The sequence below is a fragment of the Pedobacter cryotolerans genome, from assembly GCF_005116475.1.
GTDB lineage: Bacteria > Bacteroidota > Bacteroidia > Sphingobacteriales > Sphingobacteriaceae > Pedobacter > Pedobacter cryotolerans.
The window spans coordinates 1-57,671 of sequence record NZ_SWBO01000003.1; the positions used below are offsets into that span (position 1 = coordinate 1).

Below are 57,671 nucleotides of genomic sequence, written 5' to 3' on the forward strand. Positions count from 1 at the left end.
CATTTACGGCGCTTTAGCCTCAAAAAACAGGGCTTTCCACGCAATGGAAAATCACGAACTGAAACCTCCTCAAAAAAACCTTTAGAAAGTAGCTTCTCACCAACAAATTCTTGGGGATGGATATTCTTTTCAATGAGATAAATATAAGTGGAGCCATTAACCGTTTATACTTTATCAAAATCAAAGTAGTCGCTAAGCCCTTGGGGAAGTATTAAGGAAAGTAGTGCTGAATTCAAAAGTCAAGTGTTTCAGGCAAAATTAATTAAATTTTATTCCTCCCCAACTTTTACGCTTGGTCCACTTTTACGCTTGGTCCGTTAATTCCAGAAATATGGCAAATCCTAGAATATCAAAAACCCCTCAAAACCAAAAAACCTTCAACTTTCGTTAAAGGTTTTTTAATTTTCTGTAGCCCGTAGGGGAATCGAACCCCTGTTTCCAGAATGAAAATCTGGCGTCCTCACCCCTAGACGAACGGGCCAAATCCAGTTAACAGTTTGGAGTTTTCAGCTTGCAGTTAAAAACTGGTTACTGAGAATTGTCAACTGACTTGGTAGCGGGAACCAGACTCGAACTGATGACCTTCGGGTTATGAGCCCGACGAGCTACCAACTGCTCCATCCCGCACTATATATTTTTTAAGAGTGTATTCTCTTTAGAGTTATTCAAGCCCCACGAGCGTACTCCCGAAACTTCGGGGCTCCACCCCCGCAATTAATGTGTTTTTATAAGGAACACCATCCTTTCATCAGCCACTGCTGATAAAAAAACCGCCATGGTAAGCGGTCTTCGTAGCCCGTAGGGGAATCGAACCCCTGTTTCCAGAATGAAAATCTGGCGTCCTCACCCCTAGACGAACGGGCCAAATCCAGTTAGCAGTTTGGAGTTTTCAGCTTCCAGTTAAAAACTGTTTACTGAGAACTGTCAACTGACTTGGTAGCGGGGACCAGACTCGAACTGATGACCTTCGGGTTATGAGCCCGACGAGCTACCAACTGCTCCACCCCGCACTATATATTTTTTAAGAGTTTATATCTCTTTGGGTTATTCAAGCCCCACGAGCGTACTCCCGAAACTTCGGGGCTCCACCCCGCACTATATATTTTTTAAGAGTGTATTCTCTTTGGGTTATTCAAGCCCGACGAGCGTACTCCCGAAACTTCGGGACTCCACCCCGCACTATCTACAACTCGAGACGCTAGGTTAAATGGTGTTAAGCCTTGCTCCGAATTGGAATGCAAAGATATAATTCGTTTCTTTGCAGAACAAATTTATTTCAAAAAATATTTATATGTCGCATAAAGCAGGTTTTGTAAGCATTATTGGTAAGCCAAACGTGGGTAAATCTACCTTAATGAACGCTCTAGTGGGCGAAAAACTTTCCATCATCACGCCAAAAGCGCAAACTACTCGTCACCGTATTTTAGGAATTGTGAATGAAGATGACTTCCAAATTGTTTTTTCTGACACGCCGGGCATCATAAAACCGCTTTATGGTTTGCAAGATTCGATGATGAATGCAGTAAGTGGTGCGCTAAGCGATGCAGATTTAATTTTGTTTGTAACCGACATCCACGAGAAGCACGATGAAAATGATGTATTAGAGAAAATTACCAATACCACCATCCCATTGGTAGTACTTTTAAATAAAATTGATAACGCTACACAAGAGCAGGTTGATGAAAAATTCGCCTACTGGCAAGAAAAATTAAGCCCGAAACACATTTATGCCATTTCGGCTTTACACCAATATAATTTAGAAGGCATTTTACCAATGATTTTGGAGAATTTGCCTGAGCACCCTGCTTATTACGATAAAGAAGAGTTAACTGATAGAAGTCAGCGCTTTTTTGTTTCGGAGATTATTCGTGAGAAGATTTTTACCAATTATAAAAAAGAAATCCCTTACAGTACAGAGGTTGTGGTAACTGCTTTTAAAGAAGAACAAAGTAAAGGCGGACCAATGGTGCGCATTACTTCGGAGATTATTGTAGAAAGAGATTCGCAAAAAAACATTTTAATTGGCACTGGCGGTGCCATGCTTAAAAAAGTAGGTATGGAAGCTAGAAAAGACATCGAGAAGTTTTTAGACACTAAAGTGTTTTTAGAAACTTTTGTGAAGGTAATTCCTGATTGGAGAAGTAAAAAGAATTATTTGAAGAATTTCGGGTACGATAGTTAGGTTGGTTCAATGGTTCATTTGAGGAGTAGTTCTCAAAAAAAATGGCCAATTCTCAAATCCTTGCCTCGGTTCATCGCCACCGAATGGCTCTTTCTTTTTGCTTGATCAAAAAGAAACAAAAAATCAAGGCTGCACTGAATTCGCTAAAAAGCAAATCTTCGGATTGGAAATAAAAGAACTCGCTGCGCTCAAACAGCTTTTATTTCTGTCAATCCTACAAATTGATTTTTTTAACGCTAATTCACTGAGGCCGTAGCAAGAGGCACAACCTGAATGACACAATAATTTTGGAGTTTAATTTTTATAACTAATAAACAATTATCAATTAGCCAGCGAGGAAAAACCAAGTTTAGGTTTATACTTCGGATAATAAACCTTACCTTTGCAAACTGAAATAAAAAGTCAATGGCTGTTAGTTTATAGTTGATAGTCAAATCGATAGGTGCTCGTCTGCATCAGAACCATCAACCATTGGCCATTAAAACAACAATATGTATTTGCGGTTGAATTAAATCTACAATCGTAAACCTAAAATCATAAATACAAATGAGTAACATTATCGCAATTGTCGGAAGACCAAACGTAGGCAAATCTACCCTTTTTAACCGCTTAACAGAAAGTCGCAAAGCTATTGTTGATGATTTTAGCGGTGTAACACGTGATCGCCATTATGGCAAAGCCGAGTGGACCAACCGTGAGTTTACCGTAATTGATACTGGTGGTTATGTAGCCAACTCTGAAGATGTTTTTGAAGCTGCCATCCGCGAGCAAGTGGTAATTGCAATTGAAGAAGCATCTGTATTAGTATTTATGGTTGATGTAACTACTGGCATAACCGATTTAGATGACGAAATTGCACAATTGCTTCGTAGAAGTAAAAAACCAGTATTTGTTGTTGTAAACAAAGTTGATAACCACCAATTAGAAAATGATGCTACCGTATTTTACGGCTTTGGCTTAGGTGAAATTTATACCATTTCATCAATGACGGGTTCTGGAACTGGTGAATTGTTAGATCAAGTAATTACGCATTTTGAAGATATTCCAGAAGAAGAAAATGCTTTACCAAAAATCACTATTGTTGGTAGACCAAATGTTGGTAAATCATCATTAATTAATGCTTTAATAGGTAAAGAAAGAAATATTGTTACACCAATTGCGGGTACCACTCGTGATTCTATTCATATTCACTACAATCAGTTTGGTCACGAATTTATGTTTATTGACACGGCTGGTTTACGTAAAAAAACCAAGGTTAAAGAAAACATCGAATTTTATTCGGTAATGCGTACCATTAAAGCTTTAGAAGAAGCAGATGTGGTAATGTTAATGATCGATGCCGAAGATGGTTTAGAATCGCAAGATGTAAACATTTTTCACTTGGCAGAGAAAAACAAAAAAGGAATTGTGGTTTTGGTAAACAAATGGGATTTGATTGAGAAAAACAACAAAACCATTAAAGAATTTGAAGATCAAATTCGCACCAAATTACAGCCATTTACCGATGTGCCTATTGTTTTTATCTCTGTACTAAACAAACAGCGTATTTTTAAAGCAATTGAGGTTGCCTTAGATGTGCAGAAAAACCGCAGCAAGAAAATCCCTACCTCAAAATTAAACGATGTGATGTTGCCAATTATCGAGGCTTATCCGCCACCAGCTTTAAAAGGTAAATACATTAAAATTAAATACATCACGCAGATTAACGCAACATCGCCAATGTTTGCTTTCTTCTGTAATTTACCTCAATACATTAAAGAACCGTATAAACGTTTCGTAGAAAATAAATTACGTGAACATTTCGATTTTTCGGGTGTACCAATACAGATTTATTTTAGACAGAAGTAATATTTAGGTAGAAGGCTGAGGGAGAAAAAGTATTTGTTCATTTTCATTGGTTAATTTGGCTTGAGGGAAAAAGACCAATTTTAATGACTGGATTAAAAAGGTAGAGGGTTTGATGACTCTAATGCGCTTAGCTTTAATCTTTAGTTACTGTCTCAACTATTGAAATTAATTTGTTTTTTATGCGATTGATGGATAACTAATAAATTTTATCATTCTGAGCTTGCTTGCAATCTCATTTAGAGATTCTTCGCTTCACTCAGAATGATAAAATTACATTTACTTCGCAGCCTTGCCTTTCAAAGCACTCAACTCTGCTTTTAAAGCGTCAATTTGTTGCTGTTGCTCTTTAATGCTACCAACTAACATCGGAATAAGCACTTCGTAATCAACTTTTTGTACAACTGCAGTTTTATTATTGTTTTTACCTTCGTTGTAATTTAATGATTGATTAACCACTAACTTCGGGTTTACTTGAGACAACTGGTCTACATTAAATCCGCTTTGCGAAGGTTTTAAGTTTAATTTTTGTAACCAATCTTTTTCGTAGGTAAAATTAACAGGTTCTAATTTTACAACTGTTGATAAAGCGTTTGTAATTGGTGTTACATTGGTTTGCTTAACGGTTTGGGCATTTGTTTTTGCTACAAAACCCATCATAGCGATTGCTATAACTGAAATTGTTTGTTTCATATTAAAAAGTATTAAATATTAATTTGGATTGTTCTTAACTAAATGATTTTGGACTAGGCCAAATCGGGCGGAGGAGTGCTTGGCTCTGAACCAAACGAATAAAATAGAATTGAAGATAAAGGAAGTTTCTCCGAATTAAATACAATTATATCTAAATTAAGCGAGATATGATTTTCAGCTAAAAAACTTTCCGTAAGTTCTTTGGATGTTTCATTTGTACTTTCCTGGTTATCTTCGGAAGTATCATTAATGGAAATAGAAGCCTTCGATTTTACATTGCCCAATATAGTATAAGTACCAAAACTTAAAAAAGCAATGGCGCATAAAAATATATACACAAATTTTAAAAATAAAGCACTTTTCATTGGCTCAAAATTACCCATTTAGAGCCAATTTCATGCCATAACTATGTAATAAGCAGAATTTTATCATAAAATTTAAGCTTCGGTATTTACGCGTATTTTGTTTAGTTTTTTCTATATTTATCTTTTTATTCCTACAAATGGATCCAGAAATTTGGCAAAATATTAGAAATGGCGATACTCTTGCAATGAAAACATTGTATCAGGAGTGTTATCAGGAACTTTTTGCTTTTGGATTTAAGATGGTAGCCGATAAAGACAAAATAAAAGACTGTTTACACGAAATTTTTTGTGATATCTGGCAAAAAAGAACCCAAATTGGCGAGGTTAACCACGTAAAAGCATATCTTAAAACTTGCGTTCGCAATAAATTATTAAAAGAAATAAAGTTAGATCAAAAAACCGATCAAATCAGTGATCGGGAATTTGAGCATTTAACAGAGAATTCTTACGAGCAATTGTTAATCGCTTCTGAAACTGATGCCGACTCGAAGGCGAAAATGTGGCGTGCTATAAATGAGTTAACACCGATGCAAAGAGAAATTATTAACCTAAAATTTTTCGAAGATCTGAACTATGATGCGATTGCAGTAATGTTAAAGCTTAAACCACGAACAGTTTATAACCACATGTATGCAGCAATTTGCAAACTTCGGGATGAATTGAGTGCGTAATTAAAAAAATATTTAAAATTTTTCTGGTAAAAACTAAAGTTCTTTAACTCTTAGTATTAATTGATGATGAATAAATTGTTATTTATCAGATTTTAACTGCTTACGATGAACTACAATTACTACCATTCTGAAGATTTTGCCGCTGATGAATCATTCATCGCCTATTACCATAAAACAGATGTAAAAGCAATTGCTTTTTGGACAGATTGGATTGCCCATCACCCAGAAAAGCTTGATGAAATTTATAATGCCGAGCGTATACTTGGTAAATTAAGTTTCAGGTTAGATGAAGAGGAATTACAAGACGCTTTCGCCAAATTTGATGATTTTTTGATGCAAGAAAGCACTCCAGCTATTCCTTTTCAGGAAGAAAAAAGCATAAAGCTTAAACCTCTAAAATGGGCCATTGCTGCCCTATTGTTTTTTGGAATTTCTTTAGGAGGTTATCAGTTTTATCAAACCAAATTTAATGAAATTGAATACATCACCCACCAAAATGGGAATGGCAAAATCAGTCAGTATATTTTAAGTGATGGCACCAAAATTTCGCTCAACTGTAATAGCACCATTACTTACGCCAAGTTTTTTAAAGGTAACAGTCGTGAGGTAAAATTAGATGGTGAAGCTTTTTTTGAAGTAGCAAAAGATAAAACCAAGCCATTTACAGTAATGGCTAATGGGATAAAAACTACCGTTTTGGGCACAAAATTCAATGTTGCTGCTTATCAAAATCTGAAACAAATTAGCGTGGCTTTGGTAGAAGGCAAAGTAGAAGTACAGACTGCCGAAGGAAGAGATAAACTGATTTTGAAACCTGCAGAAATGGCAACGTTTGATATAAAGTCTGGTAGTTTATCGAGATCAAATACCAATACTGAACTCCTATCTTCTTGGAAAGATGGAAACATTGTTTTTGAAGGCGCCAATTTTGAAACCATTGCCACAAAGCTTTACAACATTTACGGCATTAAGTTGATAGATGAAACCAAAAATTTAAAGTGGAATTACTCTGGAAATTTCGAAAAAACAGATTATTTAACCATTATCAAAAGCATCTGCTTTGCTAAAAAAATTAACTATAAACAAACCAAACAAACCATTATACTAACAAACTAACATGAAGAAAAACTACAAAAATTATGTTTTGCCAATTTTTGTAATTGTGATTTTATGTGGCATTTCTGTGTCGGTATTGGCACAAAATGTAAAACCACAAAGCACAATTGTAAACATCAACACAAAAGCAAAACCATTATTAACGCTGTTTAAAGACATAGAAACACAAACAGGCTACAAATTTAATTACGACAGCAACGAAATTAATGTAAATCAGCAAGTTACGTTAAGCTCAAAAAATAGTCTAAAATTAACATTAGATGCGCTATCAACGATGTTGAATTTAGATTTTGGCTTTTCAGGCTCAAATATTTCTGTTCGCAAAGCAGAAAAAAGGAATGCACCGTCTGTTAAATTAATTAGCGGATTAGTGTTGAACAAAGGTTTACCCCTACCTGGTGTAAATATTTTTAAAAAAGGAACTAAACAAGGCGCTGTTACCAATGGTGATGGGCAGTTCACATTAAGGCTTTCTGGCGAAAATTTAGAAAACACGGTATTGGAATTTATTTATATCGGTATGAAATCTAAAGAAGTAAGGCTTGGTAACCAAACTTATTTAAGTGTCGATTTGGAAGATGATGTTTTCGGAATGAACGAAGTTGTGGTAACAGGATCGTATACTAAAGAAAAAAGAAGAGAAGATGTAGTAGGTAGTATTGCCCAAATTAGTGGCGAAAAACTGCAAACCGACAGACCAATAGAAAGTTTTGATAAAATGTTGGAAGGTTTGGTTGCAGGCGTACAAGTAGAAACTACTACCGAGTTAAATACACCAGTTAGAATTAACATTCGTGGACAAGGATCATTACCAAGTTTTGGAGCAAGCAGAGGTACATCTACCCAACCTTTATTTGTAATTGATGGGATACCTGCTTACGAACAGCAAAGAGGAAATGAAGCTAGTATTTTCAATAATGAGAGTTACTTAAATCCCTTATCTAATATTAACCCAGATGATATTAAAAGTATTTCGATATTAAAAGATGCAACCGCTTCAGCTTTGTATGGTGCAAATGCTGCAAACGGAGTAGTTATTATAACTACAAAAAATGGTATTGCTGGTAAAACTAGCGTAAACTTTAGTTATGATACTGGTGTTGCATCATTTATTAATGAATATAAATGGTTAAGTGGTCCCCAATATCATAGTTTATTACGAGAAGCTTATGTAAATGATGGGCGCTCTGTAACTGAGGCTACTCAATTAGCTGGTAGCAATAGTATAAATACAGATTGGTTTGATTTAACACAAAGAAACGCTACTTATCATAATGCAGGATTAGATGTTTCTGGAGGTTCTGATAAAACCACTTTTAGGTTTTCTACAGGTTATCGGAACCAACAATCTAGCTCACTTGGTAACGATTTAGAAAAAATATACCTCCGTTTAAGTGTTGACCATCAAGTAGCAAATAAGTTTAAAGTTGGTTTCAATTTAAGCCCAACTTTTACCCAAAGCAATAACTTATCTAATTATGGCGGAATTTTGTTACCGCCAAATATTTCGCCATACAATGCTGATGGTAGCTTCGCGGATATTTTAGGTGTGCCAAATCCATTAGCTGTATTGGATCAAAATGAAAATAAAAATAAAGGATTACAATTACAAGCTACAATAAATGGTAGTTATCAAATTACTAAAGAAATTGCAATATCTACAACTATTGGCGGCAATAGCTATCAAAATAAACAAACACAATTTCAATCTGGCTTAAATGCAACTGGAAGAAATTCTAATGGTATTTTAAGAGTTTACGACCGTAATTATTTTGGTTATACTGGTTTTATCCAAGGTACTTATGATAAAGTTTTTAATGATAAGCATACTGTTAATTTTTTAATTGGTACACAGCTCGAAAATCAAGAAACAGAATTGCTTAGAGGTTTTGCAACAGGTTTTACATTTGATAGACTGAGAGTTTTAAACATGGGTGCATTTCAGTCTTCTGGATCATCCACCAATGCTAACGCAACAGTATCATACTATTCACAGCTAGGATATGATTTAGACAAAAAGTATTATGCTAATATCAATGGTCGTGTAGATAAGTCATCAATTTTTGGAGGAGATAAACAGGTAGCTTTAAACGGCTCTTTGGGTTTAGCTTGGGTAATTAGTAATGAAGAGTTCTTAAAAAACAATAAAGTGTTATCATTTTTAAAATTACGAGCTACCTATGGTTCTACAGGCAACTCACGTATTGGTAATTATGCTGCTAGAGGGTTGTATGATTTTGGTACATCATCAGGCAATGTATATAATGGGAATGTTGCTTCTTATCCAGATAATGTAGGTGCCCCGAATCCTGATTTAGGATGGGAGAAAAATTATAAATTAAACTTTGGTTTAGATTTTACTTTATTAAACAAAGTACAGTTTACCGCAGAGTATTTTAACAATATAATTGTTGATTTAATATCTTCAGTTAATGTGCCATTGGAAACAGGATACACAACCATTTCTGCTAATACTGGTAAAATGCGAAACCAAGGTTTTGAGTTGAGCATAAATAGTTCAGTAATTGAACGTAAAAATTTCTCTTGGAATACAGCTTTTAATTTGGGTACATCTAAGGGTAAATTATTATCATTTAATAATGATTATGCAGCATTATACTCTTCTGCTGATGATGCAGCAGGTTTGAGAGTAGGTAATAGCAGCACGGCAGTTTATGGTTATAGATGGGCAGGTGTTGATCAGCAAACAGGTGAGGAGAGATTTTTTGATGCTAATGGAAATGTCAAAACGGCCCAAGAAATTCAAGCTTTACCAATTAGTGCAACATCAGTTTTAGGTGATCGTTTGCCTGATTTTCAAGGTGGCTTTATCAACAACTTTAATTTATATGATTTTAATTTCTCTTTTAATATTTTATACAGTTATGGAGCAGATAAATTGATAAACTATGCCGATGAATCTGATGGTAGAAACCTTCAAAACCGTAACCAAAGCGTTAATTTAATTGATAGGTGGCAAAGACCAGGTGATATTGGAAACATACCAAGATTATTGATTAATAGAAGAATTGTAGCCAATTCCTCACGGTATTTATATGATGTTAGTTACTTTAAATTAGCAAATGTTTCTTTAGGTTACCGACTTCCAAAAGAATTATCAAGGAAACTTCATTTAGCTAGTGCATCAGTTTTTGCAAATGCCACTAATTTATTCTATGTGTATAATGATGCAGGTGTAAATGGCAGAAATGGAATAGCCGAACGCAGATTTGTTTATCCAGAAACTTCAGCTTTTACCTTTGGTGTAAAAGTTGGTTTATAAAATTAAATATGAAAAAATATTATATACTACTAGCAGTTTTCGCAATTAGTCTTTCATCGTGCGAAAAATTATTAGAAAAAGAACCTACAGATAAAATATCTCTAGAAGATCTGTTTAGAGATGTGGATGGCTCTAAAACTGCCTTAGCAGGTGCTTATAAAGCACTACTAAACGATTATCATTATGACAAAAATACAATGGTTTATCCAGATATTTTGGGCGGCAACATTAAATTCAGTAAAAATACAAATTTGCGTTTAGATGACGTATATAACGTTATACAGACTGCTCAATCATCAAGCATGAATGATACTTATGCTTATTTATTTAGCGAATTAAACAATGTTAATAATGTAATTAAATATACGCCAACAGCAGTAGGTTCGTCAACTGATAAAGCTAAAATTGTTGCCGAAGCAAAGTGTATTAGAGCTTTAATACATTTCGATTTAGTGCGTATCTTTGCCAGACCATTCAATTTTACTAACGATGGATCGCATTTAGGAATTCCACTTGTATTGCAGCCTCAACTTTTTGCAGACCCACTTCCAACCAGAGCTACTGTTGCCGAAAATTACAAAGCAATTGTAGACGATTTAACTTCTGCTCTGGCTGTGTTAGATAATACAAATGTTGGGGTACTGTTAAATGGATTCAAACAAAACTATTTTACAAGAGCTTCGGCTCAAGCTTTATTGTCCAAAGTTTATTTAAACCAAAATAAATGGGATAATGCTTTTAATCTTGCAGATGAGGTAATCAAAACAAACCAATACACCTTGTTAACTAATGCAAATTATGTTTCTAGTTGGACAGGTAGAACGCCTTCCTCAGAGTCGATTTTTGAAATAGCTGTCGATTTTGTTTCAACTGGAAACAGTTTAGGCTCATATTATGATGCAACAAATAACAGTACTTACAGAATGTTTGCAGCATCAAATGATATTTTAAATCTGTATAGCACAACAGATGTTCGTAGAAGTTCATCAATGTTTACAAGTGTTTCAATAAGTAGCTTGCCATACTTTTTTACAAAAAAGTATGCTGCCGGTAATGCACTAGCTACCCCGATTAAAGTGTTAAGATTATCAGAGCTTCATTTAATTAGAGCAGAAGCAGCTGCAGAAAAAAGTACGCCAGACCTTGTCTTGGCAAATGCAGATTTAAATCTAATTAGAAGACGCGGCGATGCAAGTGCCTCGACTTTAAATCTAACTGTTAAATCAGATTTACTGGATGCAATCTTGTTGGAGAGAAGAAAAGAATTGGCGTTTGAAGGCAACTTGTTATTCGATTTATTGAGAAAGAAAAAGGATGTGACAAGAGTAGATGCAACACCTATAATTAAAAATCTAACAACCAATGATAATCGTTTAATTATGCCTTTTCCTGAAAACACAGTAAATGCCAATCGTAATATGATTCAAAACCCAGGTTATTAAAATCAACACAATGAAAAATTTATTCGCCATACTAATTGCTTTGTTCTTATTTGCTGGTTGTAAAAAAGACGAGCCAGCTGCAAAAGCAGATTTATATCCAGACCAACCTGTTTCAACTCCATCAACAACAGCAATAGCCACATTTCATCAACCAACATCATTTTATCAAATGTTTGTTTACCGTTTTGATCCTATAGAAAATAAATGGGGAACAAGAATTGGTAGCCATTTTTCAACTATTCCCGCTTCAGACCCAACAGCAATAGGTTTTACTAACCCTTATGTAGCAGACAGTGGAGTGCCATTGTTTGATATGGTAAGGCTTTATTCAGCAGAAACTGGAACCACAAATATTAGAAATGTAAAAATAAATGCCGAGAAAGTATTACAGTTTTTCCCAGACTTTGTTGGTGCAAAAACCGGGATAGTGAAAGTGGTTGAACAAGACATCACTTTAACAAGATCAAATGCAACTACCTTTAAAATAGGCATCAGCGGTTCGGGTACTTATGATGAAAACACCAAAATAATTGATTTAACAGTTAAGTTTAACGAAACCTCAATTGGTAAAACATCGCAAACATTTAAATATAAATTTAGCCCAGTTGCCTTAACACTAAATTAACAGAAATGAAAAAAATAGTATTGATATTTTGGGCGCTGGTAATATTTGTTTTTACTACTGCTTTTTTTGAAGATAAAGTTTATACGGTTGAAGAGCTTAGGGCAATTTACAGCGGCGATGCTGCCAAATGGCCTAAGCCAGATTTAGATCAAGAAGCTAAAAAAGGATTTAAGGATATTGGATATTTGGGTCGCCCAACTTATCCAAAAGAAAATCCATTTTCGGCAGAGAAAGAAAAGTTAGGTAAAATTCTGTTCTTCGATCCAAGGTTGTCTTCTTCTAAACAAATTGCTTGTGCATCTTGTCACGACCCTGAGTTAGGTTGGGGCGATGGCAAACGCGTTGCTTACGGACATGATCGTCAAAATGGCAAACGTAACGCAATGACCATCATCAACACTGCCTTTTATGATAAATTATTTTGGGATGGAAGAGCGAATAGCTTAGAACATCAGTCTGGTTTTCCGGTGGTAGATCATGTAGAAATGAATATGGATATCACTGAAATGGTGGAAAATATCAATCAAATTGAAGGTTATAAACCGCTATTTAAATCAGCTTATGGTTCTGAAGAAATCAATTTAGATAAAATTCAAAAAGCGATTGCAACCTTTGAAAGAGGCATTGTGAGCACCAGCAGCAGATTCGATTCATTTGTTAGAGGCAATGCTAAAATGTTAAAAGACGATGAAGTTGTAGGTTTGCATTTGTTTAGAACAAAAGCGAGGTGCATTAATTGCCATAACACACCTTTGTTTAGCGATAATAAATTTCATAACGATGGGCAGGCTTTATTGGGGTCTCGTTTCGAAGATTTAGGTTTATATAATGTAACCAAAGATTTAAAAGATGTAGGTAAAATGCGTACTCCATCGCTCAGGGAGACTAATATCACTGGCCCTTGGATGCATCATGGTAATTTTCCATCCTTAAAAGATGTGGTAGAATTTTACGATTTAGGGAATCCAATTGCGCAACAAAGGTCTTTAAAAGTTGCCGATTCGTTAAAAGCACCTAAATCAGCAATGCTGAGAAAATTAAACCTTACTTTAAAGGAGCGTGAACAAGTAGAGGCATTTTTAAAATCGATAAGTACCAGCGTTAATAAAATTAATCCGCCAGTATTACCAAAATAATATTTAACATCCTCAGTTTTAAGCTGAGGATGTTCTTTTCTTAAAATCAATCTAAATTATTTGTTAATTAACCTTTTATAAATATTTAGTTTAAATTTGATTGTGAAGTCTAAAAGCGCATATCTTTTAATTGCATTTTACCTGTTGGCTACAACAGAGTTAAATCAGTTGCTTAAACTTCCAATTCTAGTTGGTCATTTTTTAGAGCATAGGGCAGAAACCGAAAAACTAACAATTTATCAATTTTTATACATTCATTATGCACAAGGTGATGTAAAATATGCCGATTATGAAGAAGACATGAAATTGCCTTTTAAAGAAAGCAGTAATTTTCTGGCTCAAACTAATTTGATTACTCCGCCCCAAATTTTTAGGGTAGCATTAAGTAAAAATTTATCAAAGGTTTTTCAAAAAAAGTTTTTTTACACCAATGATAGTTTAATCACTTCTAATTTTCTTTCTAACATTTGGCAACCGCCAAAATCTGCTTGTTAAGTTTTTAATTTACTGACAGTTCTTTCTCGAATTGTATTTATTTCATCAATTTAATTAGCAAAATTATGCTTAACCATATTATTGGGTTTGCCATTAAAAACAAACTCATTATTGGTTTATTTGTACTTGCACTTGTAGCTTATGGGAGTTATCAACTTACCAAATTACCTATAGATGCTGTACCAGATATAACCGATAACCAAGTACAAGTAATTACCATAGCGCCATCTTTCGGTGCAACAGATATCGAAAGATTGGTAACTTTTCCAATCGAACAAGCCAATACTAATATTTCGGGTATTAAAGAAATTAGAAGTTTTTCTCGTTTCGGGCTCTCCTTAGTAACCATCGTTTTTGATGATGATACCGATGTTTATTGGGCCAGACAACAAGTTGCAGAACGACTACAAAAAGTACAAACAGAAATCCCTAAAGGAATTGGTGTGCCTGAACTTGGGCCAATTACGACAGGTTTAGGAGAGATTTACCAATATGTGGTAAGGCCAAAAGCCGGTTACGAAAACAAGTATGATGAAACGGAACTGAGAACCATACAAGATTGGATTGTACGCAGGCAATTACTTGGTGTTAAAGGAGTTGCTGAAATTAGCAGTTTTGGAGGTAAACTAAAACAGTATGCTATTGAGCTAGATCCAAATAAACTGCTTTCCTTCAATTTAAATATCAACGATGTTTTTAAAGCGCTCGAAAATAACAACCAAAATACTGGTGGAGCTTACATTGAGAAAGGTGCAACTGTACTTTACATTAGAAGTGAAGGTTTAGTAGGTGATATTGCTGACATTGAAAATATAGCCATTAAAAGTTTAGATGGTGGTTCGCCACTTTACATTAGAGATGTTGCCGAAGTTAAAATTGGCGCCGCAACACGTTATGGAGCCATGTGTTTTAACGATGAAGGCGAAGTTGCTGGTGCAATTGTAATGATGTTAAAAGGTGCAAACAGTAGTCAGGTAATTACAGATGTTAAAGACCGAATTGCACAAATACAAAAAACTTTACCCGAAGGTGTAGTCATCGAACCATTTTTAGATCGAAGTAAAATGGTAAATAATGCCATTGGAACTGTAGAGAAAAACTTGATGGAAGGTGCATTGATCGTGGTTTTCGTGTTAGTCGTTTTCTTAGGCAATTTTAGAGCAGGTTTGTTGGTGGCTTCTGTTATTCCATTGGCGATGCTTTTTGCAGTAATCATGATGAATTTATTTGGCGTAAGTGGAAACCTAATGAGTTTAGGCGCCTTAGATTTTGGTTTAATTGTAGATGGAGCGGTAATTATTGTAGAAGCGGTAATGCATTTTATGCACCAGAGCACTAAAAAAGAATTGCAGCATGATTTACACACCCGTAAAAATGTAACCAAGCTTACTCAAAACCAAATGGATGAGGTGGTAAATAAATCTGCTGGTAAAATGATGAATAGTGCAGTTTTTGGACAGATAATTATTTTGGTAGTGTACTTGCCAATTTTTACTTTAGAAGGTATCGAAGGTAAAATGTTTAAGCCAATGGCACAAACCGTTGCTTTTGCTTTGCTGGGTGCATTTATTTTATCATTAACTTACATCCCGATGATGAGTGCCTTGTTTTTAAGCAAGAAAACGAAACATCAACCTAATATCTCAGATCGGATGATGGCTAGATTAGAAAATTACTATCACCGTTCATTAAGCAAAATATTGGGTTTCCCGAAAATGGTAATTGCAGGTACAGTTTCACTTTTTGTAATTGCAATGGTGGTTTTGAGCATGATGGGTGGAGAGTTTATCCCCACTTTAGAAGAAGGAGATTTTGCTGTAGAAACCCGAGTTTTAACGGGAAGCAGTTTAACCACAACCATAGAAAGCACGCAGAAAACAGCCAAAGTGCTTTTAGATAAATTCCCGGAAGTAGAAAAAATTGTAACCAAAATTGGTAGTGGCGAAGTGCCTACAGACCCCATGCCAATGGAAGCAAGCGATATGATGGTAATTTTAAAGGATAAATCTGAATGGACTTCAGCAAAAACCTTTAATGAACTTTCTGAAAAGATGACCATCGCTTTGCAAGATGTACCTGGTGTAACAACTGGTTTTCAATATCCGGTGCAAATGCGTTTTAATGAGCTTATGACTGGTGCCCGACAAGATGTTGTACTTAAAATTTTTGGTGAAGATTTAGATACTTTGGCGCATTATGCCAATAAATTAGGTCAGGTAATTAATAGTGTTAAGGGCCCCAAAGATTTATATGTTGAGCAGGTTGCTGGTTTACCACAAATTACCATCAACTATAACAGAAATACTTTGGCACAATATAATGTAGATATTGCAACAGTAAACAACATCATCAACATGTCTTTGGCTGGGCAAACCAGTGGGATGGTTTTTGAAGGCGAAAAACGTTTCGATTTAGTAGTGCGCTTAAACGCTGATGCAAAAAAAGACGTTGAATCTATTCAGAATTTATTAGTCCCTACGCCTGATGGCAGTCAAATTCCATTGTCTCAATTGGCCGATGTAGAAATTAAGGATGGTCCGAACCAAATACAACGTGAAGATGCCAAGCGACGAATAATTGTAGGCTTTAACGTAGGTGGCAGAGATGTACAAAGCATCGTAAATGATTTAAAAGAACAAGTAGATCAAAAAATTAAATTTCCTTCGGGATATTATGTTACTTATGGTGGTGCCTTCGAGAATTTAAATGCTGCAAAACAACGTTTAATGATTGCCGTTCCGGTTTCTTTATTCCTGATTTTTTTACTACTGTTTTTTGCATTCAAGTCTGTAAAATACGGCTTGCTCATTTATTCGGCCATTCCCCTATCTGCAATTGGTGGCATTTTGTTTTTGGCATTACGTGGCATGCCATTTAGCATTAGTGCGGGTATTGGTTTCATCGCCCTATTCGGCGTTGCCGTATTAAACGGAATTGTGTTAGTGGCAGAATTTAATAGAATAAAAAATGAAGGAGAAACAGATTTGAAAAGGATTGTTTTAGAAGGTACAAGATTGAGATTAAGACCAGTTTTAATGACCGCTTCTGTGGCTTCGTTAGGGTTTTTACCAATGGCGTTGAGCAATGGCGCTGGTGCAGAAGTGCAGCGACCTTTAGCAACTGTGGTTATTGGCGGATTATTAGTGGCTACATTTTTAACCTTGTTTGTACTGCCTATCTTGTACATCATTTTTGAGCGAGGCGTATTTAAAAAACTACAAATCAACAAGGCCATTGTAACTATAATTGCTCTTTTTGTGGCAACAACTGTTGGATATAAGGCAAACGCCCAAACACCAATAACTTTGCAAGCCGCCATTGATAGCGCTTTAAAAAACAACTTAGCTGTTAAAAGCGAAAGGTTAAAAGCCGATTATCAAGCGCAGCTCATAAAATCTGCAACTCATTTGCCATCAACAAATATTTCTGGAGAAATAGGTCAGTTTAATAGTATTTATACCGACAATAAAATTGGCATTTCGCAATCATTCAGTTTTCCATCGGTTTATGCTAAACAAAAAAACTTGCTAACTAACGAATGGAAAGCAGCAGCACTAAATACCTCAATTAAAGAAACAGAGTTGATAAAAGTTGTTGGAGAAACCTTTGTAAACCTTATTTATTTGAAGGAAAAAGAATTACTGTTGATGCAAAGCGATACCATTTTTGCTGAGTTTTTACGAAAAGCAGAATTGAGATTGGCCAAAGGCGAAAGTAACATTTTAGAAAAAACAACAGCAGAAGTTCAGCGAGGTAATATAAAAATGCAACTTAAACAGCTGTTGGTAGAGAAACGGTTGATTGCCACTCAATTTCACTTGCTTTTAAACACAAAAAATGCACATGAGCCAGTTGCCAATCAATTACCGTTTATTACTCCTTTAAAAACCGACAGCACTTTAATTGCTAATCATCCCCTACTTAAATTTAAAGCACAACAAATTGCCATTAGCAAATCATTAACCGCAGTAGAGAAAGCAAAATTACTACCAGATGTTAATTTAGGCGTTTCGAGCGCTACCATTAGAGGTATCGGACCTGATAATGTATTGTATGATGGCGGTAAAAGATTTAACTCCGGACAAGTAGGTTTAAGTATTCCGATATTTGCAAGCGCACAAAGAGCAAAGGTAAAAGCAGCTAAAATTTTAGAGGTTGAAGCATTAAATAATTTCGAAGTAGAAAAACAGCAAATACAAAACCAATATCAATCGTTGGTTAATGCTTATCAAAATCACGAAGAAAATTTAGCTTATTTAAAAAAATCAGCTTTGCCAAATGCCAGATTAATTGCTCAAATAGCCGATAAGCAATTTATAAACGGCGACATTAATTATTTAGAATGGGTAATGTTAACCAATCAATCAATTGCTATTTTAAACAATTTTATTGATGCCAAAAAAGAATTTAATGAAGTGGCTGTCCAATTATTTTACCTCACATCAAGCAAATAACATGAAAACTAGATATATATACTTCGTTTTACTTTTTTTATTCAGTTGTACTGCAAAAGAACAAGAAGTTAAAGAAGAACAGCCAATAGTGGTCGACAATAAAATCACATTTACCGATGCGCAACTTAAATCTGCTGGATTAACTTTTGTTAAGCTCGAAGAGCAAAAAATGGCCAGTGTTTTAAGGTTAAATGGCAAAATAGATGTTCCACCTCAAAACATGGTTTCTATAAGCGTGCCAATGGGCGGATATTTAAAAAACACCAAACTTTTGCCCGGAATGCATGTAAATAAAGGCGAAGTGATTGCTACGATAGAAGATCAACAGTACATTCAATTGCAGCAAGATTACTTGTTAACCAAATCTAAAATCGCTTTTAGCAAATTAGAATACGAGCGACAAAAAGAATTAAACCAAAGCAAGGCTACTAGCGATAAGGTTTTTCAGCAAGCAACCGCAGAATACAACAGTTTAACGATTATGCTGAGTTCTTTGGGCGAAAAGTTAAAGTTAATCGGTAAAAACCCATCAAGCATTTCAGAAAAAAATATCAGTAGAAGCATCAGTATTTATGCACCAATTGATGGCTTTGTAACCAAGGTGAATGTAAATATTGGCAAATATGTTTCGCCAACAGATGTACTTTTCGAATTGGTTAACCCAACAGATATCCATTTAGCAATTAATGTTTTTGAGAAAGATTTGGGTAAACTTTTTATCGGGCAAGAAGTGGTTACTTACACCAACAATGATCCAAAAAATAAACATTTGGCAGAAATATTATTAATTGGTAAAGATTTAGGCGAAGATAGAAGCACCGAAGTACATTGCCATTTCGAAGATTACGACAAAACTTTAATTCCAGGTACGTATATGAATGCGGAAGTACAAATTAAGGCTAATAATAGTTTTGTTTTACCAGAAGATGCAGTGGTAAGTTTCGAGAACAAAAATTATGCTTTTGTAAAGAAATCTGCGAAAGAATTTGAAATGATATCCGTACAAACTGGTGTGGTAGAAAATGGTTTTATCGAAGTGTTAAACGGCAAGCAGTTAGCCAATCAAACTTTTGTACAAAAAGGGGCATATACGCTCTTAATGACAATAAAAAATAAGGCAGAAGAGGAATAGGTTAGAAACGAAAAGTTGGCTTACAAAAAAGAAACTGTATTAGAATTAAAAAATCAAAAAGTATTAAATTTGGCATTTTCGTCATATTCAGGGGCAATTTATTCCTTAAGAAACAATATAATTGACAATAAATTTAGCTCGTTTTGTCATCCAGAATGCAGCGAAGGATCTCTATAAGAGTATCAAAATGAGATTCCTTCCCGATAAATCCTATCATGTGGACACAAGTCCGTAAATCCGCCGTCATTCCCGCGTAGGCGGGAATCGTAAAGCGATGTAAATATCTATTTTTACCGCTCTATTGCATTACGATTGCCAGTCGAGCTGGCAATGACGTAGATATTCAAGTGATTTCAAAGATGTGTCCACACGATAGTAGAAATCGGGACAGGCAATGAGAATGAGGTCCGTTAGAAAAGTTGACTTACAAAAAAGGCTTTGCATTAAGTTGCAAAGCCTTTTTTATAATCTTTAAAGTGTTTTATCTTCTACCTCCAAAAACTCTTAAAAGAGATAGAAACAGATTGATAAATGTAATATAAAGCGACAATGCACCCATTAATGCAAATTTATTACTGTCTTCGGTAGAAATAGTGTTGCCAGCTTCATCTAAACCTTGTCCTATTCTTTTAATCTCTTGAACTTTATAAGCCGTTAAGGCGGTAAAAATAGCTATACCAACAAATCCTAAGATATATCCTAAGCTATCACTCTGTAAAAACATGTTAATTAAACTTACAACAACTAAGCCTATTACGCCAGCCATTAAAATTGGGCCAAACTTACTCAAATCAACATTTGTGGTGTAACCCATTATGGCCATCACTCCAAAAATTACACAAGCTGCAACAAAACAAATCGCTATAGAAGTTGCTGTATAAATTAGTAATACAAAACTTAGCATTACACCAGTTAAAATAGCGTAAAGTAAAAAGATCCCTATTAAAGCTGTATAAGAAAGCTTCCGCATGGCACCGCCCATTAAAAAGACAAGGCCTAGAGGAGCAAAAATTGCGATATATCCTAAAATACTAAATCCACCAGTTGGCTTAAGTAAATACTGGTCTTTAAAAGCTGGATTGTCATTTAATAAAAATGCTGAAGCAGAAGATAATGCTAAGGCTACAAACATCCACAAAAATACATTACCAAAAAAACGTTTAGAAACAGCGTTTTCTTGTAAGTAGGTTGGGTTTTGGTACTGATAATTTTGTTCTTCCATTATAAAAAAATATAGGTTTATGTTAAAAATACAATTTTAGTTTAGTCTTTTTGTCAGTAGTTCTTCAACTTTTTTAAAGAACTGGCGTGGCTTAAGTTTACGCCAATGTAAATCGTCTAGCTCGCCACCAAAATTTATGTAATAATCGATGCTATTGTCTCTAAATTCGCGAATTACGTGTTCATTAAAATTAACGCCAGCTATCCATCCTTCTTCCACATCCTGAAACCATTCTTCGTAATAGCTGTCATCAGAGGCATGGAAATTCAACACATTTTCACCAATCAGGATAAATTTATTAATTCCTTCATCAACCATGAGCTCTATAATCTCTCTTTTTAGCATCATAATATCGTTGCTAATGGCATCATTCCATTCACCAATTAATTCTATAATGGCATATTCTTTATCGTAATCAACAAAAATTACTTTGATATAGAGTGTGTTAGAGCCAAAAGTGTCCCATTGGGGATGGATTAAAAAGTTGTAGAGTTGTTTATCGTAATAAAACTCAGAGTATTCGGTATTAAAAAATGGCGAGCGATCATCTTCGGCAGCAATGTAATCATCTCTCCATAAGTAAAAAGGCTCTATTTCGTGCATAGGTTTGTATTGAGAAATACGTATTGCAATTTTGATAACTGTTAACTCAAAACTGCCAACTAACTTTTGGTCGCTTCTACCGCTTTACGCACGCTTCCATATTTGCTTAATAAACCAGCCGCTTCATCATGACCAATATTTAATTCGGCCATTACCATCTGCGTACCACGATCTACCAGTTTATGATTAGTTAACTGCATATCTACCATTCTATTGCCTTTAACTTTGCCCATTTTAATCATCACGGTAGTACTTAGCATGTTTAAAACCAATTTTTGTGCCGTTCCAGATTTCATTCTAGTAGACCCAGTTAAAAACTCTGGTCCTGCTACAACTTCTACCGGAAAATCAGATTCTGCCACTATAGGGCCACCCTCATTACAAATGATACAACCCGTTAGCACGCCATGTTTACGAGCCGTATTTAAACCGCCAACAACATAAGGTGTAGTACCAGAGGCCGCTAAGCCAACTAAACAATCTTTTTCGTTAATATCATACTCCTGCAAATCTAGCCAAGCTTGTTGATCATCATCTTCAGCAAATTCAACAGCTCTTCTAATGGCAGTATCGCCACCGGCAATTATACCAACAACTTTATCAAAAGGAACACCAAAAGTTGGTGGGCACTCAGATGCGTCTACCACACCTAATCGGCCACTCGTACCAGCGCCAATATAAAATAATCGGCCTCCGTTATTCATTCTTTCGGCAACTGCCGAAGCTAATTTTTCAATCTGAGGAAGCGCTTTCTCTACTGCTAATGGTACTAATTTATCTTCGTTATTTATTCCAGTTAAAATCTCTATTACCGACATCTGATCGATGTTGTGGTATTTGGATTCTTGTTCGGTTATTCTGTTCATGGATGTAATTTGTTGTTAAAGTTCGTTATTTTTTCAATTAACAGGAAATAATAAACGTAAATCGATGCAATTATAAGCAGTAGCACATTAGGATACAAGTAGTTATTTTAACACATTCTCGAAACTAAAAAAAATGCTTGTTGTTAGACTAAAAGAGTAACGATTACAGTATGTTTCTAAAAACAACAATAATATTGAAATTTTTACGAATAAATATCATCATAACCCTTTCATAATTAGGTAAAATCAGGCTTGTTTTATAACTTTGTAAACATCCGTAATGAATAAAAATACACGCTTAAATCTACTTATTGCACTTACCTATTCTGTAACCTTAATAGGCGGTATGTTTTTGGGTTATAAATTTTTAAAAGATCAAGGCTTTAAAGTAGAACGTGTTGCTCCTTTGGCTGCAGATAATAACGCACAAAAGGTAGAGGATATCATTCATATCATCAACAAAAACTACGTTGACGATGTTAAAACCGATAGTTTAAAGCATTTACCTATTGATAGTTTACTACATCAGTTAGATCCTCACAGTATTTATTTGCCTGCCACTAAAGCCTCAGAATTTGCAGAAAATCTTGAGGGCAATTTTGAAGGAATTGGTGTAGAATATTACATCCTTAACGATACACTTTTAGTTACTAATGTTTTAAGAGAAGGCCCAGCGTTTTTAGCTGGATTAAAACAAGGTGATAAAATTCTTAAGGTAGATTCTACGCATATTAGCGGTAGATCATTGCCACGCTCATCAATGATTGGCAAGATTAAAGGTAAAAAAGGTACAACAGTACAATTAACCGTTTTACATGCAGGTAATCAGAATGTATTAAACATTAAAAGAGGTAAAGTAGAAGTTAGTAGTATTGACGTTGCCTACATGCTCAATACAGAAACTGCTTATGTGCGTATTGCAAAATTTGGCGCTAATACCGATAGCGATTTTGTAAATGCCATAAAAGTTTTAAAAGCCAAAGGCATGAAAAAATTGATTTTGGATTTGCGAGACAATGGCGGTGGTTATGTTACTGCTGCTACAGCTCTAGCTAATCAGTTTTTGGCAGAAAATAAATTGATTGTTTATACCAAAGGGAAGCATGAGCCTCGTACAGATTATTACGCAACCGGCGGTGGTGAATTTGAGCAAGGTAAATTAGCAGTTTTAATCAATGAAAATTCGGCTTCGGCAAGTGAAATATTTGCTGGTGCAATACAGGATTTGGATAGAGGAATAATTATTGGCAGAAGATCTTTTGGTAAAGGCTTAGTGCAAGAGCAATTTGCTTTTGATGATGGTTCTGCATTAAACTTAACTATTGCCAGGTATTATACTCCATTAGGCAGAAGTATTCAAAAATCTTATAAAAATGGCTATGCTGCTTACCAGCATGAAATTGAAGATAGATTAACTGTTGGTGAGCTCACTGCATCACAAATAAAAAAGAAAGATAGCGTTAAAAAACCAGCTGCTTTTGTTACGCAAAGCGGAAAGAAAGTTTACGCTGGTGGCGGAATACAGCCAGATGTTTATGTAAAATTAGATACTGCTGGCTATAACAAATTTTACATCGCCTTAGCAGAAAAAAAGGTACTGGTAGATTTTGTTTTTGATGTTTTGGCCGATCGTTATACACCAAGTTATTTAGCACAAAACATTAATAATTTTACGTTGAACGATACAGATTATAAAGATTTGTTAAAATACATTCAAGCAAAAAAAATTGTTATCGATTACAAACAGTTAATTGCTGCCCGACCAATTATTTACAATGACATTAAGGTAATGTTATGTAAATACCATTTAGGCGATGCTGGTTATTATAAAGCGCATAATCTTACCGACAATGTGGTGAAAGAAGCGTTGGCAAAGTTGCAGTAATACTGCTAAAACCCTAACATTTTGGCTCTAAAAATTAATGTAACTTATTGAAGTTGCGTTAATCGCTAAGCTTTTATAAACCAAAAATTTTAGTGGTAATAATTCCTTAAAACACCTAAGAAATCTTAAAATATTAAACTTCAATTATGAATTTTATTGTTGAGAACGAAAAAATAAAAATCCAATATGTTCCAGGAAATGGCGCTTGGACTTACCACTTGATTATACCAAATACTAAAAATATAAAAGGAAAATGGGGAGATTTAAAAATATCCGGAACGATTGATACTTACGAAGTGAAAAATAAAAATTTAGCTCCACTAAAAAATTCAGATAAAAAAATGGCCTTGAATGCTGAAATAAGAAATTTTATTGGAAAAAGTGGTGGAGAATTTGTAAATGTTACGCTTTATCTTGAAAATCAAAATATCGAAATCCAGAATGAAAATGAAATGATTTTTGAGTGTTTTAAAGATGCATCAGTTTTAAATATTTTTGAAAAGCTTAAAATTGACGAACAAAATGAAATACTTCACAACATAAATTCAAGTGCTACGGAAAATCAAAAAGTAGATCGAATTTTAAAATTTATCACAAAACTTGAGCAATTAAACTAACACGATACTTGCCAAAATAATCTCAGCTAAATTTCTCCATTAAACATTAACTTTTTACCACAAATCCACTACCACTCAAACCTCAAAAAAACTTATTTCGTAAGTATGTAAAAAGTATCTCACAAACCATGACATTCCCCCCATCCTACGCTCAAATATTAGCAAGAATTGAGCAAATTGAGCCAAAAAAATATGCTGCCAGCAGAAATTTTATTGATGGTGCTGTTACATATTTATCTCCTTATATCTCCAGAGGTGTAATTAGCACTAAACAGGTTTACGATGCGGTTATTGCTAAAGGATTTGAGCCGAATCAAATTGAAAAATTTATACAAGAATTAGCTTGGCGAGATTATTGGCAACAAATCTGGATAGCCAAAGGAGATGCCATCGATGAAGATTTAATTAAACCTCAGCCAAACGCAGAGCGAAAAGGAATTGCGACAAGTTTAAATCAAGCCGAAACTGGAATTAATGCCATTGATCAAAGAGTTAAAACCTTATATCAAACCGGTTATATGCACAATCACATCCGTATGTATGTAGCTTCAATTGCTTGCAATATGGCTAACTGCCATTGGCAGTTACCAGCTAAATGGATGTATTATCATTTATTTGATGGCGATTGGGCATCAAATGCGTTAAGCTGGCAATGGGTTTGCGGTGCCAATAGTCACAAATTGTATTATGCCAATCAAGAAAATATAAACAAGTACTGCCATACTTCACAAAGTGATACTTTTTTAGATATTCCGTACGAGCGTTTTAATGATTTACCAATTCCATTGGTTATACAACAAACCGAGCAACTCAATTTATCAACTCCGTTACCACAAACCGATATACCAAAAATTGTAAAAGATAAGCCCACTTTAATTTATAATTTCTACAACCTCGATCCTCAATGGTATAACGATATTGATGCGAATAGAGTTTTACTTTTAGAACCATCTGTATTTCAAAAATATCCAGTTTCTGAAAAAGTATTAAATTTCTGTATTGAATTAGCCAAGACAAACTTGCCGAGCATTCAAGTTTATGTGGCAGAATTTACTGAGCTCGAAAAATTAGCTGGTGAAATCATTTACAAAGAACATCCACTAAATAAATATAAAGGTAAACAAGAACCGAGAACTTGGCTCACGGCAGTTACAGGTTATTATCCTTCATTTTTTGCATTTTATAAAAAAGCGAGGAAAGAATTAATTCCAAAATAAAATCCATTTAGCCTTTCCCTGCGTTTAAAATTGTTTATGTATTCTAAATATTTCTTCAAATGAGTAGTGTCAACTTTATATTTCCACATCAATTATTTAAAAATAACGAGCTTTTTGATTTTGATGGCGAGTACTATCTTATTGAAGAAAATCTATTTTTTATGCAATACAATTTTCATCAGCAAAAAATAGGTTTCCATAGAGCAACCATGAAATGTTATGAGCATTATTTGCGAACCAAAGGATTTAAGGTTAATTACATTGAGGCCAATGAGCAAAATGCGGATGTAAGGCAATTGATTTCATCTTTGGTGACACAAAAAGTTTCGCAAATCAACATTATTGATCCCGTTGATGACTGGTTGTTGAGCAGAGTTAAATCGGCAGCTGCCAAATCGAATATCAAATTGCAGCTATTAGATTCGCCGATGTATTTAAACACAGAAGGAGATATAGCGAAATTCTTTAACCCAGATAAAAAAACCTATTTTCAGACTGCTTTTTACAAACAGCAACGCATAGCGAAGAAAATTTTAGTGCAAGGTTTGGATGAACCTATGGGTGGAAAATGGAGTTTTGATGAAGAAAACCGAAAAAAATTTCCGAAAGGTAAAACAGTTGTTAAATTAAATTTACCACAACCCAACGAGCACATTATCGAAGCCATAAGCTACACCAAATCTCATTTTGGCAAGAATGTTGGTCTGTTAAATGATAATTTCTTTTATCCCACAGATTTTGAAACTAGCGAAAAATGGCTTGAAGATTTTTTGCAGAATCGTTTTGCAGAATTTGGTGATTATGAAGATGCCATTGTAAAAAGCGAAATGCTCTTAAACCATAGTTTACTTACGCCAATGCTCAATGTGGGTTTACTCACGCCTCACCAAGTAATCAATGCCGCTTTAACTTATGCTGGCAAACACCAAACTCCAATTAATTCTGTAGAAGGTTTCATCCGACAAATTATTGGCTGGAGAGAGTTTATTAGAGGTGTTTACATCTCCCAAGGCACACAAGAAAGAACAAAAAACTTCTGGCGTTTTACCAGAAAACTACCTCAATCATTTTATGATGGAAGTACCGGAATTATACCAGTTGATGAGACGATTAAAAAGGTGTTAAAAACTGGTTATTGCCACCATATAGAACGATTAATGGTTCTGGGCAATTTTATGCTGCTTTGCGAAATACACCCTGATGATGTTTACCAATGGTTTATGGAATTGTTTATAGATGCCTACGATTGGGTAATGGTGCCCAATGTTTATGGCATGAGCCAATTTGCAGATGGCGGAATTTTAGCCACTAAACCTTACATCAGCGGCAGCAATTATTTAATGAAAATGAGCGATTACCCAAAAGGTAAATGGCAAGAAGTTTGGGATGCCTTATTCTGGCGATTTATGGATAAACAACGTAATTTCTTCTTAAAAAACCCTCGTTTAGGTATGCTCATTAGAACATACGACAAATGGCCAGAAGAGAAAAAAGCAAATGTTCACCAAATTGCTGAAGCGTTTTTAGCTGGTTTGAAATAACATAGCTTAACTAATTTTTTGAAAAGCAAAAACAGTATTTCATATTAATGTTAGTCCTGCTGTACGTTACAATCTTTTTGTTTGCCCCTTCGAAAATCCTCGAAATAACAAAAAGGATTTCACTTCCATCAGGTTTAGTTCATAAAAAGCTGTGCTAAAATGTAAAGTTGCATAGGTTTTTAAAATTTAATATTCGGTAATTAAACGCATATATTCGTTTGTAAACGGATGAAGCACTAAAAAGTGAAAAACAAACTTCTGGGGTTTAAACAAAACATTTAGAAAATTGGTGATAGAACCGAATTTTAAGCTAAATTTCAGTCAAAAAAAAATGTAAATTTGCAAAAGTATAGAAATAAAAATGGCAAAAAGTAAAGCAAGAGATATAACTGAAAAAACGATTAAGCGCTTGTATGCTTTATCAGGCAATCAATGTGCTTTTCCAGATTGTCATATAAGTCTTTTAAGTTCGGGAAGTGAAATTAACTTCTCCAACATTTGCCATATTGAAGCAGCTGAGCCTGGTGGTCAAAGGTATAATGCAACTTCGAATGACGATTATCGTAGAAATTATGAGAATTTAGTGCTTTTGTGTGCAAATCATCACTTGGAAACAAATGATGTAGTAAAATATACAGAGCCCAGTCTTCAAGAAATGAAAAAAATCACGAAGCTAAAATTCTTAAATTAATATCTGAAAGCAATATTCTTGTAAAATATCCATCTGCTTTAAACATTATTGTTGGCTTTGTTGGAAATCGAATATTTGATGATACAATTACAGAAGAACCTACAAATGCACCTGGCACGGCAGATAAAATTTTGTATAACAATGTTATTCTTTTCAAACCAATAATTGAAGAATATGCCGTATATCAAGGTAAATTAAATAAACTTTACGAAGAAATTGAGAAACAAGGGTCAACAAAAAAAGAATTTTTACTACAAAATATTAAATACATTTACCTTAAAGAAAAAGGAAAGTACAAAGATTTAGAAGAGATAAGGTCAAATGCAGATATTATAATAGAGAATATTGAAAAAGAATTATGGAAAATTATAGAAAATTCAAGTAATCCTATTTCAAATTTACCAATTGAAGCTATTAAAATTGGATTACTAATCATAATGGTTGACGCTTTTATGCGTTGTAATATTCTAGAAGAGCCACCAAAATTATGATAGTAAATAAAAATATAAATCCTGAAAGAGATCTATATTACTTGGGAGGGAAAATAATTGAAGTTCTCAATTCATTTACTAAAAATGAAATTGACTATTTTGATTTGTTTCTTTCTGTAAATAAATCAAACAAAGTATCATTGAATTTATATTCATTAGTTTTAGATTGGCTATTCATTTTAGGCACTATTAAAAAAGGTAATAAAGGATTGATTATAAAATGTTTTTAAAGCAAGTCATCATACAAAATAAAAATTCTATAATTAGAGACATTTCCTTTCATAAAGGAATAAATTTAATTGTAGATGAAACACCTGTGGGCAGTTCTCAACAAGCTACAGGAAATAATGTTGGTAAGACGACGGTTTTGAGATTGGTTGATTATTGTTTCGGTGCCGATGGGAAAAACATTTATCAGGATACTGAATTTGGCAAGCAACCTAACACAACAATTGAGAACTTTTTAAAGAATAATGAAATTATTATTACTGTTGTTATGGTTGATAATTTAAGTGACCCAAAAGAAGAAGTTTTCATAAGAAAAAATTTTCTAGCTCGTAATAAAAAACTACAAGAAATAAACGGAGATAATATTACTGATAACAAAGTATTTGATAAAAAACTAAAAGAAGTAATTTTTAAATCAGAAGTAGATAAACCAACATTTAAGCAAATTATATCCAAAAATATTCGGGATGAAAAAAATAAGATGGCAAATATTGTCAAAGTATTAAACTCATTTACTCGAATTGAAGAATACGAAGCTCTTTACTTATTTTGGCTAGGTATCAATACTGATAGCCACAACCAAAAAGAATTATTATCAAAAGAAAAAACTAGAGAAGAAAATTTTCAAAAAAGATTGAAAAAAGATGGCGAACTTTCTTTAATTGAACAACAATTAATTCTCTTAAATACAAAAATTGAAGAATTAAATTTAAGAAAAAATAAATTTAATCTCAACGAAAATTATGCTGCTGATGTTGATAAGCTAAATGATGTAAAATCTAAATTAAATAGAAGTGCAACAGAATTAAGTAGGTTGGAAATCAGAAAAGATTTAATTATTGAAAGTAAAGAGGATTTAGAAAAAGAATATACTCAAATTGACACTACTCAAATCAAATCTCTTTATGAAAAAGCAAAATCTTTGATTTCAAACATTCAAGTTTCTTTTGAAGATACTGTGAAGTTTCATAATGATTTAATTTCTGAAAAATTAGAATATATTACAAAAGAACTTCCTGAAATAGATCAACAAATCAGAAAAATAAAATCAGAGATTATTTTTCATCGTAAGGAAGAAGACACTTTAACCGAAAGGTTAAATAAATCTGCTCTAGTAGAAGATTTCGAAAAAACTATTTTAGATTTAAATAAGCAATTTGAGCGAAAGGGAAACCTAGAAGAGCAAAAAAGATTGTGGATTTATTCACAAGAAAAGTTGGCAGACATTGATAAAGATTTGAATGCAATTAATCAAGGTATTTCATCAAAAGACAGTCAAATACAAAATAGAATTACTGAATTTAATAAATATTTTTCTGTAATGTCAAGCAGACTTTATGGCGAAACCTACTTGTTAAGTTCTCAGAAAAATGAAAAGGGTTATGAACTAATTGTTACAAATCTAGAAGGAAACCCAAGTACTGGAAAGAAAAAAGGACAAATAGCAGCCTTTGATTTTGCTTATATCGAATTTGCAGACAAGCTTGATGTTGAGTGTTTGCATTTTATTATGCATGACCAATTAGAAACCATTCACGACAACCAATTAAATACAATTGTAGAAGTTGCAAATAGTATAAATGGACAATATATTGTACCAATATTAAGAGATAAAATACCTTCAAATATTGACATAAGTGAATTTGAAGTTCTATCGCTATCGCAAGACGACAAACTATTCAGGGTTTAAAAAATGAAGTATAAAAATTACTTGGTAAAGCACCTATTTCTTATAATTCAGCAATAATTATTCAATTAAACTTTTTTACAAATAGAAACTTCACAAATAAAATACTTACTAACTATTCAATAGACCTATAAAACTTATTTATTTAACTTGCCCCATTAAATTTGGATAATCTGTAATAATTCCATCAACACCTAAACCTTGTAAATACTCGATATCTTTTACCGAGTTTACTGTCCACGGGATTATTTTAACTCCTGCGGCATGGCATTTATCAACCAAGTTTTTGCCAACCAATACAAAATACGGACTGTAAATTGTTGGCTTAAAGCCTAGCTGTGCAATGTTATCTTCAAAATCAACTTTTTCATCAATACCTAATGAGGTTCTAATTTTTGGATATTTTTTGTGTACATATTGCAAAGATCTGATATCAAAAGATTGAATAATTACCCGTTTCTCCAGCTTCTTTTGCTTCACAATATCCATTATAATTTCTACATATTCTTCTGGACTTGGCTGAAACTCTCCATCGCCTTTACGGATTAATTTAGTTTCGATGTTATAATCTGGTTTAGCTAATCGGTGTAACTTTATATAATTCTCTACCGAATCAATCAGTTCTGCTAACAAAGGTTTGTACACTTTAAGCTTTTGTTGTCCGGGAAATCTTGGATGCAATTTACTACCCACATCAAACTTTTTAACCTCACTGTAGTTCATTTTGTAGATGTTGTTTTTCTTCTCATCTTTTAATGTGATGGACTTACCTGTTGGTGTTAAGCTAAACTCGTGGTTAAAATAAGGTTCTTGAGAAACTACTGCTTGTTTATCTTTACTAATTACAATATCCATTTCTAATGTGGTAGCTCCCAATTCTAAAGCTTTTAGCATAGCTGGAATGGTATTTTCTGGCATAATACCACGAGCACCGCGATGTCCTTGAACATCAAACTTTTTTTGAGCAAAAGAGTGGATTGAGAATATGAGGAAAGCGATTAAAAATAAATTTTTCTTTATCAGCATTGCTTGATTATAATTTTTGAATAAGCGACAATAATAAAGCCAATTTTAAACAACTAAAACTTAAACTTATCAGAAAGATTGCCACAGCCAATTGAAATTGGCTTCGCAATGACGGTTTTTACCAACAAAAAAGGATTTCAACTGAGCCGAAATCCTTTAAATTTATATTTGGTTTTGGTTTCTAACTATCTTTCTGCTAAGGTAAATATCTGGGTCATGATGTTCCAATTGCCATCAGATTGGCGTTCCCAAATAAAAATATAGTGGAAACTTTCACGTAAATCAGTTTTATAATCTATAGTTGCTACTCCGTAAGTATAGCCAAAATCAGCACCTAAAGTTTTATCGAATGAGGTAGTCTTTAAGCTAATTTTATCAATCATTCTATTGTTAAATGCCTGAATATTTTCTTTACCAACAATCGGCTCAGTACCTGGAAACAACAAACGGGCATTAGTATTTAAAAAGCCGGCAAATGCACTCGGACCATAAGATTTTAAGGTAGTATTTAATGTTTTTTCGGTAGTATTGATAATTTCTCTACTTACTTTTAAATCTTTTCCGTTGGCATACTTTGGTATGTAGTGATCTTTAGGCTCTACAAAATTTTGAGTAACTTTTTTTAATGTTTTATTGGTTTCTGCACCTAAATCTAAAATTAATTCCCACTTACCATCATCAACTCTCCAAACTGATAGGTAATGTCCGAAAGTTTTTTTCTCAGCACCTTCTTGATAGGTTCCAGCTGTAAAACCCCATTCGCCACTTCTAGCAACACGGGCTTGGTTAGGTGCCCAAGTAATATCTTTTGTATCAGGTGCCGATGCATAAAATTTCTTTGCATTGATTGGGTTCGGTCTAAAAACTACAGCATCATCTGCAGCAAATTTATTGTAAGCGGCATTAGCTCCATTTTTAGCTAAATAAGCCGCAAAATCTTTTTCAGTTTCTACTAAAGATTTTGTTGTGCCGTCTGATTTTTGTGCAAAAGCGCCAAAAGTTGTTGTGCTAATTAAAAGCGTATAGATAAATTTCTTCATGAATAAATTTTATGTGGTACGAATATAAGATTTGAACCCTTAGACAAAGCAAAAAGTAATTAACAATTAAACATTAATTTGTAGATCCCTCTCTAAAAATAGTTTCTAAAACTGTCTGACCAACAGCTAAAAGTGTATTTTTATCAATATTATTTAAGTTATCTAATTGTGTATGCCAATTTGAATAAAAGCCAGCTGCATCAGAGTAATGGATGATATCTATACATTTAATACCAGCTTGATTTACCCAAAAATGATCATCAATTAAATTACCAGAAGGCACATTTACAAAATAAGCCGAATAACCAATTTCATTGCCAATATCCCAAACTTTTCTTAAAATTTCTGGAGCATATTTTCTCGAAATTTCATCTTGTGTGAATTGTGCATTGCTGCCGCCAACCATATCTAAATTAATAGCAAAAAGGGGTTTGTTAGTTTTAAATGTTGGATTTTTAGCCCAATATTGAGAACCAATACACCAAGTAGTTTCGTTTTCAGATTCATCTTGAGATTTACCATAATCTTCGATATCCCATAAAATAAAATCTACACCAACATTGGGTTGTTTAATTTGAATTTGACGAGCCATTTCTAAAATAACAGCCACACCACTTGCACCATCATTTGCGGCATCAAAAGGTTTATCGTGCATTTTTGGGTCTGGATCTTGATCAGAAAATGGTCTTGCATCCCAATGGGCGGTAATTAGAACACGTTGTTTTTTCTCTGGATTAAACGCGGCAATGATATTTTTTAAGCGATGAGATTTTCCATCGAACGTTTTAGCTGGTGCTTCCTGTACAGCAACATCAGCACCAAAAGATTTAAATTTTGCCACCAAATATGCCGCAGTTTTGGCATGCGCATCGGTAGATGGAATACGAGGGCCAAAATCTACCTGTGCTTTAGTAAAAGCAAATGCACTATCTGCATTAAATTCTGGCGAAACTAGTTTTACAACTTCTTCGGTCTCCTCTTCAGTAGTTTTGTTTTCAGATTTGCAGGCTTGCGTAAATCCGACAGATACAAATAGTAGAAATATTAATGCTTTATTCAATTGATTTAGGATTTTGATTTTCTTCATTATTTATTAAAAGTTTTTTAGCGGAAATTTTACTCACAATTTTTTTTCCTGTTTTTTCTTCAATTTCTTTTCTAGTGTTGCCTGCAATTGTTCCACCCTGTTTTGCAATTACTTTACTCTCCTCAAAGTTTTTAGGAGCTTTCTGTTTGCTAATTTCTTTTGTGGTTGCTTCAGCTAACATATTTAATACCAACTCAAGATTGGTCATGTGGTCTCGTAAATTTTCTTTTTTAAGATCTTTATGGGTTTTATATTCTTTTACCGTAAACCCGCTCCATGCTTTGGTTATTTCATCAGTTAAAATTGCAAATTCTACTCCTTTTTTAACACCTCTAGCGTCCCACTCGTTGGTTAATTCATTTCTTACCTCAATACTTTTGATTCTTTGATTAACCCATTCTTTACTATAACCTTTTTTAAGATAAGTTTCCATTAAGCGATCAATTCCAATCTCTGGATCTTCAATTTCATCAATCCTTTCTCTTGCAACTTTTGCAATCCATAACTTAAATGGTTCTGCTTTTGGAGAAGGAACTGATTGAATTAAGCGAAAGAGTTGTTCTGTATCAGCAACATCGGTTAACCGCATTTTTCCATCAGCGGCAAGCATTTTCAAAGCGTGACAATCCGTCACGGTTTGATTTCCTTCTTGTTTTAATCTTTGTTTTAGTTTTCTCCAATAAGCCTGTGGATCAACACTTTCTGTTAAAATGGTGATCACATCAACAATTGAAAAATACCATTTCTCTTCACTATCATCCCAAACTGAGCGTACTTGTTTCTGCTCAAAAAGTTTTATTGCTTCTTCTTTGCCCATATTTCTGTAGTTAAATTTTTAAAAATCAATGGGATGATCAATGATTTAATTTTTACTCCAAGTAGTGCCTTCTTTACTGTCTTTTAATTGGATACCTATATTTTGCAACCCAATTCTAATTTGATCTGAAATAGCATAATCTTTATTTTCTTTTGCTTCTTTACGCAGGGCGATAACCATATCCAAAACCTCATTTAGTTCTGTATTGCTGCTCTCTTCATCTTTTAAGCCGAATACTTCAAATACAAAATCATTTACTAAAGTTTTCAGTTTATCCAGCTCTGCTGCATTAATTTTTGCTGTACCATCATAAACGGTATTGATAATTCGTGTAGCTTCAAAAAGTTCTGCAATTACTACCGGACTGTTAAAATCATCATTCATGGCATTGATACAGTTTTCTTTCAAGCCATCAATTTGTATGGTGCCTTCTTCATTTGCTACTAATTTTGGCAACAAACTCACCGCATTCATCAATCTTTTAAAACCTTTTTCAGATGCTTCTAAAGCTTCGTTAGAAAAATCTAATGTACTGCGGTAATGTGCTTGGAACATAAAAAACTTAACCGTCATTGGGCTGTATCCTTTATTTAACAAAGGATGATTTCCCGTAAACAATTCGCCTGGCAAAAATCCGTTACCTTTTGATTTAGACATACGTGTGCCATTTACAGTAAGCATATTGGTATGCATCCAATATTTTGCTGGCTGATGACGGCTACAAGCTTCTGACTGTGCAATTTCGTTGGTGTGGTGTGTCGCCGCTAAATCCATTCCGCCGCCATGTATATCAAATTCTTGCCCCAAATATTTAGCGCTCATTGCAGAACATTCTATGTGCCAACCCGGAAAACCCATGCCCCAAGGTGATGCCCATTGCATTAAAGTTTCTGGCTTGGCTTTAATCCACAAGGCAAAATCTAACCTGCCATGTTTATCGTCTTGTCCGCCCAACTCTCTGGTATTGGCTAACATATCTTCTAAATTTCGGTTAGTTAAAATGGTATAATTATATGCTGCGCTGTATTTTTCTACATCAAAATAAATAGTTCCATCAACTTCGTAAGCATAACCATTGGCCATAATGGTTTTAATCATTTCAATTTGCTCAATAATATGACCTGTTGCAGTTGGCTCAATACTAGGCGGCAAAGCGTTAAACATGCGCATCACATCGTGGAAACCTAGTGTGTATTTCTGTACAATTTCCATTGGCTCCAATTGCTCTAGCTTTGCTCTTTTTGCAAATTTATCATCGCCTTCATCTCTATCACCTTCTAAGTGGCCAGCATCGGTAATGTTTCTTACATAACGAACTTTAAAACCACTGTATTTAAGATATCTAAAAATTAAATCGAAAGAGAGAAAAGTGCGACAATTACCCAAATGTACATCGCTATAAACCGTTGGACCACATACATACATACCCACATGAGGAGCATTTAATGGTTCAAAAATTTCCTTTTTTCTTGTAAGCGTATTGTATAATTGGATTTGATGTATCATATAATAAAGTTAATAAAATGCGTTGATGTTATGGCTGTACAGTTTTGAGGCGAAGATCACTCCTAACAGGAAAATGATCAGATAATTTTGCCTTGATAATGTGGTAATTAACTACCTCGATATTTTTGGTTGTAGCAATATAATCGATCTGAAAATTAGGGAATTTACCGTTATATGTTCTTCCTAATCCTTTTCCCTTTTCTATAAATGCATTACTTAATGAATCTGTCATTTTTGTTACCGCATAAGATGCTGGTGTGTCGTTAAAATCTCCGGCAATTATATATGGTGTAGCGCAACTTTGAAAGTGGTCTTTCATTACATCAACCTGCTCGCTCCTTTTAATGAATGCACTTTTAATCATCCTTAAAATTCTTTTTGTAGATGCTTTGTTAAGGTCTATTTCTTTAGCCACTTCATCTAAATAATTATAATCTTCGCCTTGAAATGAGATAGATTGGAAATGGATATTATAAACCCTAAATACCTGAGATTTTAATTTTAAATCAACATAAATACTTTCGTTTCCACTAGAATTTTCAAAGTTAATTCTGCCAGAATTTACAATTGGATATTTAGAAAATATAGCCAAGCCAATTGCCTCTGTTGAACTTTGCAAAGTTGGCACAAAGTAATAGTGTTTGGTATTGAGCATCTTTTTTAAGCTATCAACCGTATCAAAGGGTCCTTTTGGCTTGGTAAAAAATTCTTGAAAACAAATTACATCAGGGTTTTGCTCGCGAATTACAGCAAGCATTTGCTCCTTTACTTCTTCCGTAATTTTATCGCCATAGGGTGTAAAATTATGTACATTATAGGTCATCACTCTCACTAAATCATCAGTGGCTTTTTCATTACTTCCGGCAGTGCCGAAAAAACCAAAAGTTGCATTTAATGTTTGCAAACCAGAGAAAATTATTAATACTGTGATAACAGAAAAAACCCATTTCTTTCTAAGTAACCAGTAAAGTAAAATTAAAAGATTACCAAGTAAAATAAATGGATAGGCCAAACCGAAAAAAGCTAAAACAATATGCTCTCTTGGATCGCTTTTACCAGCTAATATGCCACAAAATAAACAGATAGCTGCCGCAATTGCTATTAAAAGCATTAACTTATCAAAAAATGTGAAATTTTTCTTCTTCATTAACTGTTACTTGCTTTAAATAGCGTATCCTTTTCTTCTTTTGTTAATTTATCGTAACCGGATTTAGAAATCTTATCTAAAATGGCATCAACCTCTTTTTGATTAACATTGCTTGATGATCTCTTTTGAGGAACTTCGTTTTTAACAACCTTCAATTTTGGTTTTCTCTCAAATATTTTGCTCAAATCAGTTCCGCTTTGCAATAACTTGATGTAAACAAAACCAAATAAAACACCACCTAAATGAGCGATGCTACCACCAGCATTTGTTGACTCGATACCGATCAGATTTAATAAAATATAAACCAGCAATATATACTTTAGCTTTACTTCGCCAATAAACAATAACCTGATAGAATAATCTGGAACCAGCGTTGCTGCCGCTGCAAAAACTGATGCTACCGCTGCCGAAGCGCCAATTAAAGTACCTACATTGTTGTTAAATACTGGAAGTAGGTTATAGACAATAGCATAAAAAACTGCCCCAGCAATTCCGCCAACTAAATATACAAAGTGAAATTGGCGAGGTTTTACAAAATCTAAAAATATCCTACCCATCCAATATAACCACAGCATATTAAACAGGATGTGAAAAAAATCAGCATGAAAAAATTGGTAAGTTAAAATGGTGTAGAAACGTGTTAACCACATTTCTGGCAAGGATGGAAAAGCCAAATAAGCTCTAATAAAACCATCGACAAGCCCTCTTGAACCGCCCATAAATGCAATAACGCTTAACAGCGATGCCACTACAAAAATAATTGCATTGATACCAATAAAAAGCAAAATAGGATCGCCAGATTTAAATAACTTAAACTTTAAATCGTTTAACCAATTGTTAGTCATAATAATCGTAATAATTTGTTTTATTGCGCCAAAGTTTAACTAAAATGAATCCAATTAAAGCACCGCCTAAGTGAGCGAAATGGGCAATTGAGTCTCCTTGAAAACGACCAAAACCCATAAACAGTTCAAATGCAATGTAAGCAGGCACGAAGTATTTAGCTTTTATTGGGATAGGAATAAACATTAGCATTAATTCCATATTTGGATACAAAACTGCAAATGCAGTAAGCACACCAAATATTGCACCCGAGGCGCCAACCATTGTTCCAAAATAAATTGAACTTATATTTGAGGCTTGAGCATCAGTAAATACATTTGGATTATATTGCCTTTTTGCAAGCAATTCCAATTGCATGGTGCTGGTTTCAACAATTGATCCAGTAATCTGGTAAAGCTCTACCGCTTGAACAGCCCAATTTATGAATAAAGCACCGATACCTGTAATGAGGTAAAAATTAAGAAATCTTTTTGAACCAAAATGATTCTCTAAAATGCCACCAAACATATATAAACCAAACATGTTAAAAAATATATGCATTAGATTTTCTTGAGAATGCATAAACATGTAAGTAATAGGTTGCCAAATTTGAAATTTAGGCGAGTCAAAATAATGAGCTCCTAAAAGCTCCATTAAATCAATACCTTGTTCCGTAAAAACCCAAGTCGCCACATAAAATATTACATTTATAATTAATAGGTTTTTTACTACAGGTGTAATGTTATTCATATTTAAAATTAAATTGATTTCGCGAATTTCTGCGATTTCAAGGTTAAATTCATTTTCCAAGCTTTCAGCTTTGGTCTTTAGTCTTTAGTCTTTGAGAACCTTCAACCGTCCATCCTTCTACCTCAAACCCTCTAATTATCTCTCAAACTTTTGTGCAATTTCTGTTAGCGCAATGGTTTGGATTACTGGCCTACCACCAATACTAAAATTTGGCGTTTTACAAGCAAATAACTCTTCAATTAAGGTATTCATTTCTTGCTGCCCTAAAGCAGTTCCGGCTTTTATTGCACTATTTTTAGCCATACTTCGGGCCAAAGCATCACGTTTATCTAATTTCAGCTCTTGCTGCGAATTTTTAAAACCCTCTATCAAATGCTCAAAAAGTTGTGTTTCATTAATATTTGTACTTCCTAAATCTACAGGAATTCCTTCTATCACTAAAGTATTTTTCCCAAATTCTCTAACTTCAAAACCCAAACTTTTAATATCCTCTAATAAACTCTTAGCTAATTCATAGTCGTTCGGACTTAACGTTACCGTTTGCGGAAACAAACTTTGTTGTGAAGCACCTTTTCGATCTTCTAAATGCAATAAAAATCTTTCGTATAAAATACGTTCGTGTGCAGCTTGTTGGTCGATCATCATAATCCCAGATTTAATCTGAGAAACAATATAACGGTTATGCACCTGCATAAATTGCTTTTGTACAGGCTCAAATTGATCGTCTTTTTGTGCTTCGCCTAAATCTATTGCTACTTGTTCTGGCACATGGTGATTACTAATCTCGTACAAAGAGCCCCAATTTTTACTTGGCGCCATGCCACTTCCCCTTCCCTCATTTCTTAGAAACGGAATTTCTTTGGTTGCAGTTTTTGTTTGTGCAAATGGATTAAAATCTGGATTAAATGCAATACTTGGCGGCACAATATCTTCTGGCGCTTTATGCGTAATCATATTGCTAAAACCAGTTTCTTGGTTAAAATCTATCGTCGGACTGATGTTAAACTTACCTAATGATCTTTTTACTGCAGAGTGGATAATGGCATAAATAGATCTTTCATCCAAATACTTAATTTCTGTTTTTGTGGGATGAACGTTTACATCAATTTTTGCGGGATCAATCTCGATGAACAACACATACAATGGGAAATTATCATCGGGCAATAACTCCTGATAAGCTTTATTTACAGCATGATTTAAGTAAGCATCCTTGATAAATCGATCGTTCACAAAAAAGAACTGCTCGCCTCTGGTTTTTTTAGCAAATTCTGGTTTACCAATGTATCCTTTTAGGTTAATTATAGTGGTTTCTTCTTCTACCGGAATTAAACGTTCGTTATAATTATTACCAAATAAATGAACAATCCGCTGTTTCATTGCAGATGCTGGCAAACGATAAATTTCGGCTCCATCATGGTGTAAGCTAAAAGCGATATGAGGTTTTGCCATTGCCACACGCTGAAACTCATCAATTATATGGCGCATCTCTGCCGGATTACTCTTTAAAAAATTTCGTCGAGCGGGCGTATTATAAAATAAATTTTTAATGCAAATACTTGTTCCGTTAGCTGTACCAACTGGCTCTTGTTTAACAAAAGTTGCACCTTCAATTTCAATCAACGTACCAACCTCATCTTCATGACGCTTGGTTTTCATTTCTACTTGTGCGATAGCTGCAATAGAGGCCATTGCTTCGCCCCTAAAACCCATGGTTCTGATGGCAAAAAGATCTTCCGCTTTGCGAACTTTAGAAGTAGCATGACGCTCGAAACACATGCGAGCATCGGTTACACTCATACCACAACCATTATCTATCACTTGTATCAATGCTTTACCTGCATCTTTTACAATCAGTTGTATTTTATCTGCACCTGCATCTATCGCGTTTTCAAGTAGTTCTTTTACCGCTGATGCAGGTCGCTGCACCACCTCACCTGCTGCAATTTGATTGGCAACACTATCGGGTAAAAGTTGTATAATATCAGACATTTATTGTTTTTTGTAAGCCGCTAATTTAGGCAAAATAAGCCTATTTTTGAGATAAAAAATGATTGTTTAATTGTCAAATTGCTTCCCAACCACTAAATTGGCTTCGTTTAAATTAACAGTTTTTAATGCAACATTGTTAACTCTTAATTGAAAACTGTGAACTGAATTTATATCTTTAAAACATGAAACAATTCCTCTCCCTAATTGCGCTATTATTTATTTTAAGTGGCTGCACCAAGCCAAAAGCAGATTTGATCGTTTTTAATGCAAAAATTTATACCGTTAACGAAAAATTTGATATTGCAGAGGCAATGGCAATTAAAGACGGTAAAATTTTAGCTGTTGGTAGCGAAGCTGATATTAAAAAGCAATATGCTGGTAGCGAAGAAATGGATGCAAAAGGAAAAACCATTTATCCGGGATTTATAGATGCTCATGCACATTTTTATGGTTATGGAGAAAGTTTACAAAGTGCAGATTTGAGGGGAACCAAAAGTTGGGACGAAGTAATTACTCGATTAGTTGAATTTGCTAAAACACACCCAGATGGATGGCTAACTGGCAGAGGTTGGGATCAAAATGATTGGCCTAACAAACAATTCCCTACTAAGGAAAAACTAGACTCACTTTTCCCTACCAGACCAGTTTTACTAGAACGCGTTGATGGACATGCCTCTATTGCTAACCAAAGTGCATTAACGGCATCAGGAATTACGAAATCTTTTGCTTTAACTGGCGGAGATATTGTAGAGGTTAATGGCAAACTAACAGGCTTACTAATTGACAATGCCGTAGAATTAGTTGCCAATAAAGTGCCAGCAGTAAACGAAACCCAAGCAAAAAAGATATTTTTAGATGCGCAAAAAAATTGTTTTGCAGCTGGCTTAACCACTATTGATGATTGTGGACTAGATTATGAGGCCGTTGAGTTTATTGAAAAGTTACAAGCAGACAAAAGTTTAAAAATGCGTTTGTACGTTATGCTATCAGATAATGAAAAAAACTTCGATTATTTGTTTAAACGTGGAGCCATAAAAACAGACCGATTAAATGTTAGAGCATTTAAAGTTTATGCAGATGGCGCTTTAGGTTCCAGAGGCGCTTGTTTAATGCATCCTTACAGCGATATGCCATCGAAATCTGGCTTCTTGTTAAGTGATTTAAAACATTTTGAAGAAGTAGCTAAAAAAATAAATGCTTACAATTTTCAGATGTGTACACATGCTATTGGCGATTCGGCGAACCGCAGTATCTTAAAAATTTACAATAATGTTTTGGGCGGCAAAAACGATAAACGCTGGAGAATTGAACATGCACAAGTGGTAGCGCAAAGTGATTTCAATTTATTTGGTAGCGCAAGTGTGGTGCCATCTGTACAACCTACACATGCCACTTCTGATATGTATTGGGCAGGCGATCGTTTAGGAAAAGAAAGAGTAAAAGGTGCTTATGCATACAAACAATTGATGCAACAAAATGGTTGGATACCTTTAGGAACTGACTTTCCGGTGGAGGAGATAAATCCCATGTTTACATTTTATGCAGCAACTGCCAGAAAAGATGATGAAAATTATCCGCAAGGTGGTTACCAAATGGAAAATGCCTTAACCAGAGAACAAACCTTAAGAGGGATGACTATTTGGGCAGCAAAAGCCAATTTTGAAGAAAAAGAAAAAGGAAGTTTGGAGGTAGGAAAATTTGCAGATTTTGTGATTTTAGAAAATGATTTAATGAAAGCAACCGATCAACAAATTTTAAAAAACAAAGTAATAAAAACCTATGTTAATGGAGAAAAAGTATATGAGAAGAAGTAGTTTAGCTGGAATTTTTGCAGTTTGTTTAGTTGCCATTTTTACATTAAGTGCTTGTGCGCAAGACCATAAAAAGAACGAAAATCGGTTAAAAATTATTAATGAAATCTCTAAAAATTTGGTTTTACTCAATAACCAAAATAATTTTATCCCTGTAACTAAATTAGCAGAAAAAAAATTCGCCTCAATTAATTTAGGCTTCGAACATCAAATTGCTTTTGATAGTTTACTAAATAAATATGCGGATGTTAAATCACTAAGTGCCGAAAAATATAAAGACTCTACAACGCTTAATGATTTGGCTGATGATTTGAAATTTTACAATACGGTAATTATTTCCATTACAGATCAAATGGCTAAAAACAGCCGTTACTTAAATTTTATCTCCGATTTAGCCCAACATAAAAATGTGGTAGTTGCTCTTTTTGGAGATGGTAAAAGCTTAAGTTCTTTTGATAATATTGCTGCACCAATAGTGTGGAGCCCACAAAATTCGCAAGAAGCAGCAATGGTTGCTCCGCAGCTAATTTTTGGTGGTATTGCAGCAGAGCACACTTTAACTAAAGGATTTTCAGCCAAATACACAGCAGGTTCAGGTTATAAAACTACAGTAACCCGCTTAAAATTTACTGTTCCGGAAGATGCTGGGGTAAATGTAGAAGATTTAATGGAAGTTGATAAAATTGCACAAGAAGCCATTGCAGGAAAAGCTGCTCCAGGCATTGTAGTTTTAGTAGCCAAAGATGGAAAAGTGATTTACAATAAGGCTTTTGGCTCGCATACTTACGACAATCTACAAGCAGATAATGTGAGCGATATCTTCGATTTAGCATCAGTTACCAAAACAACAGCAACTACACCAAGTGTAATGCGTTTGGTAGAGCAAAATAAATTAAAGTTAGATACCAATGTTGGTTTTTACATCCCAAAAGCACGTAATACGCCAATGAATCAAATTAATGTTCGCGAGGTGATGCTGCATCAAGCAGGATTTATTCCTTTTATTCCGTTCCATAACTATGTGAAAGAAGGATATTATGCAAGAGACTCTTCTGCTGCTTTCCCTACTAAAGTTGCCGATAATTACTACGTTAAAAAAGGATTTTTTAGTGATTTTATGTGGCCAAAAATGTTAAACTCTCCTATTAAAACTCGTGGATCTTATGTGTATAGTGATATCAGTATGTATGTAATGCAAGATATTGTAGAGCAGATTACAGAAACACCTTTAGAAAAATATGTAGTTGATAATTTTTACACGCCACTTGGTATGCATACTGCAGGTTATCTACCTCGTAATCGTTTTACGAAAGAACAAATTGTACCAACAGAAGATGATAAAGTATTTAGAAAAACGTTGTTAGAAGGCTACGTACACGATCAAGGTGCTGCATTACGTGGTGGTGTGGCTGGTCATGCTGGTTTATTTGGCAATGCAAATGATTTAGCCATCTATTACCAAATGTTATTGAATAAAGGTACTTATGGCGGAGAGCAATATTTTACCCCACAAACAGTAGATACTTTTACCAGCAAACAATCTGACGTAAGTAGAAGAGGTTTGGGTTTTGATAGAGCTGATGCAGATTTGACTAAAAAATATCCATCGCAAATGGCTTCTCAGCAAACTTATGGCCATACAGGTTATACAGGTATTGGTGTTTGGGTAGACCCTAATCGTAATTTAGTTTACATTTTCTTGTCGAACAGAGTACACCCTGGTGTAAGCGAGCAATTGGGAAGATTAAACATTAGACCAAGAATACACGATGCAATAAATAAAGCGGTAGACAAGGCTGTTAAATAGATGGATTTACCACATAGAAACATAGTTTGTTAATTACAAGCTATGTTTTTTGTGGTTAATTTAAATCATCACCTTATAAATCACCGTTTCCAAAACGTCTGTATCTCTATCTTCACAAAGCAAAAATTCTATTTGATTTTCGTTTTGTTTAAACAAAGTAATTCCTTCAAATTTATGTGTTGAAGATATTTTTTTGGTAAATTTTAACGCTAAAGTTTCAGCATTTATACAGCCAATATAACTGCCCAAAATTTTACCATCCTCGTAAGTAGATTTGGTATCTTCCGCAGCTGCGATAAAATATATTTCATTTTTATGCAAAAGTGCATCAGTAAACGAAACCAACTTTTTGTTGTCTTTTAATAAAATGATCGGGACAAAATGAATATCATCAGCAGATGTTAAATCTGAACCGCCAACTTTAACTATCCCATTTTTTTGGGCTTTCCCGTTGCCACGATTAAAGAGATACCAATTACTACCATTAAAAACTGCTCCTTCAATGTTTAAATTCTCGTCATCAATTTTGCATTGTTTTTTAATTTTGGCATATAATGACGATAAATCATGCTGCGTAATTTCCTTCGTTTGCAAATCAAACTTTAGCATTAAATTTCGGTTTTGGGTTGAGCCTGAACCTAAAAGATACAACACATTCTGATAATGGCAAAGCACTTCGAAATCTGGTTTTTGAGCTTTTGGTATATTTTCTAAAACTGGTAAATCTTTTAAAATTTGAATTTTGTTTAGCGTTTTACGATCAATATCATATTCGTATAAATAAGCGCTATTATCGCCAATTACATATAAAAAATTCTGCTTCAGGAATAAACCCGAAGCAGAACCTATACCTTTTATAGTCGCAAAAATTGATAGTTTTTCTTTATCCATTTGGCTTAATATTTAAAACCATACTTATGCATTTTGTATTTACATTTTGCTAGCGTGAGGGATAGAAACGGAAAGCCCACAGACCCGATTTTTCATCGGGGCGAGGACTTGTAGTGAATAGCCCGCCCCTTGCGTAGCTTGGGACACGCCCAAATTTCATTTTGCTGTTAAATTTTTTAACCAAAATAGATTCTTCGCTTCGCTCTGAATGACAAAAACTATTTCTTCAACCCAATTTCTCTTAAACGCTCATCTAAATATTCTCCAGCCGTCATGTCGCTGTATACTTTTGGATGTTCAGCATCAATAGTTGATGGCAAACTTGTTAAATCCATATTGCTACGTGGATGCAAGAAAAACGGAACTGAAAAACGTGAAGTTTTCATTAATTCGCGTGGCGGATTGACTACTCTATGCGTGGTAGATTTTAGTTTATTATTGGTTAAACGTTGCAACATATCGCCAACATTTACCACAATATCCGTATGTTCAGCTTTAATGGCCAACCACTCTTGATTTGCAGTTAGAACCTCCAAACCATCGGCACTAGCGCCAATTAATAAAGTAATTAAGTTAATGTCTTCGTGTGCTCCTGCCCTAACAGCATCATCAGGTAATTCATCAGGGTTTTCGATTGGAAAATAATGGATGCCTCGTAAAATAGAGTTTCCATTGTGTACATGTTCATCGAAATAATTAACTGGCAATTCTAAATAAGTTGCAATGGCTCTTAGCAAATGCTTTCCGTTTTCTTCTAACTTCTGGTAAATTTCTCTCGTAACTTTGTTAAATTCTGGAATTTCTTCCAAAACTTCATTATCAGGATATTCACTTTTAATGGGATCACCATCGCTTACCTCATTTCCAATTTGCCAAAACTCTTTCAAATCGGCAGTTTTTGCACCTTTTGCGGTTTCTTTACCAGCACTTGTGTAACCACGTTGCCCAGCCAATTCTACCTTTTCGTATTTACGTTTTATTTCTACCGGCAAGGCAAATGCAGCCTTTATGTTTTGGTATAATTGATCAATTAAATCTTGACTTAAGCCGTGGTTAGTAATAGTTACAAAACCCGATTCGTTAAAAGCTCTTCCTAAATCGTCAGAAAACTTTTTGCGTTGCTCTTCATTGCCATTAATGTAACTGCCTAAATCTAGACATGGAATATACGGTGTAGACATATTGTTTTTATTTTAATGAATAGTTAAATTTAGAAAAGATATGTTAATAAATCGCTTTGCACGAAATAATACCTACCTAAAAACTTAAAAAACAAAAGGTTAAGTTATTCACAAATTAATTATTTATACTTAAAATAAGCAAAAGCAGTTGATTTATTCATTTTTTAAGCTCACAATCTTTATTATTAATTTTTACGTATTATTACTTAGCAAATGATAAAATGAAATACATAACTACCATAGTACTGATTATACTTTTTATGAATGAAGCAAACGCTCAAAAGCAAAAAAATCAAAAAGCTACTTTCGGGATGGGTTGTTTCTGGTGCACCGAAGCACTTTTTCAACGTTTAAATGGAGTTGCATCTGTTGCATCTGGTTACGAAGGCGGCGATATACCTAACCCAACTTATGATGATGTTTGTACGGGAACAACAAACCATGCAGAGGTGATTGAAATTACTTATGACCCGGCCAAAATTACCTACGATGAATTGTTAGAGGTATTTTGGAAAAGCCATGACCCTACAACATTAAACAGACAAGGTGCTGATGTGGGCACACAATACCGTTCGGTGGTATTTTACCATAGTGAAGAACAAAAAGCGACTGCCGAAAAATACAAAGCTGAGTTAAATAAAACGAATGCTTTTGGCAAAGCCGTTGTTACAGAAATTAGCAAGGCTGATGTTTTTTATGAGGCAGAAAATTACCACCAGAATTATTTTCTTAAAAATGGCGAGTTACCCTATTGCAGATTAGTAATTTTACCAAAAATGGATAAATTAGAAAAGCTTTTTAAAGCAAAGCTGAAAAATTAATTGATAGCCACAAATCATCTACCTATCTAATAATGATGATTTGTGGCAATAATTTATAAACCAATTTTTATTCCGGCATTAACACCTAAACCACCAATGTTAATGTATGATTTCAATTCATCACTTGGTTTGGTTGGGTCATATCCGGCTGTGCCGGGTACGTTAGAACTTGGTGTTAAGCGTTTACTAAAATTTGTTTCTCTTGTTCCCGTTGGCAAGTCATTTAAACCTACATTAACTTGCGATCCATTAGCCAATGTACCCGTTGCCGAAAAAGCTGTAATTTCTTTACTATCACTATTTACAGACACATTTCTATATTCTATCTCGCTAAAGAAACTGATATTTTTACCTATTGGATAATTGAAACCTGCAGCTCCTAAAAATCCAACGGTTGGTTTTGGCTTAACGCGTTCTGTTCTTGTTAATTCTACTGCGGCAAAATTGGGATTTACTGTTCTGGCAATTGTTCCAGTCTGATCGCTCACGGCAGTATTTATATCCAAATAACCGAAAACAGGTAAAACAGCTCCCAATTTTAGGTATGGTTTAAATTTCTTTTCTGTAGGTAAATGAAATACCAATGAGGGCGTTAAATCTATTGCAGTAACTTGACCTACGGATTTTAAACTCAGCACTTCATTGTTACCGATAAATCCGCTTTGCCTTGCCATCATATTTTCTTCACTTTTAAAAAAATTAGCGCCCATTTCTACAGCAACTATTTCGTTAAACCTAAAGCCACCCATTACTCCAGCACGCCAACCTTGGCCAAATGAACCAGTAATTGTCTCTTCCGAAATTCGAGTTTGCGCACCAGTGTTCGGATTGATAGAAAAAACATAATCTCTTGGTTGTAGTGAACCAACATTCGGAAACTCAACGGGAGTTACCTTTAAAAAATAGCTTCCGGTGGGTTTTAAATAAAAACCTCTTCCTTCTTGGGCAAATGTAGTGAGAGACGCTCCTGCTAAAAGTAATGCAGACAAAACAAGCTTTTTCATAATATAAGATTTAAATAAAGCCAGCATTTTGTTATGCTAACATAATATACTTAACGCTTTATATTCCTTAAATGTTTCAATTTGATGTGTAAGCTTATCATCGAATCGTCATAAGTGTTTAAACATTAGTTGATTTAATTTTAAACGATTTACTTTTGCTAACAGTGTTAACTTAACCGCATGGCGATTTCAGAAAAACGACTACGACAAAAAGAGCAACTTAGAGATTCTATTCTTGAAGCGGCTAAATCAATCATTTTAAAAGAAGGTTGGCAGTCGGTATCTATGAGAAAAATTGCTGATGCGATAAATTATAGTTTACCTGTAGTTTACAATCATTTTGAAAGCAAGGATGCCATTTTAGAAGAGTTTGTGAGACAAGGTTTTGATCTTTTAAGCGAAACAGTATTAGCGGCTAAAGGTAAATTGCTACAACCCGAAGAACAGTTAAATGAAATGGCCATCGCTTATTTTAAGTTTGCATTTGAGCAACGAGAATATTATCAAATGATGTTTGGTTTAGGAATGCCAAGTTGCGAAAGGGTTAAACAAATTACAGAAATAGGAAACTTTAGCAACATTTTAATTGATACCATTAAAAATTTGGGCAATTTTTCTGACACTAACGAACTCATTTTATTGAAATTCCACACGTTATGGTCAATTCTACATGGTTTAAGTTCAATAAACATGGTGAGTATGACAGCTACACCAAATGAAATGCAACAAAGAGTTTTACAAGATGCCATAAAAGGCTTCATTAAAAATATTAACGACTAGAATTTAAATATATCACATACAACAATGAGCATAATAGAATCCCTTAACTGGCGCTACGCCACTAAAAAAATGAACGGCAATGCTGTTCCGCAAGACAAAGTAGATCAAATTATCGAAGCAACACGTTTAGCTCCAACCTCTTCTGGTCTGCAGCCATTCAGATTAATTGTAATTACCAATCAAGAATTAAAAGAAAAATTAGTTCCGGCTTCATTTAACCAAGCACAAATAGCAGATAGCTCACATTTATTGGTTTTTGCAGCGTGGGATAATTATACCGAAGAACGCATTAATAACGTGTTTGCAAATATGCATAAAGAACGTGGTACTCCACCAGAATCAACTGCTGATTACCAAAAAATGCTGATTAATAGCTATGTTCCACGTCCAGAAGAAGTAAACTTTAACCATGCTGCTCGTCAGGCTTATATTGCTTTAGGTATGGCCCTTACAGAGGCTGCAGAGTTAAAAGTTGATGCAACACCAATGGAAGGATTTGATGCAGATCAATTCGATGAGTTTTTAGGATTAAGAGCAAAAGGATTAAAAAGTGTTGTGATCTTACCTTTAGGCTACCGCGATGAAAGTGGCGATTGGTTAGCTGGATTGAAAAAGGTACGTACTCCATTATCAGAATTTGTAATCGAGTTTAATTAATTTAACAACCTGAGTTCGATTATTAATCTGTAATTGGGCTTCATATAAGCAGTTTATTGCGGTTTTAACCACCCCGCCTTTCAGGCACCCCTCCAAAGGAGGGGAATGGAGGTCGTAATTCCCTCCGACACGTCGGAGGGTGGTCGCAGACCGGGGTGTTATAAAACGATCATATTAATCGAACTCAGGTTAATACTGTTTAAATTAAAACGGATGTCTTGCAAAAGCGTCCGTTTTTTTGTTTAGCATAAATGTAAAATTATGTTAAAGATCAGTTACAATGCTTATCCATCAGGCAATAATCAATATATTAGCGAATATATAACACGCATAATTTAATTTAATGAGACTAACAAGAATTCTATTTACAATAATTGCTTTCCTATTTATAGCTCAATTAAATGCTTTTGCTCAAGATGCAGATAGTATTGCACTAAGTAACATCCTTGCCAAAACCAAAAAACTATCAGACGAACAACCTGTAGAAAAAGTATACTTACATTTTGATAAGCCCTATTACGCAGTTGCAGATACCATGTGGTTTAAAGCTTATGTAACCATTGAACAAAATATACCATCGCCTTTAAGCAAAATAGTTTATGTTGATGTTTATACAGACCAAGATTCGTTAGTTCAAAGCTTAAGATTACCGCTTAAAAATAGCGTGGCTTATGGCCAAATTCCATTAAACATGCAAAACTTTAAGCAAGGCAACTATTATGTAAGAGCTTATACTTTATGGATGTTAAACTTTAGCGACTCTTATTTTTTTTCTAAACCTATAGTTTTGGGTGAGGCAATTGATAAGCAATTGATTACTAACATTAGTTTTAACAATGAACAAACTGATAAAGGAATTAAAACTACAGCAAAAATTCAGTTTAGAGATTTAACTAAAAAGCCTTATGCCAATAAAACTGTAAATTGGAGAGTACTATCTAATTTTGATGAATACACCAGAGGAAGAGGTACAACAGACCAAAATGGAATTATTACGGTTACATTTAATAGTAAAGTAGGAGAACCAATTAATAGAGGTAATATACTTACAGACATTGCCATTGCCGATAAAGAAACTGCATCTGCCTCATTTAAATTAAAACAAACCCTTAACGATATTGATTTTCAGTTTTTCCCGGAGGGAGGAGAATTTATTAATGGCATTCCAAACCAAATGGGATTTAAAGCATTAAAGGTTTCTGGTTTAGGTATCGATGCAAAAGGAACCATTACTGATGATCAGAATAATGAAATTACAGCATTTACAACATCAAATGCGGGCATGGGCTCATTCTTTATAACCCCAGAAACTGGTAAAAATTACAAAGCAAAAGTAACATTTAAAGATGGCTCAATTAAGACTTATAATTTACCTAAATCTGCCGCATCAGGCATAACTTTACAGGTAATTAATTCTACTGATGAATTTATCAATTTAAAAATATTAGCCAATACTGCTTATTACGAAGCTAATAAAGACAAAGTTTTCTTTCTAGTTGCGCAAAACAGTAACGTTACCTATTATGCAGCAAAAGCAAGCCTTAAAAATCAAATCATTATTACTAAAATTCCAAAAAAGAATTTTCCATCAGGCATTGCTCAAATTACATTATTTAATGCTAACAGCGAAGCAATTAGCGAGCGATTAGCTTTTGTGATGCATAAAGAGGCAATGAATTTAACGTTAAAAACTGATTTGCCTAGTTACAAACCTCGCCAAAAGGTTAAAATGACGGTTGATGCAAAAAGTGCTGGATTACCTATCGTAGGTGATTTTTCTATTGCGGTAATTGATGAGCAAAAAGTACCTACCGATGAGCATACAGAAACGACAATTTTAAGCGCTTTATTATTAACCTCAGATTTAAAAGGATATGTAGAAAAGCCTAATTACTATTTCACTAAAACTGATGATAAAAAAATTGCAGATTTAGATAAATTAATGCTTACCCAAGGTTATCGCAGGTTTGCTTATAAAGATATTTTGGAAGGAAAATATCCGTTAGTTAGCTATCTGCCAGAACAAGGTATTAATATTTCAGGAACTTTAAGAGATAGAACGGGTATGCCTATTAAAAAAGGTTCGGTACGTTTAATGGTTACTGGTAAGCCAATTTCTGCTCAATTACTTACCACAAATATGGGATTGTTTAATTTTCAAAATTTAAATTTCCCGGATTCATCTCAAGTAGTAATTAGTGCAAAATACAACCCAAATGCCGCTAACTTAATGATTATGCTCGATGGAAGTCCATCTCCGGCATCGCCAAAAAACATCAACGCACCCGATGAAATTACGAACATAGATACCATGCTATCGTCTTATTTAAATAATAGCCAAAGACAATATCGCTACCTTCGTACCTTAAAAACAGTTGAAATTAAAGGTGCTGCAATAAAAAAGCCAAGTCATGCAGACCACGGTGCTTTATCTGGTTTGAGCCCTATGCCAGATCATTTATTATCATCAGATAGATTTAGTGGCGGATGTAATTTTCTACTAGACTGTTTAAAAACGCAGGCTACTGGTTTAACTTTTGATATCGAAAATTTTTATGTTACAAGAGATTTTAATCAAGGTAATAAAACTCCGGTACAAGTTTTTATAAACGGAACACCAGTTGATGCAAGAGATATTAATAATGTAAGTGTTGCAGATTTAGAATCTGTTGAAATATTTTTAAGAGATGATTTAGGTACAGTTGATAGAGCTTATGGTACAAAAGGTGTTTTAGTAATTAACACCAAAAAAGCTCCTGTTGGGCAAAAAATTAGCCGTCAAGAGTTAATGGATATGATACCAAAAACAAATGTAATTTCATTTAATCCGATGGGATATACTAAAGAACGTGAATTTTATTCTCCTAAATATTTACCAAATGCGGTAATTAATAGCAACGATCTTAGAACAACGATTTATTGGAATCCGAAGGTAATAACTGATGAAAAGGGATTGGCAAACTTTGAGTTTTTTAATGCAGATGGACGAGGATCTTACAAAGCAGTTATAGAAGGTTTTGATAAAAATGGAAACTTAGGAAGAGCTGTTTATCGTTATACGGTTAAGTAAAGACTTCTTCTTAAAAACAGCAAATTCTTAAATTATCTAATTAATAGCATTATTAAAATTTGCTCTAGTCCATTTAAGTTGATTGTAACCCTGTAAAAATTTGAGGCGTAACTCAATTAACTTTTCTTGTACATCTATTAATTTGTTTTCTCGACTATTGATTAAAAACAGTGAGCTTTCTCCATTGCTAAACTTAGTTTCTTCGGCTTTTAGCAAACGTTCGTAATTAATGGCATTTTGAGCGGCTAAAGTAATTTGATCATTGTAATTGCCAACCACATTTTTGTAAGTGGTAATTTTAGCGGTAATCTCTTGTCTCTTGTAATCTGTATCTAACTGGTTTTGTTGTATTTTAATCTTCGCAATGCGATAATCTGCCCTTGCTTGCCTTAAAAATATCGGTATTTCTAATTTTAATCCATATTGATAATTATTCTGAAACAATGGAAAAAAATCAGTTCGGTAATTTTCTTTATTAAAAAAGTTATAGGTAAAATCTACTTTTGGCAATAAACTTTGAAACTTTAATCTTCGTTCGCTTTCTAAAATTTGCTGCTTTTGAAAATAATATAAAACTGATGCATGGTTACTTAATGATGCGCTATCAATTTCAGCAATTAAAGTTAAATAATTGCTGTAAGCAACATTGTTAGTTAATGTTTCTGATGGAATAATCAACTGAGCAACATCATAAGGCTGTTGATTTTCTCTCCATAAAAAAAGCGACAATTGTTGTGTAGCTTTTACAAATTCTATATAAGCATCTTTTTGTTCTATCTCAAAACTTTGTAATTGTGTTAATGCTTCAGTTGTATCAATTGCTGCAATTTCTCCATATTGAAAAGTCTTTTTTATAAACAATAACCTATCTTGATTAATTTTTACAGCCCGGCTTTGCAATTGAAAAACCTCGTAAGTTTTAACCCATTGCCAATAGGCATTATCAGCTTCAAGCATTAAATCATTGGTTAATAAAAGTTGCTCGGCTTCAGTCATTTGTAACGCAAACCTCGCCTGATCTAGCAAAGCTCTTCTCTTATCATATAAAAAGTTTTTTGCCAATGGCAAGGTAATGCCGAATTGATATAATCCTCCTCTAGTCTCGCTATTATTTAATTTTTGTCCATCAATATAATTGTAACTTCCATTCAAGTCAATACCATACCAAGTTGGTATACCTAAGGTTACATTATTTTCTTTGTAATAATCTGTTCCATCTATGGTTTTTGCACCATTTTTTGCTGCAAACGTTGGGTCAAAATTACCTCTTGCGCTTTGTATTTCGGCTTTTGCAATTTGATTTTGCAAGCGATAACGAAATGCCATCGGATGATAATTTTTAACTACAGCCAAAAACTCCAGATGTGATAGTTTCAAAGTATCCTGACCTTTTGCCAAGGGAGCTAAACATACCAATATTAGCAATAAGACTAAACTATTTTGCCTTTTCATCTGTACTTATAGCTTTAACGTTATAATAATCTGGCGGAAAACCATTGATATTTCGCCATAATTCGTACCAAATTGGCACATCATTTAAAATTGCAATACCTTGCACTCCAGCTCCCATTTTAATTTGGGGAGGCCATGGTTTTTGTCCTTTATCTTCAATAACTAAGGCCTTAAATAAACCATTTACGCTAATATTACTCTCAATAGCCACAACCCTACCTGTAAAAGTACCATAACTGGTATTTGGCCAACCAGAAAAAACTATTGCCGGAAAACCATCAAAAATACACATCACTTTTTGTCCATTTTTAAGTAAAGGAAGATCTACAGGCTTTACATAAATTTCTACCGCATAATCTACTTTTTTTGGCACTATGGTTCCTATACTTTCAGTTTCTTTAAGTATTTCTCCAATACCTGCTTTACTTAGTTGTACAACTTGTCCTTCTTGCGATGCCAACACAAAATACAAGCTTTGCCTAGCCTTGTAATTTGCCACCTGATTTTCGAGCTTAGCAATATCACCAGCGTTACCTTCTATTTGCCCCATACTCTGGAAACGCTCTCCTTCAGTTTTACTTAATTTTTCGGTATAATCTTGTATGGCTGCACTTTGCTCAATATTTACGGTTGATATTTCTTGTCGTGTTTGAGCCAATTTATTTTCTACTGCGGTTTTTTTAGCCATAGCGTTTTGAAATGAAACGCTCCTTTGCTGAAACTGAGTTAACGAAACTAAACCGTCTTCATACATTTTTTTCTGACGATTAAATTGATCTTCACTTAATTTTAATTCGTTGTTTGCTGCTACAAGCTCTGCCTCTTCGCCAATAAGTTTATTGTTTAATTGGCTAACCTTAATTTTTAGCTGACTAAGTTTTAGTTCTCTTGAAGCATTTAATGCTGTAAGCTGACTGTTAGTTGTACCAATTTTTGCCTGATAATAATCTCTAACACCAATTTTTGCTTTAACTTGTTGTTGGGTTCTTTCAACCAATCTAGGATCAAGGTAATCTTCTTTTATTTCGGCTAATTGTAAAATGGTATCGCCTTTTTTAATATTGTCTCCGTTTTTAACGTGCCACTTTATAATTCTACCAGGTATAGGAGAATTAAGTTGTTGCGGACGTTGATCTTGATACAAAGTACTTACGTTTCCCCTAACTTTAATATTTTGTGTCCAGGGTAAAAACAATACAATTAAACAAGAACCCATAAAGATAAAAAACCATCTTTTTACTCTAGAGTCTCTGTGTATATGATAAATTCGATCAGTTGATTTTAATTTCATCTTTAAATACTCGATTTAAATATTTCCTATTGTCCCATTCTGTAATTGCAACTTCTGATTGGCAATAAAAAGAAGTTCTGGTGCTTCAGATACAATGATAATTGTGGTATCCTTTTTCAGTTCTTGTAAATATTTCACCATCTTAAACCTAAATTCTTCATTCATTCCATCTAAAGGATCTTCTAAAAGTATTAATCGGTTATTCCCTAAAAGTGCTCTTAGTAGTAAGATTTTTTTCTTCGAACTAAATGAAATTTCTGTATCTGTTTCACTCAACTGTGTATTAAAACCATCGGTAAATTGACTTGGCAAATTTTCTATCCCTATGGTTTCAGAAAGTTCAAGAATATGCTCTGTATTTATTCCATTTCTACCTAAAAGGATATTATCCTGAAGCGTGCCTTTAATAATGTGCATATCATCCATATAAAGACCAATATGATCTCTCAAAGAAATCTTATCTAAATTTTTAAGCGGTATTTTATCAAAAAGAGCAGTTCCGCCAGTTGGCTCATAAAAACCAGCTAACATATTTAAAAGCAATGATTTACCTGTACCCAAAGCTCCAGAAACAATAGTAATTGAATTTGGCTGTACGGTAAAATTAATATTCGATAAAATGGGTTTATTATCATTAAATGAAAACATTACATCTTTAAATGCAACTTCCATTCCTCCACTTTTGTGCTCTAAAATTATATTTTCGTTATGTTCTTCTTTAAGCTCTGTTACCTTACTAAGTTTTGCCAATGAAGCTATTACATCGTAATAACTCTCTAAACTTTTGATCAATTTTTCTACAGCAGCCATTATACTTAAAACCACAATTTCTGTCGCAATAAAAGCACCGATATTTAGTTTTTGATTAACTAAAAGGTAGGTTCCAATAGTTAACATCACTAATGTAATGATCACCTTAAAACCAATAATGGTTTTGTATTGAAACACCAAAACTTTAAAATGTGAAGTACGATGATCTAGATATTTAACTACGCGATCATCAGCACCAGTCAAATGCATTTCGGTTTTAGAGTTAATTTTGAATGTTTTTACCGCCCCTGCAATATCTTCTAACCACGATGCTACTTCATATTTTCTGCTGCTTTCTTCTACGCTAGATTGTATGCCCGAATCCATAGTAAACCTAAAAATGATAATCACAATTAGAATTACAATTGCTCCGAAAACTAAAAACCATGGATGGTAAAAAGACAGTAGCAGAATACCAAAAAAGATCTGAATTAACGCTGTCGGGATTTCTAGTAAAATTTTTGAAATTCCCTTTTGCAGGTTTTGTGTATCAAAAAACCTGTTTACCATTTCGGGTAAATAATACTTCTTATTGGCAGATAAATCAACTTTGGGCAATTTATCTGCAAACGCAATGGCATATTCAACAAATATTTTTTGCTGAATTTTTTCGATGATTTGCATCACTTTTATTCTAAAAAAACCTGCTAAAAAAGTACCCAAAACTACAAACCCAATTAATAAATATAGAGATGTAACCATGGTAGCTCCCATTACAAAACTAACAATAGCTTGTATACCTAAGGGGATACTTAGCTGTACTAAACCACTTAAAATGGCATAAATGTAAATGGCAGTAACATCTTTTTTTTCTTTAGTAATGTAATTAAATAATGCTCTACTACTTTTTGTATAATCTTGTTCTTGTGCCATTTTTAAATTATTTGATTACTGAAAAAGCGATTAAATTTAAATAGTCTAAAACGTATTGTTTATGAGCTGTTCTAGATTTATTATCTGTTAATTTTGGCAAGTGTTCGCTAAAATATTGCTGATCATGAGCAGTTTCTAACAAGGTACTAGCCAATGAATTTGGGTAACTAAATTTTGGATTGATTTCTAAAATAATTTCGCCAATAAATTGACACAAGCTTTTTAATGGACTAAATACCAATTCTTGATTAATTTCATCAACCTCTTTAACCAAATAAGCCTTACTACTTTCTGAAATTACAATGGCATGCAACTTTTCTAAATTATAATCTTGTATTTGAGAGTGTCCATCGTAATTATGTGTAATTATTTCTAAAATTGATTTCAGCTTATCAAAAGAATTGGTCATTTCTTGTAAACGCATTTTGGCTACAAATTCTAAATAGCACCAATACCAATTTAAAATATAGGTTAACAATTTATGTTTAGATGAAAAATATCTATAAATGGTAGCTTCTGTTGAATCTATTTTCTGAGCTAACTTTTTAAAGG

Annotated in this window: 46 protein-coding genes, 4 tRNA genes and 1 pseudogene (1 of these 51 running past the window's edge); 25 read left to right on the plus strand and 26 right to left on the minus strand. The window is 34.0% G+C overall.

Features of this window, described 5'->3' with window-relative positions:
- From FA045_RS19225 to FA045_RS05490, 5 genes and pseudogenes are all read right to left on the minus strand, one after another.
- Nucleotides 1-143, minus strand: a pseudogene (locus FA045_RS19225) (ISAon1 family transposase); the annotation flags it as partial.
- Nucleotides 144-409: 266 nt separating this feature from the next.
- Nucleotides 410-481 (minus strand) — tRNA-Glu (locus FA045_RS05475).
- A 70-nt stretch (nt 482-551) separates the two neighbouring features.
- Nucleotides 552-627 (minus strand) — tRNA-Met (locus tag FA045_RS05480).
- Between the two features lie 165 nt (nt 628-792).
- A tRNA-Glu gene (locus FA045_RS05485) sits at nt 793-864 on the minus strand.
- Between the two features lie 70 nt (nt 865-934).
- Nucleotides 935-1,010 (minus strand) — tRNA-Met (locus tag FA045_RS05490).
- A 281-nt stretch (nt 1,011-1,291) separates the two neighbouring features.
- On the opposite strand from FA045_RS05490, the gene era reads away from it, so the two are divergent.
- On the plus strand, nt 1,292-2,182 hold the full coding sequence (era, locus tag FA045_RS05495; RefSeq protein ID WP_136875329.1) for a GTPase Era: 891 nt from the start codon (nt 1,292-1,294) through the stop codon (nt 2,180-2,182).
- A gap of 546 nt (nt 2,183-2,728) precedes the next feature.
- A complete protein-coding gene (der, locus tag FA045_RS05500) occupies nt 2,729-4,030 on the plus strand; it encodes a ribosome biogenesis GTPase Der (protein ID WP_136875331.1) in 1,302 nt (433 codons plus the stop codon).
- A gap of 276 nt (nt 4,031-4,306) precedes the next feature.
- Here der and FA045_RS05505 read toward each other — a convergent pair whose 3' ends face one another.
- Together FA045_RS05505 and FA045_RS05510 are read right to left on the minus strand one after the other, a co-directional pair.
- Entirely contained in the window at nt 4,307-4,720 is a 414-nt protein-coding gene (locus FA045_RS05505) for a tail fiber domain-containing protein (protein ID WP_136875333.1), read from the minus strand.
- A 53-nt stretch (nt 4,721-4,773) separates the two neighbouring features.
- Nucleotides 4,774-5,103, minus strand: coding sequence for a hypothetical protein (locus tag FA045_RS05510; RefSeq protein ID WP_169305019.1), 330 nt, complete (start codon nt 5,101-5,103; stop codon nt 4,774-4,776).
- A 119-nt stretch (nt 5,104-5,222) separates the two neighbouring features.
- Between FA045_RS05510 and FA045_RS05515 the strand changes: the two genes are divergently transcribed.
- The 9 genes from FA045_RS05515 to FA045_RS05555 all read left to right on the plus strand — a co-directional run bounded on the left by FA045_RS05515 (nt 5,223) and on the right by FA045_RS05555 (nt 19,439).
- Nucleotides 5,223-5,756, plus strand: a complete 534-nt coding sequence (locus FA045_RS05515) for an RNA polymerase sigma factor (protein WP_136875337.1) — start codon at nt 5,223-5,225, stop codon at nt 5,754-5,756.
- A 105-nt stretch (nt 5,757-5,861) separates the two neighbouring features.
- On the plus strand, nt 5,862-6,872 hold the full coding sequence (locus FA045_RS05520; RefSeq protein ID WP_136875339.1) for a FecR family protein: 1,011 nt from the start codon (nt 5,862-5,864) through the stop codon (nt 6,870-6,872).
- Between the two features lies 1 nt (nt 6,873).
- Nucleotides 6,874-10,155, plus strand: a complete 3,282-nt coding sequence (locus tag FA045_RS05525; RefSeq protein ID WP_136875341.1) for a SusC/RagA family TonB-linked outer membrane protein — start codon at nt 6,874-6,876, stop codon at nt 10,153-10,155.
- An 8-nt stretch (nt 10,156-10,163) separates the two neighbouring features.
- Entirely contained in the window at nt 10,164-11,597 is a 1,434-nt protein-coding gene (locus FA045_RS05530; protein ID WP_136875343.1) for a RagB/SusD family nutrient uptake outer membrane protein, read from the plus strand.
- A 10-nt stretch (nt 11,598-11,607) separates the two neighbouring features.
- On the plus strand, nt 11,608-12,222 hold the full coding sequence (locus tag FA045_RS05535) for a hypothetical protein (protein ID WP_136875345.1): 615 nt from the start codon (nt 11,608-11,610) through the stop codon (nt 12,220-12,222).
- A gap of 5 nt (nt 12,223-12,227) precedes the next feature.
- Nucleotides 12,228-13,358, plus strand: coding sequence for a cytochrome-c peroxidase (locus tag FA045_RS05540; protein WP_136875348.1), 1,131 nt, complete (start codon nt 12,228-12,230; stop codon nt 13,356-13,358).
- Nucleotides 13,359-13,460: 102 nt separating this feature from the next.
- Complete coding sequence (locus FA045_RS05545; RefSeq protein WP_136875350.1) at nt 13,461-13,853, plus strand: hypothetical protein; 393 nt, start codon at nt 13,461-13,463, stop codon at nt 13,851-13,853.
- Between the two features lie 65 nt (nt 13,854-13,918).
- Entirely contained in the window at nt 13,919-18,307 is a 4,389-nt protein-coding gene (locus FA045_RS05550; RefSeq protein ID WP_136875352.1) for a CusA/CzcA family heavy metal efflux RND transporter, read from the plus strand.
- Between the two features lies 1 nt (nt 18,308).
- A complete protein-coding gene (locus FA045_RS05555; RefSeq protein ID WP_136875354.1) occupies nt 18,309-19,439 on the plus strand; it encodes an efflux RND transporter periplasmic adaptor subunit in 1,131 nt (376 codons plus the stop codon).
- Nucleotides 19,440-19,920: 481 nt separating this feature from the next.
- On the opposite strand, the gene FA045_RS05560 is transcribed toward FA045_RS05555, so the two are convergent.
- From FA045_RS05560 to murQ, 3 genes are read right to left on the minus strand one after another with little or no spacing between them, the layout of a single operon-like run.
- On the minus strand, nt 19,921-20,661 hold the full coding sequence (locus FA045_RS05560; protein ID WP_136875356.1) for a Bax inhibitor-1/YccA family protein: 741 nt from the start codon (nt 20,659-20,661) through the stop codon (nt 19,921-19,923).
- A 36-nt stretch (nt 20,662-20,697) separates the two neighbouring features.
- Nucleotides 20,698-21,264, minus strand: a complete 567-nt coding sequence (locus FA045_RS05565) for a hypothetical protein (protein WP_136875358.1) — start codon at nt 21,262-21,264, stop codon at nt 20,698-20,700.
- Between the two features lie 59 nt (nt 21,265-21,323).
- Nucleotides 21,324-22,130, minus strand: coding sequence for an N-acetylmuramic acid 6-phosphate etherase (gene murQ / locus FA045_RS05570; RefSeq protein ID WP_136875360.1), 807 nt, complete (start codon nt 22,128-22,130; stop codon nt 21,324-21,326).
- 280 nt (nt 22,131-22,410) lie between these two features.
- Between murQ and FA045_RS05575 the strand changes: the two genes are divergently transcribed.
- The 8 genes from FA045_RS05575 to FA045_RS05610 all read left to right on the plus strand — a co-directional run bounded on the left by FA045_RS05575 (nt 22,411) and on the right by FA045_RS05610 (nt 30,490).
- The gene (locus tag FA045_RS05575; RefSeq protein WP_136875362.1) at nt 22,411-24,015 is read left to right on the plus strand and encodes a S41 family peptidase; all 1,605 of its coding nucleotides are present in this window, start codon (nt 22,411-22,413) and stop codon (nt 24,013-24,015) included.
- A gap of 146 nt (nt 24,016-24,161) precedes the next feature.
- Complete coding sequence (locus tag FA045_RS05580) at nt 24,162-24,632, plus strand: DUF1905 domain-containing protein (RefSeq protein WP_136875364.1); 471 nt, start codon at nt 24,162-24,164, stop codon at nt 24,630-24,632.
- Between the two features lie 128 nt (nt 24,633-24,760).
- On the plus strand, nt 24,761-25,849 hold the full coding sequence (locus FA045_RS05585) for an FAD-binding domain-containing protein (RefSeq protein ID WP_136875366.1): 1,089 nt from the start codon (nt 24,761-24,763) through the stop codon (nt 25,847-25,849).
- Nucleotides 25,850-25,908: 59 nt separating this feature from the next.
- Entirely contained in the window at nt 25,909-27,390 is a 1,482-nt protein-coding gene (locus tag FA045_RS05590; protein WP_136875368.1) for a cryptochrome/photolyase family protein, read from the plus strand.
- Between the two features lie 361 nt (nt 27,391-27,751).
- Complete coding sequence (locus FA045_RS05595; RefSeq protein WP_136875370.1) at nt 27,752-28,081, plus strand: hypothetical protein; 330 nt, start codon at nt 27,752-27,754, stop codon at nt 28,079-28,081.
- 86 nt (nt 28,082-28,167) lie between these two features.
- Nucleotides 28,168-28,572 carry an ABC-three component system protein gene (locus tag FA045_RS05600; protein WP_317130569.1) on the plus strand — a complete coding sequence of 135 codons (405 nt, stop codon included), beginning with the start codon at nt 28,168-28,170 and terminating at the stop codon, nt 28,570-28,572.
- The gene (locus FA045_RS05605) at nt 28,569-28,802 is read left to right on the plus strand and encodes an ABC-three component system middle component 6 (protein WP_136875374.1); all 234 of its coding nucleotides are present in this window, start codon (nt 28,569-28,571) and stop codon (nt 28,800-28,802) included. Before FA045_RS05600 ends, FA045_RS05605 begins: the two co-directional genes overlap by 4 nt.
- Nucleotides 28,793-30,490, plus strand: a complete 1,698-nt coding sequence (locus tag FA045_RS05610) for a DUF2326 domain-containing protein (protein ID WP_136875376.1) — start codon at nt 28,793-28,795, stop codon at nt 30,488-30,490. The genes FA045_RS05605 and FA045_RS05610 overlap by 10 nt, the downstream gene beginning before the upstream one ends.
- A 138-nt stretch (nt 30,491-30,628) precedes the next feature.
- Here FA045_RS05610 and FA045_RS05615 read toward each other — a convergent pair whose 3' ends face one another.
- The 9 genes from FA045_RS05615 to mutL form a co-directional block, all read right to left on the minus strand.
- The gene (locus tag FA045_RS05615; protein ID WP_136875378.1) at nt 30,629-31,513 is read right to left on the minus strand and encodes a glycerophosphodiester phosphodiesterase; all 885 of its coding nucleotides are present in this window, start codon (nt 31,511-31,513) and stop codon (nt 30,629-30,631) included.
- Between the two features lie 185 nt (nt 31,514-31,698).
- A complete protein-coding gene (locus FA045_RS05620; RefSeq protein ID WP_136875380.1) occupies nt 31,699-32,553 on the minus strand; it encodes a nuclear transport factor 2 family protein in 855 nt (284 codons plus the stop codon).
- Nucleotides 32,554-32,626: 73 nt separating this feature from the next.
- Nucleotides 32,627-33,640, minus strand: coding sequence for a M28 family peptidase (locus FA045_RS05625; RefSeq protein ID WP_136875382.1), 1,014 nt, complete (start codon nt 33,638-33,640; stop codon nt 32,627-32,629).
- Nucleotides 33,606-34,457: a BRO-N domain-containing protein gene (locus tag FA045_RS05630; protein ID WP_136875384.1), complete on the minus strand. Its 852-nt coding sequence runs from the start codon at nt 34,455-34,457 to the stop codon at nt 33,606-33,608. Before FA045_RS05630 ends, FA045_RS05625 begins: the two co-directional genes overlap by 35 nt.
- A 45-nt stretch (nt 34,458-34,502) precedes the next feature.
- Nucleotides 34,503-35,963 (minus strand): cysteine--tRNA ligase, encoded by a 1,461-nt coding sequence (cysS, locus tag FA045_RS05635; RefSeq protein WP_136875386.1) that lies wholly within the window; start codon nt 35,961-35,963, stop codon nt 34,503-34,505.
- A 28-nt stretch (nt 35,964-35,991) separates the two neighbouring features.
- Complete coding sequence (locus FA045_RS05640) at nt 35,992-37,110, minus strand: endonuclease/exonuclease/phosphatase family protein (protein ID WP_136875388.1); 1,119 nt, start codon at nt 37,108-37,110, stop codon at nt 35,992-35,994.
- On the minus strand, nt 37,110-37,955 hold the full coding sequence (locus tag FA045_RS05645) for a rhomboid family intramembrane serine protease (RefSeq protein WP_136875390.1): 846 nt from the start codon (nt 37,953-37,955) through the stop codon (nt 37,110-37,112). The genes FA045_RS05640 and FA045_RS05645 overlap by 1 nt, the downstream gene beginning before the upstream one ends.
- Nucleotides 37,948-38,682: a rhomboid family intramembrane serine protease gene (locus tag FA045_RS05650; RefSeq protein WP_136875392.1), complete on the minus strand. Its 735-nt coding sequence runs from the start codon at nt 38,680-38,682 to the stop codon at nt 37,948-37,950. The genes FA045_RS05645 and FA045_RS05650 overlap by 8 nt, the downstream gene beginning before the upstream one ends.
- A 135-nt stretch (nt 38,683-38,817) precedes the next feature.
- On the minus strand, nt 38,818-40,671 hold the full coding sequence (gene mutL, locus FA045_RS05655) for a DNA mismatch repair endonuclease MutL (RefSeq protein WP_136875394.1): 1,854 nt from the start codon (nt 40,669-40,671) through the stop codon (nt 38,818-38,820).
- A gap of 182 nt (nt 40,672-40,853) precedes the next feature.
- On the opposite strand from mutL, the gene FA045_RS05660 reads away from it, so the two are divergent.
- The gene (locus FA045_RS05660; RefSeq protein ID WP_136875396.1) at nt 40,854-42,485 is read left to right on the plus strand and encodes an amidohydrolase; all 1,632 of its coding nucleotides are present in this window, start codon (nt 40,854-40,856) and stop codon (nt 42,483-42,485) included.
- The gene (locus tag FA045_RS05665) at nt 42,457-44,289 is read left to right on the plus strand and encodes a serine hydrolase domain-containing protein (RefSeq protein WP_225871284.1); all 1,833 of its coding nucleotides are present in this window, start codon (nt 42,457-42,459) and stop codon (nt 44,287-44,289) included. Before FA045_RS05660 ends, FA045_RS05665 begins: the two co-directional genes overlap by 29 nt.
- 60 nt (nt 44,290-44,349) lie before the next feature.
- Here FA045_RS05665 and FA045_RS05670 read toward each other — a convergent pair whose 3' ends face one another.
- Nucleotides 44,350-45,180, minus strand: a complete 831-nt coding sequence (locus tag FA045_RS05670) for a DUF6929 family protein (protein WP_136875398.1) — start codon at nt 45,178-45,180, stop codon at nt 44,350-44,352.
- Between the two features lie 218 nt (nt 45,181-45,398).
- The gene (locus tag FA045_RS05675) at nt 45,399-46,361 is read right to left on the minus strand and encodes an isopenicillin N synthase family dioxygenase (protein ID WP_136875400.1); all 963 of its coding nucleotides are present in this window, start codon (nt 46,359-46,361) and stop codon (nt 45,399-45,401) included.
- Nucleotides 46,362-46,582: 221 nt separating this feature from the next.
- Between FA045_RS05675 and msrA the strand changes: the two genes are divergently transcribed.
- Entirely contained in the window at nt 46,583-47,182 is a 600-nt protein-coding gene (gene msrA / locus FA045_RS05680) for a peptide-methionine (S)-S-oxide reductase MsrA (protein ID WP_136875402.1), read from the plus strand.
- A 53-nt stretch (nt 47,183-47,235) separates the two neighbouring features.
- Here msrA and FA045_RS05685 read toward each other — a convergent pair whose 3' ends face one another.
- A complete protein-coding gene (locus FA045_RS05685; RefSeq protein WP_169305020.1) occupies nt 47,236-48,186 on the minus strand; it encodes an outer membrane beta-barrel protein in 951 nt (316 codons plus the stop codon).
- Between the two features lie 180 nt (nt 48,187-48,366).
- On the opposite strand from FA045_RS05685, the gene FA045_RS05690 reads away from it, so the two are divergent.
- The 3 genes from FA045_RS05690 (at nt 48,367) to FA045_RS05700 (ending at nt 52,693) form a co-directional block, all read left to right on the plus strand.
- Nucleotides 48,367-48,966, plus strand: a complete 600-nt coding sequence (locus tag FA045_RS05690) for a TetR/AcrR family transcriptional regulator (RefSeq protein WP_136875406.1) — start codon at nt 48,367-48,369, stop codon at nt 48,964-48,966.
- Nucleotides 48,967-48,990: 24 nt separating this feature from the next.
- Nucleotides 48,991-49,623: an NAD(P)H-dependent oxidoreductase gene (locus tag FA045_RS05695; RefSeq protein WP_136875408.1), complete on the plus strand. Its 633-nt coding sequence runs from the start codon at nt 48,991-48,993 to the stop codon at nt 49,621-49,623.
- Nucleotides 49,624-49,966: 343 nt separating this feature from the next.
- A complete protein-coding gene (locus FA045_RS05700) occupies nt 49,967-52,693 on the plus strand; it encodes an alpha-2-macroglobulin family protein (protein ID WP_136875410.1) in 2,727 nt (908 codons plus the stop codon).
- Nucleotides 52,694-52,729: 36 nt separating this feature from the next.
- On the opposite strand, the gene FA045_RS05705 is transcribed toward FA045_RS05700, so the two are convergent.
- The 4 genes in view from FA045_RS05705 to FA045_RS05720 are tightly spaced (at most 15 nt apart) and all read right to left on the minus strand, a layout consistent with a single transcriptional unit that may run on beyond the window.
- The gene (locus tag FA045_RS05705) at nt 52,730-54,145 is read right to left on the minus strand and encodes a TolC family protein (RefSeq protein ID WP_136875412.1); all 1,416 of its coding nucleotides are present in this window, start codon (nt 54,143-54,145) and stop codon (nt 52,730-52,732) included.
- Nucleotides 54,129-55,436, minus strand: coding sequence for an HlyD family secretion protein (locus tag FA045_RS05710; RefSeq protein ID WP_136875414.1), 1,308 nt, complete (start codon nt 55,434-55,436; stop codon nt 54,129-54,131). The genes FA045_RS05705 and FA045_RS05710 overlap by 17 nt, the downstream gene beginning before the upstream one ends.
- Before the next feature lie 15 nt (nt 55,437-55,451).
- Nucleotides 55,452-57,119, minus strand: coding sequence for a peptidase domain-containing ABC transporter (locus FA045_RS05715; RefSeq protein WP_136875416.1), 1,668 nt, complete (start codon nt 57,117-57,119; stop codon nt 55,452-55,454).
- 7 nt (nt 57,120-57,126) lie between these two features.
- On the minus strand, nt 57,127-57,671 hold the 3' portion of the coding sequence (locus FA045_RS05720) for a TetR/AcrR family transcriptional regulator (RefSeq protein ID WP_136875418.1). 130 nt of this gene lie beyond the right edge of the window; 545 of the gene's 675 nt are visible here — the last part of the coding sequence; its start codon lies off the right edge, out of view; it ends in the stop codon at nt 57,127-57,129.

Bases quoted from the DNA above. Each gene is read 5' to 3' on its own strand.
- era (WP_136875329.1), top strand. From the start codon at position 1,292: ATGTCGCATAAAGCAGGTTTTGTAAGCATTATTGGTAAGCCAAACGTG.
- der (WP_136875331.1), top strand. From the start codon at position 2,729: ATGAGTAACATTATCGCAATTGTCGGAAGACCAAACGTAGGCAAATCT.
- FA045_RS05505 (WP_136875333.1), bottom strand. From the start codon at position 4,720: ATGAAACAAACAATTTCAGTTATAGCAATCGCTATGATGGGTTTTGTA.
- FA045_RS05510 (WP_169305019.1), bottom strand. From the start codon at position 5,103: ATGGGTAATTTTGAGCCAATGAAAAGTGCTTTATTTTTAAAATTTGTG.
- FA045_RS05515 (WP_136875337.1), top strand. From the start codon at position 5,223: ATGGATCCAGAAATTTGGCAAAATATTAGAAATGGCGATACTCTTGCA.
- FA045_RS05520 (WP_136875339.1), top strand. From the start codon at position 5,862: ATGAACTACAATTACTACCATTCTGAAGATTTTGCCGCTGATGAATCA.
- FA045_RS05525 (WP_136875341.1), top strand. From the start codon at position 6,874: ATGAAGAAAAACTACAAAAATTATGTTTTGCCAATTTTTGTAATTGTG.
- FA045_RS05530 (WP_136875343.1), top strand. From the start codon at position 10,164: ATGAAAAAATATTATATACTACTAGCAGTTTTCGCAATTAGTCTTTCA.
- FA045_RS05535 (WP_136875345.1), top strand. From the start codon at position 11,608: ATGAAAAATTTATTCGCCATACTAATTGCTTTGTTCTTATTTGCTGGT.
- FA045_RS05540 (WP_136875348.1), top strand. From the start codon at position 12,228: ATGAAAAAAATAGTATTGATATTTTGGGCGCTGGTAATATTTGTTTTT.
- FA045_RS05550 (WP_136875352.1), top strand. From the start codon at position 13,919: ATGCTTAACCATATTATTGGGTTTGCCATTAAAAACAAACTCATTATT.
- FA045_RS05555 (WP_136875354.1), top strand. From the start codon at position 18,309: ATGAAAACTAGATATATATACTTCGTTTTACTTTTTTTATTCAGTTGT.
- FA045_RS05560 (WP_136875356.1), bottom strand. From the start codon at position 20,661: ATGGAAGAACAAAATTATCAGTACCAAAACCCAACCTACTTACAAGAA.
- FA045_RS05565 (WP_136875358.1), bottom strand. From the start codon at position 21,264: ATGCACGAAATAGAGCCTTTTTACTTATGGAGAGATGATTACATTGCT.
- murQ (WP_136875360.1), bottom strand. From the start codon at position 22,130: ATGAACAGAATAACCGAACAAGAATCCAAATACCACAACATCGATCAG.
- FA045_RS05575 (WP_136875362.1), top strand. From the start codon at position 22,411: ATGAATAAAAATACACGCTTAAATCTACTTATTGCACTTACCTATTCT.
- FA045_RS05580 (WP_136875364.1), top strand. From the start codon at position 24,162: ATGAATTTTATTGTTGAGAACGAAAAAATAAAAATCCAATATGTTCCA.
- FA045_RS05585 (WP_136875366.1), top strand. From the start codon at position 24,761: ATGACATTCCCCCCATCCTACGCTCAAATATTAGCAAGAATTGAGCAA.
- FA045_RS05590 (WP_136875368.1), top strand. From the start codon at position 25,909: ATGAGTAGTGTCAACTTTATATTTCCACATCAATTATTTAAAAATAAC.
- FA045_RS05595 (WP_136875370.1), top strand. From the start codon at position 27,752: ATGGCAAAAAGTAAAGCAAGAGATATAACTGAAAAAACGATTAAGCGC.
- FA045_RS05605 (WP_136875374.1), top strand. From the start codon at position 28,569: ATGATAGTAAATAAAAATATAAATCCTGAAAGAGATCTATATTACTTG.
- FA045_RS05610 (WP_136875376.1), top strand. From the start codon at position 28,793: ATGTTTTTAAAGCAAGTCATCATACAAAATAAAAATTCTATAATTAGA.
- FA045_RS05615 (WP_136875378.1), bottom strand. From the start codon at position 31,513: ATGCTGATAAAGAAAAATTTATTTTTAATCGCTTTCCTCATATTCTCA.
- FA045_RS05620 (WP_136875380.1), bottom strand. From the start codon at position 32,553: ATGAAGAAATTTATCTATACGCTTTTAATTAGCACAACAACTTTTGGC.
- FA045_RS05625 (WP_136875382.1), bottom strand. From the start codon at position 33,640: ATGAAGAAAATCAAAATCCTAAATCAATTGAATAAAGCATTAATATTT.
- FA045_RS05630 (WP_136875384.1), bottom strand. From the start codon at position 34,457: ATGGGCAAAGAAGAAGCAATAAAACTTTTTGAGCAGAAACAAGTACGC.
- cysS (WP_136875386.1), bottom strand. From the start codon at position 35,963: ATGATACATCAAATCCAATTATACAATACGCTTACAAGAAAAAAGGAA.
- FA045_RS05640 (WP_136875388.1), bottom strand. From the start codon at position 37,110: ATGAAGAAGAAAAATTTCACATTTTTTGATAAGTTAATGCTTTTAATA.
- FA045_RS05645 (WP_136875390.1), bottom strand. From the start codon at position 37,955: ATGACTAACAATTGGTTAAACGATTTAAAGTTTAAGTTATTTAAATCT.
- FA045_RS05650 (WP_136875392.1), bottom strand. From the start codon at position 38,682: ATGAATAACATTACACCTGTAGTAAAAAACCTATTAATTATAAATGTA.
- mutL (WP_136875394.1), bottom strand. From the start codon at position 40,671: ATGTCTGATATTATACAACTTTTACCCGATAGTGTTGCCAATCAAATT.
- FA045_RS05660 (WP_136875396.1), top strand. From the start codon at position 40,854: ATGAAACAATTCCTCTCCCTAATTGCGCTATTATTTATTTTAAGTGGC.
- FA045_RS05665 (WP_225871284.1), top strand. From the start codon at position 42,457: ATGGAGAAAAAGTATATGAGAAGAAGTAGTTTAGCTGGAATTTTTGCA.
- FA045_RS05670 (WP_136875398.1), bottom strand. From the start codon at position 45,180: ATGGATAAAGAAAAACTATCAATTTTTGCGACTATAAAAGGTATAGGT.
- FA045_RS05675 (WP_136875400.1), bottom strand. From the start codon at position 46,361: ATGTCTACACCGTATATTCCATGTCTAGATTTAGGCAGTTACATTAAT.
- msrA (WP_136875402.1), top strand. From the start codon at position 46,583: ATGAAATACATAACTACCATAGTACTGATTATACTTTTTATGAATGAA.
- FA045_RS05685 (WP_169305020.1), bottom strand. From the start codon at position 48,186: ATGAAAAAGCTTGTTTTGTCTGCATTACTTTTAGCAGGAGCGTCTCTC.
- FA045_RS05690 (WP_136875406.1), top strand. From the start codon at position 48,367: ATGGCGATTTCAGAAAAACGACTACGACAAAAAGAGCAACTTAGAGAT.
- FA045_RS05695 (WP_136875408.1), top strand. From the start codon at position 48,991: ATGAGCATAATAGAATCCCTTAACTGGCGCTACGCCACTAAAAAAATG.
- FA045_RS05700 (WP_136875410.1), top strand. From the start codon at position 49,967: ATGAGACTAACAAGAATTCTATTTACAATAATTGCTTTCCTATTTATA.
- FA045_RS05705 (WP_136875412.1), bottom strand. From the start codon at position 54,145: ATGAAAAGGCAAAATAGTTTAGTCTTATTGCTAATATTGGTATGTTTA.
- FA045_RS05710 (WP_136875414.1), bottom strand. From the start codon at position 55,436: ATGAAATTAAAATCAACTGATCGAATTTATCATATACACAGAGACTCT.
- FA045_RS05715 (WP_136875416.1), bottom strand. From the start codon at position 57,119: ATGGCACAAGAACAAGATTATACAAAAAGTAGTAGAGCATTATTTAAT.